Origin of the sequence: Paenibacillus sp. HGF5 (genome assembly GCF_000204455.1) — a bacterium.
GTDB classification, from domain to species: domain Bacteria; phylum Bacillota; class Bacilli; order Paenibacillales; family Paenibacillaceae; genus Paenibacillus_AQ; species Paenibacillus_AQ lautus_A.
Window position 1 is genome coordinate 1 of sequence record NZ_AEXS01000174.1, and the last position, 57,671, is coordinate 57,671.

The 57,671-nt window shown below is 52.4% G+C and carries 47 protein-coding genes, 1 other RNA gene and 1 riboswitch (1 of these 49 running past the window's edge); of the genes, 12 read left to right on the plus strand and 36 right to left on the minus strand.

Annotated elements, in window-relative coordinates:
* Positions 1–284: 284 nt before the first annotated feature.
* From HMPREF9412_RS29160 to rpoE, 14 genes are all read right to left on the minus strand, one after another.
* Positions 285–554: a pro-sigmaK processing inhibitor BofA family protein gene (locus tag HMPREF9412_RS29160; RefSeq protein WP_009595500.1), complete on the minus strand. Its 270-nt coding sequence runs from the start codon at positions 552–554 to the stop codon at positions 285–287.
* Between the two features lie 46 nt (positions 555–600).
* Positions 601–888: a hypothetical protein gene (locus HMPREF9412_RS29165; RefSeq protein WP_009595542.1), complete on the minus strand. Its 288-nt coding sequence runs from the start codon at positions 886–888 to the stop codon at positions 601–603.
* 225 nt (positions 889–1,113) lie between these two features.
* Entirely contained in the window at positions 1,114–1,713 is a 600-nt protein-coding gene (gene recR / locus HMPREF9412_RS29170) for a recombination mediator RecR (protein ID WP_009595539.1), read from the minus strand.
* Positions 1,714–1,738: 25 nt separating this feature from the next.
* Positions 1,739–2,050 (minus strand): YbaB/EbfC family nucleoid-associated protein, encoded by a 312-nt coding sequence (locus HMPREF9412_RS29175; RefSeq protein ID WP_009595540.1) that lies wholly within the window; start codon positions 2,048–2,050, stop codon positions 1,739–1,741.
* 40 nt (positions 2,051–2,090) lie between these two features.
* Positions 2,091–3,806, minus strand: a complete 1,716-nt coding sequence (gene dnaX, locus HMPREF9412_RS29180; protein WP_009595512.1) for a DNA polymerase III subunit gamma/tau — start codon at positions 3,804–3,806, stop codon at positions 2,091–2,093.
* Positions 3,807–4,102: 296 nt separating this feature from the next.
* Positions 4,103–4,369: signal recognition particle sRNA large type (gene ffs, locus HMPREF9412_RS32340), an RNA gene on the minus strand.
* 117 nt (positions 4,370–4,486) lie between these two features.
* On the minus strand, positions 4,487–4,684 hold the full coding sequence (gene rpmE, locus HMPREF9412_RS29185) for a 50S ribosomal protein L31 (RefSeq protein WP_006207505.1): 198 nt from the start codon (positions 4,682–4,684) through the stop codon (positions 4,487–4,489).
* 172 nt (positions 4,685–4,856) lie between these two features.
* Positions 4,857–6,134, minus strand: coding sequence for a radical SAM protein (locus tag HMPREF9412_RS29190; RefSeq protein ID WP_009595518.1), 1,278 nt, complete (start codon positions 6,132–6,134; stop codon positions 4,857–4,859).
* Positions 6,135–6,166: 32 nt separating this feature from the next.
* The gene (rho, locus tag HMPREF9412_RS29195; protein WP_009595519.1) at positions 6,167–7,495 is read right to left on the minus strand and encodes a transcription termination factor Rho; all 1,329 of its coding nucleotides are present in this window, start codon (positions 7,493–7,495) and stop codon (positions 6,167–6,169) included.
* A gap of 154 nt (positions 7,496–7,649) precedes the next feature.
* Complete coding sequence (locus HMPREF9412_RS29200; RefSeq protein ID WP_009595499.1) at positions 7,650–8,909, minus strand: UDP-N-acetylglucosamine 1-carboxyvinyltransferase; 1,260 nt, start codon at positions 8,907–8,909, stop codon at positions 7,650–7,652.
* A 321-nt stretch (positions 8,910–9,230) separates the two neighbouring features.
* On the minus strand, positions 9,231–10,085 hold the full coding sequence (gene fba / locus HMPREF9412_RS29210; RefSeq protein ID WP_009595530.1) for a class II fructose-1,6-bisphosphate aldolase: 855 nt from the start codon (positions 10,083–10,085) through the stop codon (positions 9,231–9,233).
* Between the two features lie 174 nt (positions 10,086–10,259).
* Positions 10,260–10,652 carry a response regulator gene (locus HMPREF9412_RS29215; protein ID WP_009595517.1) on the minus strand — a complete coding sequence of 131 codons (393 nt, stop codon included), beginning with the start codon at positions 10,650–10,652 and terminating at the stop codon, positions 10,260–10,262.
* Positions 10,653–10,924: 272 nt separating this feature from the next.
* Positions 10,925–12,526, minus strand: coding sequence for a CTP synthase (locus HMPREF9412_RS29220; RefSeq protein ID WP_009595544.1), 1,602 nt, complete (start codon positions 12,524–12,526; stop codon positions 10,925–10,927).
* Between the two features lie 525 nt (positions 12,527–13,051).
* The gene (rpoE, locus tag HMPREF9412_RS29230; RefSeq protein ID WP_009595507.1) at positions 13,052–13,615 is read right to left on the minus strand and encodes a DNA-directed RNA polymerase subunit delta; all 564 of its coding nucleotides are present in this window, start codon (positions 13,613–13,615) and stop codon (positions 13,052–13,054) included.
* 365 nt (positions 13,616–13,980) lie between these two features.
* Here rpoE and HMPREF9412_RS29235 point away from each other — a divergent pair, with 365 nt between their 5' ends.
* Entirely contained in the window at positions 13,981–15,129 is a 1,149-nt protein-coding gene (locus tag HMPREF9412_RS29235; RefSeq protein WP_012818380.1) for a S8 family peptidase, read from the plus strand.
* Positions 15,130–15,241: 112 nt separating this feature from the next.
* Here HMPREF9412_RS29235 and argS read toward each other — a convergent pair whose 3' ends face one another.
* The 6 genes from argS to HMPREF9412_RS29265 all read right to left on the minus strand — a co-directional run bounded on the left by argS (position 15,242) and on the right by HMPREF9412_RS29265 (position 20,461).
* Entirely contained in the window at positions 15,242–16,921 is a 1,680-nt protein-coding gene (gene argS, locus HMPREF9412_RS29240; RefSeq protein WP_009595534.1) for an arginine--tRNA ligase, read from the minus strand.
* Complete coding sequence (locus HMPREF9412_RS29245) at positions 16,918–17,343, minus strand: DUF1934 domain-containing protein (RefSeq protein ID WP_009595541.1); 426 nt, start codon at positions 17,341–17,343, stop codon at positions 16,918–16,920. Before HMPREF9412_RS29245 ends, argS begins: the two co-directional genes overlap by 4 nt.
* Positions 17,344–17,471: 128 nt before the next feature.
* Positions 17,472–17,990 carry a hypothetical protein gene (locus HMPREF9412_RS29250; protein WP_009595525.1) on the minus strand — a complete coding sequence of 173 codons (519 nt, stop codon included), beginning with the start codon at positions 17,988–17,990 and terminating at the stop codon, positions 17,472–17,474.
* Between the two features lie 129 nt (positions 17,991–18,119).
* Complete coding sequence (locus tag HMPREF9412_RS29255; protein WP_009595536.1) at positions 18,120–18,791, minus strand: hypothetical protein; 672 nt, start codon at positions 18,789–18,791, stop codon at positions 18,120–18,122.
* Between the two features lie 91 nt (positions 18,792–18,882).
* Positions 18,883–19,554 (minus strand): GNAT family N-acetyltransferase, encoded by a 672-nt coding sequence (locus tag HMPREF9412_RS29260; RefSeq protein WP_009595538.1) that lies wholly within the window; start codon positions 19,552–19,554, stop codon positions 18,883–18,885.
* 49 nt (positions 19,555–19,603) lie between these two features.
* The gene (locus HMPREF9412_RS29265) at positions 19,604–20,461 is read right to left on the minus strand and encodes a carbon-nitrogen hydrolase family protein (RefSeq protein WP_009595511.1); all 858 of its coding nucleotides are present in this window, start codon (positions 20,459–20,461) and stop codon (positions 19,604–19,606) included.
* Between the two features lie 336 nt (positions 20,462–20,797).
* On the opposite strand from HMPREF9412_RS29265, the gene HMPREF9412_RS29270 reads away from it, so the two are divergent.
* Both HMPREF9412_RS29270 and HMPREF9412_RS29275 read left to right on the plus strand, forming a co-directional pair.
* Positions 20,798–21,322 (plus strand): phosphatase PAP2 family protein, encoded by a 525-nt coding sequence (locus HMPREF9412_RS29270; RefSeq protein WP_036674047.1) that lies wholly within the window; start codon positions 20,798–20,800, stop codon positions 21,320–21,322.
* A gap of 216 nt (positions 21,323–21,538) precedes the next feature.
* Complete coding sequence (locus HMPREF9412_RS29275; protein WP_009595526.1) at positions 21,539–23,614, plus strand: serine hydrolase domain-containing protein; 2,076 nt, start codon at positions 21,539–21,541, stop codon at positions 23,612–23,614.
* 162 nt (positions 23,615–23,776) lie between these two features.
* Here HMPREF9412_RS29275 and HMPREF9412_RS29280 read toward each other — a convergent pair whose 3' ends face one another.
* From HMPREF9412_RS29280 to speE, 12 genes are all read right to left on the minus strand, one after another.
* On the minus strand, positions 23,777–27,391 hold the full coding sequence (locus tag HMPREF9412_RS29280; protein WP_009595506.1) for a glycoside hydrolase family 88 protein: 3,615 nt from the start codon (positions 27,389–27,391) through the stop codon (positions 23,777–23,779).
* A gap of 26 nt (positions 27,392–27,417) precedes the next feature.
* Positions 27,418–28,563, minus strand: coding sequence for an oligogalacturonate lyase family protein (locus HMPREF9412_RS29285; RefSeq protein WP_009595543.1), 1,146 nt, complete (start codon positions 28,561–28,563; stop codon positions 27,418–27,420).
* A 43-nt stretch (positions 28,564–28,606) separates the two neighbouring features.
* Positions 28,607–30,685, minus strand: a complete 2,079-nt coding sequence (locus HMPREF9412_RS29290) for a hypothetical protein (RefSeq protein ID WP_009595562.1) — start codon at positions 30,683–30,685, stop codon at positions 28,607–28,609.
* A gap of 22 nt (positions 30,686–30,707) precedes the next feature.
* On the minus strand, positions 30,708–32,981 hold the full coding sequence (locus HMPREF9412_RS29295) for a helix-turn-helix domain-containing protein (protein WP_009595513.1): 2,274 nt from the start codon (positions 32,979–32,981) through the stop codon (positions 30,708–30,710).
* 69 nt (positions 32,982–33,050) lie between these two features.
* Positions 33,051–35,246, minus strand: a complete 2,196-nt coding sequence (locus HMPREF9412_RS29300) for a glycoside hydrolase family 88/105 protein (RefSeq protein WP_441295388.1) — start codon at positions 35,244–35,246, stop codon at positions 33,051–33,053.
* Entirely contained in the window at positions 35,230–36,528 is a 1,299-nt protein-coding gene (locus HMPREF9412_RS29305; RefSeq protein ID WP_009595509.1) for a Gfo/Idh/MocA family protein, read from the minus strand. The genes HMPREF9412_RS29300 and HMPREF9412_RS29305 overlap by 17 nt, the downstream gene beginning before the upstream one ends.
* A gap of 7 nt (positions 36,529–36,535) precedes the next feature.
* Positions 36,536–38,077 (minus strand): extracellular solute-binding protein, encoded by a 1,542-nt coding sequence (locus tag HMPREF9412_RS29310; protein WP_009595502.1) that lies wholly within the window; start codon positions 38,075–38,077, stop codon positions 36,536–36,538.
* Between the two features lie 82 nt (positions 38,078–38,159).
* Positions 38,160–39,029 (minus strand): carbohydrate ABC transporter permease, encoded by an 870-nt coding sequence (locus HMPREF9412_RS29315; protein WP_009595532.1) that lies wholly within the window; start codon positions 39,027–39,029, stop codon positions 38,160–38,162.
* Complete coding sequence (locus HMPREF9412_RS29320; RefSeq protein ID WP_009595501.1) at positions 39,029–39,994, minus strand: ABC transporter permease; 966 nt, start codon at positions 39,992–39,994, stop codon at positions 39,029–39,031. Before HMPREF9412_RS29320 ends, HMPREF9412_RS29315 begins: the two co-directional genes overlap by 1 nt.
* A gap of 416 nt (positions 39,995–40,410) precedes the next feature.
* Positions 40,411–40,896: an SRPBCC family protein gene (locus tag HMPREF9412_RS29325; protein WP_009595527.1), complete on the minus strand. Its 486-nt coding sequence runs from the start codon at positions 40,894–40,896 to the stop codon at positions 40,411–40,413.
* A 494-nt stretch (positions 40,897–41,390) separates the two neighbouring features.
* Complete coding sequence (speB, locus tag HMPREF9412_RS29330; RefSeq protein ID WP_009595516.1) at positions 41,391–42,260, minus strand: agmatinase; 870 nt, start codon at positions 42,258–42,260, stop codon at positions 41,391–41,393.
* A gap of 18 nt (positions 42,261–42,278) precedes the next feature.
* The gene (gene speE / locus HMPREF9412_RS29335) at positions 42,279–43,106 is read right to left on the minus strand and encodes a polyamine aminopropyltransferase (protein WP_009595520.1); all 828 of its coding nucleotides are present in this window, start codon (positions 43,104–43,106) and stop codon (positions 42,279–42,281) included.
* 332 nt (positions 43,107–43,438) lie between these two features.
* On the opposite strand from speE, the gene HMPREF9412_RS29340 reads away from it, so the two are divergent.
* Entirely contained in the window at positions 43,439–45,499 is a 2,061-nt protein-coding gene (locus HMPREF9412_RS29340; RefSeq protein ID WP_009595504.1) for a transglycosylase domain-containing protein, read from the plus strand.
* 107 nt (positions 45,500–45,606) lie between these two features.
* On the opposite strand, the gene HMPREF9412_RS29345 is transcribed toward HMPREF9412_RS29340, so the two are convergent.
* Positions 45,607–46,485, minus strand: coding sequence for a hypothetical protein (locus HMPREF9412_RS29345; RefSeq protein ID WP_009595515.1), 879 nt, complete (start codon positions 46,483–46,485; stop codon positions 45,607–45,609).
* Positions 46,486–46,893: 408 nt separating this feature from the next.
* Here HMPREF9412_RS29345 and HMPREF9412_RS29350 point away from each other — a divergent pair, with 408 nt between their 5' ends.
* From HMPREF9412_RS29350 to HMPREF9412_RS29360, 3 genes are all read left to right on the plus strand, one after another.
* Positions 46,894–47,277, plus strand: coding sequence for an ArsR/SmtB family transcription factor (locus HMPREF9412_RS29350; protein ID WP_009595554.1), 384 nt, complete (start codon positions 46,894–46,896; stop codon positions 47,275–47,277).
* Positions 47,278–49,539 (plus strand): heavy metal translocating P-type ATPase, encoded by a 2,262-nt coding sequence (locus HMPREF9412_RS29355; protein ID WP_009595522.1) that lies wholly within the window; start codon positions 47,278–47,280, stop codon positions 49,537–49,539. It abuts the gene before it with no gap.
* Positions 49,540–49,720: 181 nt separating this feature from the next.
* Complete coding sequence (locus HMPREF9412_RS29360; RefSeq protein ID WP_009595508.1) at positions 49,721–50,890, plus strand: copper amine oxidase N-terminal domain-containing protein; 1,170 nt, start codon at positions 49,721–49,723, stop codon at positions 50,888–50,890.
* A gap of 94 nt (positions 50,891–50,984) precedes the next feature.
* Here the strand turns inward: HMPREF9412_RS29360 and HMPREF9412_RS29365 are convergent, their stop codons facing one another.
* Positions 50,985–51,503, minus strand: coding sequence for a YwhD family protein (locus tag HMPREF9412_RS29365; protein WP_009595531.1), 519 nt, complete (start codon positions 51,501–51,503; stop codon positions 50,985–50,987).
* A 147-nt stretch (positions 51,504–51,650) separates the two neighbouring features.
* Between HMPREF9412_RS29365 and HMPREF9412_RS29370 the strand changes: the two genes are divergently transcribed.
* The 5 genes from HMPREF9412_RS29370 (at position 51,651) to HMPREF9412_RS29390 (ending at position 56,966) form a co-directional block, all read left to right on the plus strand.
* Entirely contained in the window at positions 51,651–53,642 is a 1,992-nt protein-coding gene (locus tag HMPREF9412_RS29370; RefSeq protein WP_009595561.1) for a M1 family metallopeptidase, read from the plus strand.
* 11 nt (positions 53,643–53,653) lie between these two features.
* A complete protein-coding gene (locus HMPREF9412_RS29375) occupies positions 53,654–54,481 on the plus strand; it encodes a hypothetical protein (RefSeq protein WP_009595559.1) in 828 nt (275 codons plus the stop codon).
* A 345-nt stretch (positions 54,482–54,826) separates the two neighbouring features.
* Positions 54,827–54,962: riboswitch (cyclic di-AMP (ydaO/yuaA leader) on the plus strand.
* Between the two features lie 4 nt (positions 54,963–54,966).
* Positions 54,967–55,440 (plus strand): C40 family peptidase, encoded by a 474-nt coding sequence (locus HMPREF9412_RS29380; RefSeq protein ID WP_009595535.1) that lies wholly within the window; start codon positions 54,967–54,969, stop codon positions 55,438–55,440.
* 507 nt (positions 55,441–55,947) lie between these two features.
* The gene (locus HMPREF9412_RS29385; RefSeq protein ID WP_009595510.1) at positions 55,948–56,448 is read left to right on the plus strand and encodes a GNAT family N-acetyltransferase; all 501 of its coding nucleotides are present in this window, start codon (positions 55,948–55,950) and stop codon (positions 56,446–56,448) included.
* Between the two features lie 161 nt (positions 56,449–56,609).
* Positions 56,610–56,966: a c-type cytochrome gene (locus HMPREF9412_RS29390; protein WP_036662889.1), complete on the plus strand. Its 357-nt coding sequence runs from the start codon at positions 56,610–56,612 to the stop codon at positions 56,964–56,966.
* 100 nt (positions 56,967–57,066) lie between these two features.
* On the opposite strand, the gene HMPREF9412_RS29395 is transcribed toward HMPREF9412_RS29390, so the two are convergent.
* Positions 57,067–57,381, minus strand: coding sequence for a 4a-hydroxytetrahydrobiopterin dehydratase (locus HMPREF9412_RS29395; protein WP_009595556.1), 315 nt, complete (start codon positions 57,379–57,381; stop codon positions 57,067–57,069).
* Between the two features lie 107 nt (positions 57,382–57,488).
* Positions 57,489–57,671 carry the 3' portion of a hypothetical protein gene (locus tag HMPREF9412_RS29400; protein WP_009595521.1) on the minus strand. It continues 111 nt past the right edge of the window, so 183 of the gene's 294 nt are visible here — the last part of the coding sequence; the start codon falls outside the window, past its right edge; it ends in the stop codon at positions 57,489–57,491.

The following is a 57,671-nucleotide window of genomic DNA, read 5'->3' on the forward strand; positions in this document are numbered from 1 at the left end:
TTTATGCTCCATCATCCGACAAACCAAAGCTTGTACATGATGATTTCGCAATGGATCTCACTAGTGAAATCCTTACTCACTCGTTGTTCAGTTTTCAAAGATCAATCACATTTTGTTTGTCGTCCGCATCTCAGCGGCGACTTTTATAATATATCATACTAGCTTGCTGTTGGTCAAGAGTTTTTTTAATTATTTTTCTAATCCATATTCTGCCTGACCGGTGAATCTCTATCACCCGCAATCAAACGGGCGAACATTAATGTATCATAGAATATAAGCATACGTCAACTACCTAATATCGTAAATTTTAAACCGACAAGAAGGGCCACACCCGGCAAGCCAAGGACCATGACCGTTCCTATGGTCATCGGATTCAGAGGAATATACGCTTCAGCTGCTAATCCGGTGAAATTCACAACATAGATCGCTACAGCCGAAAGGGCCAGATGCGCCCCGAATACAGTTAGCCATCCCAGCCCGAGCTTCTTTCTAAACACAACATAGATAAGCAGCAAGAGCGAAATGCATAGTACGCCAAGCACAATCAATTTCATAGATACTCCTCCTTTAAAGGTCATTAAGAATCCTATCAACTCTCGTTTAACCATTCTCCCTTTTTTGCTCGATATACTGCATCCTTGCTCCATCCAGATTGAGCTGCTTGGCCTGTTTGAGATTCATCTGGTATTTACGCTCTGCCGCCTCCAACATGTAGATCGCATAATCGATCTGATCCTGTCCCGTAGCCTCCTGGAACAGCAAGTGCGCCCGCTCCCACTCCATCTGGGATCTCTGGACGTCCAAGAAGACATGCCACATCCGTTCTTGCTCCTCTGCCGTGATATACGTTTCCTCTTCTTTCTTCCTCGACTTCCACCATATCTTCATTCCGTTCACTCCCTATGAATATGAAAGATTAACCTGCCCTTATAAAGACCGTCTGTAACATTCATATCGAGAGAGGGACAAACTTAGAACCATAAGAACACTTTGAATTTCTACTTTCTTTGCCTAGAAATGTGCAAACAAAAAAACGAGCCATCAGAATCGCTTCCAATGCTCGTTCTTATGTTGCTTTCATATTTCCATCAAATGCTGCGGGAATCAATAATATCAGTTCAGTTCTCTTCGACCTTCAAGCGCTTTGGATAAAGTCACTTCATCTGCATACTCCAGGTCGCCGCCAACCGGCAGTCCATGGGCTATACGAGTCACCTTAATATCAAAAGGACGGACCAGGCGCGATATGTACATCGCCGTTGCCTCTCCCTCGATATTAGCGTTCGTCGCCAAAATGAGTTCTTTCACTCGTTCGTCACTCAAGCGCGTGAGGAGCTCCTTCAAACGGATTTCATCCGGCCCGATTCCCTCCATCGGAGATATGGCCCCATGGAGGACATGATAGTAGCCCTCGAATTCCTTCGTGCGCTCCATCGCCACCAGATCCTTCGCATCCTGTACAACGCAGATGATCGAGGCATCCCGAGTCTTGTCCTGACATACCCGGCATGGATCCGTATCCGTGATGTTGCAGCAGACGGAGCAGTAGTGCAGATTCCTTTTGACACTGACTAGCGCTTTGGCAAAATCAATAACGTCATCTTCCTTCATGTTCAGAACATGAAAAGCCAGGCGGGCGGCCGTTTTCGGCCCCACACCCGGCAGTCGCGTAAAGGCATCGATGAGCTTCGCGATCGGTTCAGGATAGTACAAATGTAACTACTCCTTCTAGGTTAGTTTAGAACAAGCCCGGGATTTTCATGCCGCCGGTGAATTTGCCCATATCGGCGTTCGCAATTTCTTCAGCCTTGGCAAGTGCATCGTTAACCGCAGTCAGCACCAGATCCTGCAGCATTTCCACATCATCCGGGTCAACCGCCTCAGGCTTGATGTTGATGGACAAAATTTGTTTATGGCCATTCGCTTCTACGGTAACCACGCCGCCGCCGGAAGTTCCTTCAACGGTTTTTGTAGCAAGCTCTTCCTGCGCCTTCAGCATTTGCTCCTGCATCTTTTTCACTTGCTTCATCATTTGGTTCATATTATTCATGATTCATCTCTCCTTATAATAGGGTGCACGTAGGGACGCGCTAGTCTTTTATGACAACGAGGTCTTCTCCAAACAGCTGGATCGCCTCATCAATCCATGGTTTTTCTCCACCGGCATCAGCTTCTTCATGTTCCAGCTTAAGCTCTTCCGCCTGAGGCTTGCCGACTCCTTCTACCGCATCATTCCAGTCACGAAGCATCATGGTCACCAGATGATACGGCTTGCCGAGCATAGACTCAAGAACCCCTTCAATCACCTGTTTGTTGGCAGGTTTCTCCGTGGTTTCGCGGTGGATGTTGTTTTTGAAAGCGACAAGAACCTTGTCTTCCCATACGGATACGGGCTCACCATCCATCAGCCATGCGTGAACCGTTACCTTCTCCTCTTTCACGTTCTGCAGAATTTGGGCCCACTGCCGATGTACAGCGGTATAATCCTCTCCGGTCCGGGAGGATACGTACTGATCCATATGCTGCGGAATCTTGGCCGTTGAAGCTGCTTTCGGTGCAGGTGTACGGGCAGACTTGGCGGGTTCGCGTTGATTCGATGCAGGAACACCGTTTTGAATCAGACGCTCCAGCTTTTTCTCAAGTGCGGCTACATGCTGCTTCAGCTGAGCCAGTTCTCCCGCATCGGCGGTAGAATGGACAGCTGCGGACCCGCCCCCGGATTGGGTAATGCCGGAAAGCTTGAGCAGTGCCACCTCAAACAGGGTTTGCGGCTGCGAGGCATATTTCATCTCACTCTGATAACGGTTGAGCGTATCGATCATTTGAAACAGCTCATCCCGGCTGAAGGCATTAGCCATCTCCTGAAACTCGGCCGGGTTCAAAACCCGATCGGTCAGCTTGTCGGCATCGGGAACCATCTTGATCATAAGCAAATCGCGGAAATAGTACAGGAGATTCTCCATGCATTTATCTGCGCTTTTTCCCTCCTGCATAAATTGCTCCACGATCTGCAGGACCAATCCGGCATCCCCCTGCTTCACGGCGCCGGCCAGACGGCCAAACTGCTCTGAGGCAATGCCTCCCGTCATGTCCATGACCTGCCGGTAAGATACGGTACCTCCAGTGAAGGAAGCGATCTGATCCAGAATGCTCAATGCATCCCGCATACCGCCATCCGATAGACGCGCAATATACTGCAGCGCTTCATGCTCAGCCGTAATGCCTTCTTCCCCGCAGATCTGCTCCAGACGTCCGGTTTGTTCCTCCAGGGAAACCCTACGGAAGTCAAACCGCTGACAGCGTGAGATAATCGTTGCCGGAAGCCTGTGCGGCTCTGTTGTCGCTAGTATAAACATCACATGTGCCGGCGGTTCCTCCAGCGTTTTCAGCAAGGCATTGAACGCTTCCGTCGTCAGCATGTGTACTTCATCAATAATATAAACCTTGCGCCGCACTTCGGTCGGTGCGTATTTGACTTTCTCCCGCAAATCACGGATTTCCTCGACGCCGCGGTTGGATGCCGCATCGATCTCCTGGACATCCATGACGGCTCCGGACGTTATGCGCCGGCAGGCCTCGCATGCATTGCAGGGTTCCTCAGCCGGACCATGCTCGCAGTTCACGGCTTTGGCCAAAATTTTAGCGGCACTGGTCTTGCCCGTACCCCGTGGACCGCTGAACAGGTAGGCATGGGAAACCCGCTGCTCGCGAATGGCATTCTGCAGGGTCTGGATAATATGCTGCTGGCCCACCATGTCGCCGAACGACTGTGGTCGCCAAGCTCGATATAACGCGATATGTTCCACTATGCTTTACCCTCTTTCAACTTCCACTTCGCGAAGATTAGGACATCCAAGGCTCACACTCAAAGCCCAATCATCACGTGCTTTACAAGTTATATTCATGGTCAATCCCAGCCTAAACGGCATGAGTCGACGGTTATATTATACTACATTCTATACTACTTTCCCCTGCCTTAGCAAAACGTTTACTTGGAAAACTTTATCCAAAGTTCACGTGAAGCATTCGCTCCAATATAGAATCCCGCCTCGACAAAAAACACCCTTGCCAAAGGCAAAGGTGTTATGTGCAGATATGTATACCGTGCACCTGTTATTGATCATTGCGATCCGAGCGGCAATCCTGAGCAGCAACTCGGGCTAGGCACTCCTCCGGCACAAAAGCGGTCTTGCTTATGGCTGCTTCCTTCCGGACCTGACCAGGTTCACAAGTGCTCATTGCGGAGGACCCAACCGTCAACGTTGAGCGCAGGGACCAGCCTCACATCGACAACACCTCTAACAGGAATTCAACCTCGCTACAGCGGATTGCGAGTTACAGGGCACCGCTACCTCCCCGTCTAGCACGGCGAACTTTAGTATATCGCATGGCTACCAAAAAAGCAACCGACGGAAGAAGTTGCATACTCCATCAGCCCTGTAGACAGACAAAAACCCTTCGGCCACAAGGGCGAAGGGTTTGTTTATTAGATACCGTATTTCTTCTTGAATCTATCAACACGACCGCCAGCATCCAGGAATTTCTGTTTACCTGTGAAGAACGGATGACAGTTCGAGCAAATCTCTACACGAAGATCGGGTTTCACAGAACCTGTTTCAAACGTATTACCGCAAGCACAAGTAACTGTAGTAACGTGATATTTCGGTTGAATATCTTGTTTCATTGTAGCTTTCACCTCTTTCCGCCCTGAGCCTCATGCGGACCCAGAGTTATATGGACACATAAAAGGAGTATAGCACGAGCATATTGAATGCGCAATAGTCCATACACAAATCATCAGACAAGTCCGCAATTGGAACTACACCCTATTTTTAGCACATTCGAGTCCGTGCCGGTTAAATAATCGAAGGCCGCTTTTTCGGTCTCGCCTGCCCAGCAGGGGGCACATGCGTATAGGAGCCGATCACCACATCCGGCAGCTCCTCCTGCATGATCTCGATCGCCTGCTTCATTCCGAGAATCTCGCCTTGCGCAGGCGGGATGAGGCCAAGATAGCTCTCAGGGTCAATATTCAGATTGCGAAGCTGAATCAATTTGAGTCCCGTGCGCCGGGCAAACTCGATCATGGCTTCCAGCTCTTCCTCGCGGTCGGTCACGCCCGGAAAGATCAGATAGTTAATGGATGTATATACGCCCTGATCCGTTGCGTAACGAAGAGATTTCTCCACATTAGCGAGCGTGTAGCCTCTTGGCTTGTAGTATGCGTTATAATGGGCATCCAATGCACTGATCGTGCTGACTCTCATCAGATCAAGACCCGCATCCACGATACCGCGGATAAAATCGGTCAGTCCCGCATTGGTGTTAATATTAATGTAACCCATGTCGGTCTGTGCCCGGACTTCTCTCATGGCCTCTATAATGATCTTCGCCTGGGTGGAGGGTTCGCCCTCACAGCCTTGGCCAAAGCTGATGATCGACTCCGGGGTCTTCAGATGCTCCAGCATGACCTGCACCAGTTCATCCACTCTCGGACGGAAGTTCATGCGCGTCTGCGGGGAGACAAAACCGCTGTCATCCGGCTGTTCCGAAATGCAACCGAAGCAGCCCGCATTGCAGGAGTAAGACACGGGAACCGCGCCTTCCCAGCGATTCAGGAAGGTGTTGGACGCCGTCAGGCACTCGTATCCCAACGCACAGTTAGACAGATGTTCGTAGAGCCGGTTCTCGGGATACTTCTCCTTCAGCGTCTTAACCCCAAGCTCAAGGTCGTCCAGGTCACAATTCACAGGATTCCATTTCTCGGGATCGTCGGACAAACGCGCCGTCGTATAGAAAGCGCCATCCTTCCATACGACTGCCGAATAACCAAACAGCGGCAGCTTATACTCCTTGTCCGACTTCACGTACCCCGGCAGGCAGAGCCGGGTGTAGCCTTGCGGCAGAAGCGCTCCGACAGCCGTATACCCGTCCTCAAGCGGCATCATGTCACCGGTCTCCGGATCCATTCCGATCGCTCGGGTACTCGGCAGTCCGACCAGCGTAGCTCCCTCCGGCAAAGGTATCAATTCATCCTCCAATATCTCGACGATCATATCTCCGCTGCGGGCCAGCCCGAACAGCTCGGAATGATCGTATACATTCCCTTGTTCATCTGCATAAACCAAATACATGTTGATCTCCTATTCTCCGGTTGATTCAGGGCTTAGCTCTGAGGGGCCGTCGCCGCAGATGCACGCGATGGACGTCTGGCTGTCTGGCCCTGAGTCCCGGTTCCGCCGCCGTTGTTGGCATTCACGTCAAATGATGCCAAGAACTCCGCGTTATTCTTGCTCTCACGCATTTTTTTAAGGAAGCCTTCCACAAAATCGGCAGAGTCGTTCATATTTTTGCGGATCGCCCAAATGGTATCCAGTTCATCCTTGTTCAGCAGCACCTCTTCGCGCCGGGTACCGGAGCGACGAATATCGATCGCCGGGAAAATACGGCGTTCCGCGAAGCGGCGGTCCAAGTGCAGCTCCATGTTGCCTGTGCCTTTAAATTCCTCATAAATGATATCATCCATCCGAGATCCGGTTTCAACCAAGGCTGTCGCCAGGATCGTCAGACTTCCGCCTTCCTCCACGTTACGAGCCGATCCGAAGAAACGTTTCGGCCGATGGAATGCCGCAGGATCAATACCGCCGCTCAGCGTTCGGCCGGACGGAGGAATAACCAGGTTGTACGCACGGGCCAGACGGGTGATGCTGTCCAGCAAGATAACCACGTCCTTCTTATGCTCCACCAGCCGCAAGGCGCGCGACAATACCAGTTCCGCCACTTTAATATGGTTCTCCGGAAGCTCGTCAAAAGTAGAAGCAACCACCTCACCCTTAACGGAACGCTGCATATCCGTCACTTCTTCAGGCCGTTCATCGATGAGTAAAACAAACAGTTCAATCTCTGGATTGTTGGTTGAGATGCTGTTGGCGATTTCTTTTAAGAGGAGCGTTTTCCCTGCTTTTGGCGGTGCCACGATCAAACCGCGTTGTCCTAAACCTACGGGTGCAAGCAGATCCATAATTCGGGTTGACAACTGATTAGGGGATGTTTCAAGAACAAGCTTTTCTTGCGGATATAGAGGAGTCAAGGCTGGGAAGTGTAATCGTTCCGCTGCGACGGCAGGATTCTCGCCATTGACGGCGTTGACCTGCAGCAGCCCGAAGTAACGTTCGTTCTCTTTCGGCGTCCGGCATTTGCCCGAAACCAAATCTCCGGTCCGCAAATCGAATTTGCGGATCTGGGAGGCTGAAATGTAGATATCCTCCGTGCTCGGCAAATAGTTGATCGGTCTCAGAAAGCCGTATCCTTCCGGCAAAATCTCGAGTACGCCCTCCATGAACATCAAGCCGCTCTGTTCAGCCTGCGCCCGGAGAATGGCAAATATCAATTCTTTTTTCTTCAACTGGCCATAATAAGGAATCTGATACTTCTTGGCCAGCTTATACAGATCCGTCAGCTTCATGCCTTCCAAATCGGCTATTTGTAAATCCATTCAATAACCACCTATTCAATTATTTGTTTCTGTCGCAGCAGTTCCCTGCTGTCATGTAGTCTATTAGTCTATGAGAGCTTTACTAGGAGCATTACCCAAATCAGAGGGAGATATGCAGTTTCCACCACACATTTCCCTCATTTTGGTAAAAAAATCACTCTTCTTCGGTCTCACGCCACACGTCGGCACCCAGTTCGCGTAAATTGGAAACAAGATGGTCATAGCCGCGGTCGATGAATTCCACGCCGCTTACCTCCGTTATCCCTTCAGGCACCGTCAGTCCCGCAATGACAAGAGCCGCACCCGCGCGCAGATCGGTCGCTTTGACCTTGGCTGCATTCAGCGGGCCGCCTTCGATGATGGCAGAGCGTCCCTCCACGCGAATTTTGGCTCCCATGCGAACGAGCTCCGGTACATGTTTAAATCGGTTGCTATATACAAAATCACTAAGGACGCTGACGCCTTCCGCTTGCGTAAGGAGGCTGGTCATCGGTGACTGCAAATCCGTTGCAAATCCAGGATATATAAGCGCCTTCACATCCACATGCTGATACCGGTTTTTACCGATCACGCGGATGCTTTCGTCCAGCTCTTCAATGCCCACACCCATCTCGATCAGCTTGGCCGTGAGGGCCTCAAGATGTTTCGGGATGACGTTGTCAATCAGAACATCGCCGCGCGTAGCTGCGGCAGCAATCATATATGTACCGGCCTGAATCCGGTCTGGAATAATGGAATGTCGGCAGCCATGCATCTCGGTCACGCCCTCGATCCGGATGGTTTCCGTTCCGGCGCCCTTAATGACAGCTCCCATGGAATTTAAAAGTGTTGCAACATCTATAATTTCAGGCTCTTTCGCCGCGTTTTCGATAATTGTGGAGCCTTTGGCCTTGGCAGCCGCCAGCATAATGTTAATCGTTGCACCCACGCTGCTCACATCGAGGTAGATCTTCGCGCCCCGCAGCTCTTTGGCATGCAGGTGAATCGAGCCGTGTTCATTGGTCACGGTCGCGCCAAGCGCTTCAAAGCCCTTGATGTGCTGGTCGATGGGACGAGGTTCAAAATTACAGCCGCCCGGCAGGCCGATCACGGCTTCTTTAAATCTTCCAAGCATGGCGCCCATCATATAGTAGGACGCGCGCAGTTTCTTGACGGGTCCGTTAGGCATCGGAATGGATTTGATATCAGAAGGGTCAATTCTCATCTGATTGCCTTCCCATGAAACCTGCCCGCCTAATTCCTCAAGGATCTCAGCATAAACAGCCACATCGCTGAGAAGCGGCAAATTATCAAGTACGACTTCCGATTCCGCCAGGATTGCGGCGGGAATTAACGCAATAGCACTGTTCTTGGCACCGCTGATTGTTACAGCACCTCGCAGTGGGCGTCCACCGCTGATCATCAATTTTTCCATAAGCTTTCGGTTCCCCCTACATCACTTCGCAGCCGGAAATGGTTCTGATGCCCGTCATACAAGAAAAACGTCGTATCGACGTTCCTAAAGGATGACAGACGCAATAAGCGTTCGTTTTCGTAGCGATTATCCGGTTGTGAAGCCTCACAATCCGCTTGCGCTTTTTGATAACTTAATAAATGAAATGGAAAAACACCGGCTATGCGGTGTGCTTTCCATTTCATTGTATGCAGCATAAGACAGCCTAAAATATCTTAGGTGATTCCTATCGTCATGTTGCGGCCACGAAGGCTACAAGCGACTTTTGTGTGTTACGGGTGATTAAGCTTGATTGTTGGAACCAAACTCACGGATTTTGCCGACAACGGTTTCCTTGATTGCCTCGCGGCCTGGTTTCAGGAATGTGCGCGGATCGTAAGCTTCCGGTTTAGCGGCAAGCACTTCACGAACAACTTTGGTGAACGAGATTTGGTTCTCGGTGTTCACGTTGATTTTGGAAGTACCTAAGGAGATAGCTTTCTTGATGTCATGCGTCGGGATGCCCGTACCGCCATGAAGCACCAACGGAAGTTTCACAGCATTGCGAATCTCTTCCATCTCTTTGAAACCAAGGTTCGGTTCGCCTTTGTAAGGACCATGAACAGAACCAAGCGCAGGCGCCAATGTGTCGATGCCTGTCTCGTTCACGATGCGTACGCAGTCGTCAAGCTTCGCGTACATTACGTCGCCTATAACGTCATCCTCTTGTCCGCCGACCATGCCAACTTCGGCTTCAACGGAAACGCCTTTTGCGTGAGCATACTCAACCACTTGTTTCGTTGTTGCAATATTCGTCTCAATCGGGCTATGGGAATCATCGATCATAACCGAAGTGAACCCTGCGTCGATTGCTTCTTTACATTTCTCAACACTTGAACCGTGGTCAAGGTGAATGGCAACAGGAACTGTAACTTTCAGGTCCTCCATCAAACCTTTTACCATGTGTACAACGGTGCTGAATCCACCCATGTAACGAGCTGCGCCTTCGGAAACACCAAGAATGACCGGTGATTTCTCTTGCTCTGCCGCTTCAAGAATTGCATATGTCCACTCCAGGTTGTTGATGTTGTATTGACCAACAGCATATTTACCTTCGAGTGCTTTGTTCAGCATGTCTGTCATTGATACTAATGGCATGGTTTCATCCTCCTATAGATGCTTAGTTTGTCTATGGTTTTTAGCCGATATAACATACGGACTTATTATACCACATCGCGTCATAAATACTAAACAAGCATTTCCTAAATTGCTGCGAAGGAACTCACATTCTGGCAAAAAAAAGAATTCCGCCCCTTGAGCAGAATTCATCATTCAACCGATGTTGTTCGCGGTCCCTTTCAGCTGCATGTTGACGGCTTGCCGCATCTCGTCGATGTCGAAGGGTTTGGTAAAATGCATCAGTGCTCCAAGATCGGTCGCTTCCTTGATCATGTCAAGCTCTCCGTAGGCTGTCATCATGATCACCTTAATGTCCGGATTCATCTGTTTAATATGCTTCAAAATCTCAAGCCCGTCCATTCCAGGAATTTTCATATCCAGCAGCACCAAATCCGGGGCATGCATCTTCACGATTTCAAGGGCAGCCTTGCCGTTCGCCGCTTGGAACGTCTCATATCCTTCACTGCTGAACACTTCCACAAGCAGGATGCGGATCCCATTCTGGTCATCCACAATCAGCACTTTGTGTTTGCTTTGTTTGCTCATCCTTCCAACCTCCCGATACTTAAATCGTACAATGAGTATATGCAAACTCGAAAGTTCCTAACTTTCCCATAAACCGGCCATTATTTGTATTCGCCTGTAGATGTCGAATTCCTTCCTGTCCTAAAAAAAGTAAGAAAAAAAGATCGCGAATTTGCTGCATCCGAAATCGACAGCGCTGGACAGGAATTACGGACCTCAGCTCCACCCTTCGCGTAGCGACAAACCAATTTGCACGCAAAAAAAGAGCCTCTTCAAAAAGAGGCTCTTCCCAATTATGCCTGATGCTGGATCGAGGCTTTTACAAATTCACGGAACAATGGCTGCGGACGGTTCGGACGGGAAGTGAATTCCGGATGGAATTGCACGGCGAGGAACCAAGGATGTCCTGGCAGCTCCACGATCTCGACCAGACGTCCGTCCGGTGAAGTACCGGAAATACGCAGGCCCGCTTTCTCGATATCTTCGCGGTATTGGTTGTTGAACTCGTACCGGTGGCGATGTCTTTCGTAAACCAGCTCGTCCTGGTAGCAGGACTCCGCAAGCGATCCCGGAACCAGCTTGCAAGGATACAGGCCAAGGCGCATCGTTCCGCCAAGATCCTCGATATCCTTCTGCTCCGGAAGCAGGTCGATAACCGGATATTCGGTAGCCGGATCAATTTCGGAGCTGTTCGCGCCGTTCAGACCTACGATCGAACGGGCATATTCGATGACGGACACTTGCATGCCAAGGCAAATGCCGAAGAATGGAATGTTGCGCTCGCGGGCATAACGGATCGCGCTGATCTTGCCTTCGATACCCCGGTCTCCAAATCCACCAGGTACCAGAATACCGCCGATGCCGTTCAACGTCTCTTCCACATTGTCCGCCGTAATTTCCTCGGCGTTCACCCAGCGGATCTTCACGTCGGCATTGGCATCAAAGCCGGCATGGGACAGGGATTCTACTACGCTGAGGTAGGCGTCATGAAGCGCGACATACTTGCCGACAATCGCAATCTCAACGGTCTTCTCCAGCTTGGAGACGCGCTCCACCAGATCTTCCCACTCGCTCATATCCGGCGCAGGAGTCGTCAGCTTCAGATGATTGACAACAATTTCGTCCAGGCCTTCATCGCGCAGATTCAGCGGCACCTCATATAGGGAAGATGCGTCGCGGCATTCTACGACCGCGTTAGGGTCGATATCGCAGAAAAGCGCGATTTTGGCTTTCATCTCGGTTGAAAGCTCATGCTCCGTACGGCACACGATGACATTCGGCTGAATGCCGATGCTGCGGAGTTCTTTTACACTGTGCTGCGTCGGCTTCGTTTTCACTTCACCGGCTGCCTTAATATATGGAATGAGGGTTACATGAATATACATCACGTTCTCACGGCCAACATCGCTCTTGATTTGGCGGATGGCCTCCAGGAAAGGAAGGCTTTCGATATCGCCGACCGTTCCGCCGATTTCGGTAATGACCACATCCGAACCCGCTTCACGACCCGCACGGAATACGCGCTCCTTGATCTCGTTCGTAATATGAGGAATAACCTGCACGGTGCCGCCCAAATATTCCCCCCGGCGTTCCTTGCTAATAACAGAAGAGTATACTTTTCCTGTTGTCACGTTGCTGTTCTTCGACAGGTTAATATCGATGAAGCGCTCATAGTGTCCCAGGTCCAGGTCGGTTTCCGCACCGTCGTCAGTAACGAACACTTCGCCATGCTGGTAAGGACTCATGGTGCCCGGATCTATATTAATGTACGGATCGAATTTCTGAATCGTTACCTTGAGCCCTCTGTTCTTAAGCAATCTACCGAGCGAAGCGGCGGTAATTCCCTTACCTAGAGATGACACGACTCCGCCTGTTACAAAAATATACTTTGTCACTGTTAAAAACCCTCCTATATAATCTCCATAACTTCAGGCGACATATGATGTTTATCCTAACCCGTTTTCCCCTGATTCATCAGAGGGACCAACAAAAACATCGCTCGCTTCCAATAATGGTGAGCGAGCTGACCTCCGACCTATTACAAACCGCATATATTGACGCTAAAATGATCCCCATCGGGCTGCCGGTACGGCATAACGTTATGAGGCTTCAGGGCGAGCGATTCCAATACATCTTAATACTCTGCATATCTGAAACTTGGTCTTTCTATATTGGCCCGGAAGCTAGCGTCGTTTACACTTTCCGAGCCTTAAAAACAAAAAAGTGACCCCGAATAAATAACGGGGCACTTTTATATTAAACATATTTAATCCACAATCATAAGCCCAAGCAATAGTTTACTCTGTGCCTTGTCTGCTTGTCAAGAGAAGAACCAACCTCAAAATTCCCCAATCGGCCGACATCGTAAAACACGGTCATAAACCATGCGTACTGGCTTAAATTCCGAGCGGAATGACAGATTAATCTCTGTCGTCTTCCTCAAACTCTTCCTCTTCCAGTTCTTCTTCATCGGAATCCGCATCTTCGTCATCCAATTCCTCATCATCCAGAACAACGTCTTCATCTACATCATCGTCAGCATCGTCATCATCCGGGAAGAGATCGTCGTGATCATCATCTTCCTCATCGATGCTGTCGAAATCCTCTTCGGCATCGTCGCCGCTATAGGTATCCTCTTCATCCGTGAAGTCATCGTCATCATCGTCTTCATCATTGATGATCCGCGGACGTTTGGCGTTCGCAATCGGATCTTCGGACTTCTCCAGCGGATACCAGCGCTTTAGTCCCCACAGATTCGTTCCTACACATGCGAAACGTCCGTCTATATTGATCTCGGTATATAACTGGGCAATCGTTTCGTTAATTTCCTGTTCCGTAAAGCCGCGAAGCTTGGCCACCTCATTCATCAGGTCACGGTAATAATACGGCGTATTCGCCGCCTTCAGAACCATAAAAGCCAGGTCAACCATCGGGATTTCCTGAATCTTCTCCGGATCGATCTTTAAATTGAGCGGATTACTCACTAACGCACACTTCCTCTCACACAATCTTCACGTTATACCCTCAACATATCCATTATCAAAACTAAGTAAAACCTATTTGGAAATAAAAATCAAGTTTTTATGCTCCATTACCCATCAGATACCAAAGGGAAAAAGACGGAGACTATTCTCTCCGCCTTCTGACTGTACCCGCCCCTAGGATCGACTCCTTACGGGATAGATGAGAGAACCTTGATATTCTCTCCATGTATCTTATGTTAGCCCTGCTGCTTTGACACGGGAAACAGGGCCTATTTCCCGGAAAAAGGGCAACATCCCATTCGGGCACTCTCCCCGGCTCATACAATACTGAAGCAACGGTTCATCGAGAAGGGAGATTGCCACACATGGATTACACCCGGATCATGCAATCACTACTTGCAGAGACGAACCCTATGCGGAACGTCCGGGAAATGAACCGGCGGCTCCTCACGTTTCATGACCCTCAGCTGTACCAGAAATGCATCCGCGAATGGAACCGGCTCGCAGGGAAAAGGCGTTTCCCGAGTTCGGTCAGCCGCTCGCCGCTTACTCGCACCATCATCGCTCCAGCTCCCCAAACCGCGAAGTTTGAAGCGGAGTTTCGGAACGAACTGATGGTTGAAGAGGATGAACAGGTTCATATCCACGCCATACAGGGGACAATAGGAACGCTAACCGGGATCCCATGGGGTATCAAGCAAATCAAAGCCCCTCAAGCCTGGTCTACCTCGACAGGACACCGCGTGAAGATTGCCGTTATCGACACAGGGGTGGATTTCGGTCACCCGGATCTGAAGTATTCGCTGACCCGAGGGGTCAACCTCGTCCATCGCAACATCCCGCCTTATGACGACAATGGGCATGGAACGCATATCTCGGGCACCATCGCTGCAGCAAACAGCACCCAAGGTATGATCGGCGTTGCTCCCAGATCTGTCGTGTATCCGGTCAAAGCCTTTGATCACAACGGCTCCGCCTTCGTGTCGGATATCATTCTGGCCATCGACTGGTGCGTGCGGGCCGAGATCGATATCATCAATATGAGTTTTGGCATGCAGACCCGAAGCCGCACGCTGCTGGATATCGTAAGCAAGGCCAACCAAGCAGGCGTCCTCATTGTGGCCTCTTCCGGCAATGACGGCAAACGCCGTACCGCGGACTATCCTGCCCGTTATCCCCAAACGATATCCGTCGGAGCTACCGACCGCAGCCGGAGGATCCCCGGCTTCAGCAATCGTGGGCAATTTGTCGATATTTATGCGCCCGGAGATAAAATCGTGTCAGCCTGGCTGCAGGGAAAATACCACGAAATGAGCGGCACTTCCATGGCCACTTCACACGTCAGCGGAGCAATCGCCCTGCTTCTTGCCCAGAAGCCTGACTTGAAAAAAACAGCTACGATCAAGGCCCTGCTGCGGCGCACCTCCTCCCCCCTTAAGCTCAAAAAAGGATACAGCGCCTCCGATGGAGAGGTAAATGCCTTGAAATTTTTGCGCGAGGGCATGAAATTATAAATTCGGTTCATCGGCAACTGCAAACGCCATTTCGTTCACGCATTAAAAACAGCCGTCTTTCCTAAGAAAGACGGCTGTTGGCTGTTATGGCATATGAAAGGGAGGGCCCTTCTTACATGCGTTCCGGCGCCGATACGCCCATCAGGCGAAGCACGTTGGCAATGACCGTGCGGACCGCTCCCAGCAAAGCAAGGCGGGCCTGCGTTTGATTCGCGTCTTCCGTAATCACGCGTTCAGCTCTGTAGTAGCTGTGGAACAAGGAAGCCAGTTCATATACATACCGGATAAGCCGGTGCGGTGCATAGTTCTCCGCAGCAAGCGACACTTCCTGCGGGAGCTCTCCCATTTTGCGCAAAATGTCGTATTCATGCTCGGCGGTCAGAACGCTCAGGTTGACGTCGGCAAGCGGCAGGAGGCTAACGCCTTGCTCCTCCGCTTGGCGGAATACGCTGCAAATGCGTGCGTGTGCATACTGTACGTAGAAGACCGGATTCTCGTTGGACGTGGACACCGCCAGATCCATATCGAAATCCAAATGCGAATCCATGCTGCGCATGGTGAAGAAATAGCGGATCGCGTCCACGCCGACCTCATCCATCAGATCTTCCATCGTGACCGCTTTACCGGTACGCTTGGACATCTTCACCTTCTCGCCGTCCTGGAACAGGCTGACCATCTGGGCGATCAATACGATGAGTTTGTCCGGGTCATTGCCGAGCGCCTCCATGGCAGCCTTCATGCGCGGAACGTAACCATGGTGGTCGGCTCCCCAAATATTCAGGATCTTGTCATAGCCGCGCTCGTATTTATTGCGGTGGTACGCAATATCCGGCGTCAGGTAGGTATACGTTCCGTCATTCTTAACGAGGACGCGGTCTTTGTCATCCCCATAATCGGTGGTGCGGAGCCAGGTTGCCCCATCCTTCTCGTAAGCTTCGCCCTTGGCTTTCAGTTCTTCCAGGGATTTCTCCACCAGTCCATCCTCATACAGGGACGTTTCGCTAAACCACTCGTCAAAATGGACGCGGAATCGATTCAAATCGCGTTTGATTTTACCAAGTTCCTTCTCAAGCCCGAATTGACGCAAGAATGCCGTTCTCTCGCCTGGGTCCATCGATAGCAAGGAATCGCCTTTCTCGGCTACAAGCTCTTTGGCAAATCCTTTGATATCCTCGCCATGGTATCCGTCTTCAGGCATTTCGGCATCCTGACCGAGCTCCTGCAAATAGCGGGCTTCGAGGGATTTAACCAGGTTCACTACTTGGTTGCCTGCATCATTGATGTAGTATTCGCGCGTAACTTCGTATCCTGCAAAATCAAGCACATTGCAAAGGGCATCGCCTACCGCCGCCCCGCGGGCATGTCCAAGATGCAGACTTCCGGTGGGATTGGCGCTGACAAACTCCATCTGGACCTTTTGCCCTTCGCCCGTAGCGATCCGCCCGTAGTTATCGCCCTGTTCCTGAACCAATGCCACGATCGGATAGAGATACCCCTTGTCCAAGGTAAAGTTAATAAACCCGGGCCCGGCGATCTCCGCTTTCTCAATGGAAGCCTTTGCCGTATCCAAATGTTCCAGGATAGCTTCCGCGATTTGCCGCGGGTTCTTCTTGGCAATCCGCGTCAGCTGCATCGCTACGTTCGTAGCCAAGTCGCCGTGCGACTTATCCTTCGGAACTTCCAGCGTAATGGCGGGCAGCTCCTCGCGGGACACCAGTCCGGCAGCTACGGCAGCGTCTCCTACCGCCTCTGCAACCAGCCCGTTAATGTGATCTAATGGATTCATTGTCATGATTCATGTGCCTCCTGAATAGTCAAACTGATCGAAAAGTGTCCCGAAAACTCGTCAAACACATATAAATCATACGCCCAAGCCGCTCGTCCGGTCATGCCCTCTAGCGCTAGCTCCAGACGCTGGGTGTGCGTAGACAGATTAAATGAAGTGAACGGGGAGCGATAATACCCTGGCAATCGCTGACCCAGCTTAAACGCCTGCTCGGACTCCACCTCGCCGTGACGGATCAGCTTCAGCTCGTCCTCCGTCAGCTTGAGCATGGCCCGGGTTTCCCCCTGATGCGGTCCAAGCGCAGGCTCCGTATAGCGCACATACAGCACTTTCCCCTTGATAAACGCCTCTGCGGGAAGCTCCTGTATCGTATTCTCTCCTTCGTGAAGGCTCTGAAGACGGATGCTCACTTGTTTTCGGTCGTTCATGTACGTTCCTCTTTTCCTTACCTATTGTATTACTATATCCAGTATAGCCTTGCAATTCAAATGAGGATTTTAGCAAAAGTAAAGAAAAATGTCTTTCGTCTTATTTTGGGAGAGGTTGGAGCGCATCGTCAATTCCCGTATTTCTTGGCCCATTGCTCGCGCCATTCCCCGAAACTGTTGCCCGTGATTTCCTCCAAGGTCTTTCCATCAATAGAATAAGGGGCTCCAGCTAAATCGTTCCGATCAGGGAACGAGGTTCCCCCGATGACCTTCCCCTCCGACATCATCACGAATAAGGCCGTATTCGTATTATACATGCGGTCAAGCGGATGCCCGGAAACCTTGAAACGATAAGTGACAATTTCTTTTCCGTAGTAGTTTGCCGGATCTTGGCTCTGTACACTCCATGTCTGAATATAGGGGATTGCGCCGGTACCGGGTGCGAGAAGAGATTTCTCAAGCGTATAAGTAATCGGTTTACTGGAGTGGCTTACAATCTTATAGCCCAGCGATTTCACGTAAGAGGCCGCTATCTTCTGTTCCTCGGACATGGGTTTGCCGAGATGAACGCTTAGTTGCATGAATGAATATAGGATTACGATGCTTAAACCAATACCTGCCCATAACCAAATACGATTTCGCTTCATAAGCAGCCTCCCCATTGCGTCGACCTGGCCGTTCATAAGATTAGAATACCAAAAAATTGAAATCAATGGGCGGTCAAGAAAAAGAATAGGCCTGATTCAAGAAGAATCAGGCCTGATCCATACTATAGGTTACAGCGGAAGCAAGGATACCTTCTCCCGCACGTCCAGCTTGGCCACCATGTCGTTCCAGGCTTGCGGTTTCTCAGGCAGCACCGAATAGTATCGTCTCAAGAAGTTGGCAATCAGCTCCGCAGGCAATTCATCAACAGCATCGTCGCCCGGCATGAAGCAGAAATCAAGCCCGCTCACCGCCTCGCCATCATTGTTCCAGGAGGGATGCACATAGTCGATATCTGTGCGTTTGTAACCCAGATGCGACAGGACTTCGCGGCGAACGAACGGATCCATGGGTTTCACGCCGCCGAATGCATGGTCCTGCACCCGATATGGATCGTAAATCTCGGCAAACATGCCGAACAGCTCTTTGCCGTTTGCCGCCGCCAATTGATTCAGATCCTTCAAGCGATGTTGTGCCAGGAATCGGCCGATGCCGAGCCCTTCACGCCCGATAATGGTAAAATCGGTCATCGCCACGTTCCAGTCCTCGTAATAGCGGTATTCCGTCGTACCCACCACTTCGTCCTCATGCAGGGCAACAAATACCCGAATGCCCGGATCTTCGAGCGGCTCCTTCCATAAGCTGAATTCCAGCACCTCTTCCGGAGGGAACACTCCCTTCATGAGATCGTGCATTTTGCGGAACAAGGGATCGTCGATGCTCGTAATGCGAATATATTCCATCAATTAAAAGCCTCCTTATATATGTAATGAAAATATCTTTATATTCAGCGAAGATATCTGAAGCCGTAAATCACCATCCAATATAAACTCTTCACTCTCGGAACGGATTCTTCCATTCCATCAAGGCCCCGTAATTGCAGGACTCCTCATCCTCCAAATACTCTGCCGCTACCCCAACGGGCGTCCGGCCGCACCGGAGCAGGAAGGTAATTACGGGATCTTTGAGATCTCCCCGTACAACGGCATCCAAATATTCCGCGGCCGACATTTCGTGCGCATGCCGATGATAGCCGGGCATCCGTCCGCCGCCAAGCAGCCGGTCCAGTCCCCGTTCGACGGTCACGTGATACAGCGACTGAATCAGCCATTTGCCGAGTCCAAGCTTGCGAAAGCGCGGCCGGACGCAAATGTCGGCGATGTACAGCGTGTTTCCGTCCGGCTGATGCGTGCGGATGTATCCGTTATCCGTGGCCTCCGCCCAGGAGTGGGCAGGCTCCATCGGATCGTAATCCACAATGAGCGAGGTGATGGAGCCTGCGAGCATGCCATCCACTTCAACGCATAGCGCGCCCTCGGGAAACAAGGTGACATGCTGCATCAGCTGTTCCTTGTTCCACCATTGCTCCGGCGGATACGGAGGCGGGAACGTCTCGGATTGAATGGCGATCAGCTCGTCGAACTCCGCTTCGGTGTAGCCTCGAATGACAACCGGCACCGGCCGGGCGTCGTCGAATACATAAAACTGTTGATGAAACCGGGCCATTTCCTCCACACCGCCTTTATCCTATTTTTTCAAATCATGATAAAAAGACTTACTCCCAATCTGGATACAAATCCGTACGCCGGTCACGCCATGTCGTGACGGAGCCCTTCTCGCGCACTTGATACAATAAATCCAGATCGAGATCGGCGGTAATGATCATGTCGTTGTTCAGCTCTCCCTCGGCCAGCAGGCCCTTCGGCGGGAACGGAATATCGTTCGGCGTAATGATGGCAGCCTGCCCGAAGTTGGCACGCATCAGATCCACGGTAGGCAGCGATCCAACCGTGCCGGTCAGCACCACATAGATTTGATTCTCGATGGCGCGGGCATGGCTGGTATAACGCACGCGGTGGAATCCGTGGCGATCATCGGTGCAGGACGGACAGAAAATGACGTCGGCCCCTTTGGCCTTGGCCATGCGCACGATCTCGGGAAATTCGATGTCATAGCAGGTGAGCATCGCGATGGTGCCTTTTTCGGTCTCGAATACTTCGAGCCCTTCGCCGGCCCCCATGTTCCAGCCGGTTATCTCCGAAGGCGTAATATGAATCTTCGCCTGCTCCGCAATGCGGCCGTCCGGATAGAACAGATGCGCCACATTGTAAAGCTTCCCTTCCCGGCGAATGACGTGGGTCCCGCCAATGATATGCATGTTATATTGCTTCGCAAAGCCCTGGAACAGCTCGCGGTAACGGTCTGTGAAATCCGGAAGGTCATTGATCGTTAAAGCCTGGCCCTGATCGTCCCCGATGGACATCAGCTGCGTCGTGAAAAATTCCGGAAACAGCACAAAATCGGCTTCGAACTCCTCCGCCGTTCGGATATAATGCTCCGATTGACGGGCAAAATCGTCAAAGGATTGAATCGTGTGCAGATGATATTGCACGGCAGAAACGCGAAATTTCATGCTTCTCCTCCTTATGCATGGTTAGATGCTTTCATTATATCGGATTCCGGGCTTAGAGAACATGGGAACATCAAGTCGCCGTCAATTGGAAACCATAACTTTAATCACGTCCCTTACAGTATACGGTTATCATCGAAAGTACTTATGCCGAAGAAAGCTTGAATTATGAAAAAATACTCGCCATTCATACCCACGCTTAACAATTCTCCTGTATACTGTCGTATGTAAGCCTCTTGTCTACGCGATCAATCCCGGCCCTTACAAGCATACACCCGAGCCCGTTTTGACTCAGGGCTATCAGCTTGCCAAACTATAATGTGAGGTGTTCTGTTCACAATGATAACTCGTTCGATGGATTGGCTTCAGCAACATGACCACCTTATCTTCCGCTGGTTAAACCGCAAGATCAGCAACAAAATGGTGGATTCGATGCTCGCGCTGGTCACCCATATGGGGGGTGCTATCTTTACCATTGTGCTGACACTTTCGATAGCGTTTTTTGCACCGGAGCCGTGGGATACGATGGGATGGCAGAGCTTTATCGCACTGTCCCTCAGCTTCCTGATTACGGCTCTCATCAAAAAGAAACTGCGGCGCATCCGGCCATACCAGGCATTGGAAAAAGTGAGGTTTGAAAAGAAACCGATGAAGGACCATTCGTTTCCTTCCGGGCACTCGACGGCTATATTTTCCATCATCACGCCGTTTCTGTTCGTAACGCCCTGGCTGTCATTGATCTTGATCCTGCTGGCGCTTACGGTCAGCCTGTCACGGGTTTATCTCGGCTTTCATTATCCTTCGGATTGCCTGGCCGGCAGTTTCGTCGGCACCGCTTCGGCACTCCTGATCGTGCTTAGTTAAATAACCAGGCATTACCATACGGTCCTCGCGACTAATGATGGGATGCCTGGTTTTTTTTACTCCTTCTCATCTCTTCATGTCTCACCTAACAACGTTTCAACACCCGGACTATATCTGATTCATCACAGATTTACGAAAAACATGAAAAAAATTCGAACCATTCCCGCTGGTAAATCGTACTAACTTATACATTCATAATAAGGAGGTATTTGTTCATTGAAGAAAAGATTATCACGAATGCTGGTTGCCCTGCTCGCGGTTACGATATTCCTTCCAGCCGGAGCCATGGCAGCAGATAACAGCCAGACTGCCGCTGCAGGAGGGGGTCTTGAGAAGATCGCCGCAGAGAAAGCCAAGCTGCTCACCGAGACGTATGGAACGACAAGCGTCCAATATGCCCTGATCGACAACGGCAAGATTACCGTGTCCGGGCAAGCGGGCGTCAATGATATCGAAGGAAAGATCCCGTTGACCGAAGATACGATGTATGGGATCGGCTCCGCGAGTAAAGTGTTCACTGCCGCCGCGGTCATGAAATTGGTGGATGACGGGAAGATCAACCTGGATGCGCCTCTCGTTCAGTACATACCCGAATTCACGATGAAAGACGAACGCTACAAAAAAATCACGCCGCGCATGCTGCTTAACCATTCCTCCGGTCTGCAGGGCTCAAGCCTGAACAACGCGTTTTTGTTCGAAGATAATGACCCGCATGCACATGACACGCTGCTGAAGCAGTTGTCCACCCAAAACCTGAAGGCAGACCCGGGTGCATTCTCCGTGTATTGCAATGACGGATTCACGCTCGCCGAGATTCTCGTGGAAAAAGTGAGCGGCAAGGATTTTACCGCATTCATTCATGAACATTTTACCGAGCCGTTAAACATGGACCACACCAAGACATCCCAAGACACATTGGATTTAAGCCAAATGGCGGGCCTCTATTATCCGGCTCATCAAGGACAGCTGCCTAACGAGACCATCAATGTCATCGGAACCGGCGGCATCTACTCCACGGCCGAAGACCTGGTGCAGTTTGCGCAGATTTTCACCGGGGAAGCCGAAGGAATCCTCTCAGATCAGTCTGTAAAAGCCATGGAGCAGGAAGAGTATAAAAAAGGCCTGTGGCCAGAAGATGCCGATAATTCGTTCGATTATGGACTTGGCTGGGACAGCGTGAGACTGTTCCCGTTTAACCAATATGACATGAAAGCCGTGACTAAAGGCGGCGACACCATTCTATACCACGCTTCGCTCGTTGTGCTTCCGGAGCAGAACATGGCAGCTGCCGTATTATCTTCCGGCGGTTCGAGTTCAACCAACCAATTGCTGGCAAACGAAATTTTGCTGCATACGCTCAAGGAAAAAGGCACCATCAAGGAATTCAAGCCGGAAAAATCGTTCGGCAAACCGGTCCAAGCGGATATGCCTGACAATATGGCGGAATTCGCCGGTTACTATGGCGTGACGAATCAGCAGATGAAAGTCGACATCAAGGACGGCGAACTGTCCATTACCGTACCGATGGTACCGGACTATCCTGCCGAGAAATATGTATACACCGCGGACGGAACGTTTGTCAGCGCGGATGGCAGCATCAAGGTCAGCTTCGTTAAGGAAAAGAATGATCGCATCTACCTATGGGTAAGACAATATGTTTCGATTCCTGGACTGGGACAGATGGCCTTGTCGCAATATTCAGCCGAAAAAATGGAAGCGAACCCGCTGTCCAAGGAAACCGCTGCCGCATGGGCGAAGCGGGAAGGCGAAACGTTCTATCCATTGAACGAGAAATTCACATCGCTGATGTACTTCATTACGAAACCGACGGTAGAGATTAACAGCAAGAGCGGCCTGGAAGGATATCTGATCGACAAGCAGATCATCGATCCGGATACCGCAGTAAGCCAGCACCAGGTTCCGGCGATTGGCAGCCGGGATACGTCCGAATTCCGCTTCTATAAGGAAAAAGGCGTAGAGTATCTCGAGGGTGCTGGATCCCTGTTTATCAGCGGCAAGCACGTGAAGCCGCTGTATAAAGGGAAAAAATCCACCGTTACCCTGCAAGCCGACGGCTATGCCAAGTGGTATACCGTTCCTGAAGCAGCCGCAGGCAAAACCATGACGGTAACCCTGCCGGCGGAAGGCGCATTCGCCGTATACGATGAGAAAGGCACGGTCGTAAACTACACCGTGGTCAGCGGCTCCAACGAAGTTAAGCTCCCGGCTAACGGAGCTGTCGTATTCGCCGGTGCCCCAGGTTCGGCATTCGGCATCACCCTGCAGCCGTAATGAAGGTGGGCAGCGGGTTTACATGATTCCATGTCAATCCAAGATGACCTAAAAATAGAAGCACCTCAACCAAGGGCTCATTCCTTTGGTTGAGGTGCTTTTTTTCAATGAAATGGTCTTCGGCCAATTTCAGTCTCGAGGTCGGCTTACGTCTATTTCGACTTACGGGCTGCAATCGATCAACAGCTGTGACCCCGGGTGCAGACGGACCGCATGAAAAAGGGGCCCTAGCATTGATGGCTGGACGGAGGCTGCCGGGCCGGACATGGAACATTCCCCTGCCCAAGGCGGCAGGGAAACGAGGATGTCCGTCTCCCGTTCAGCCTCAAGCTTGGCGTGGAACATACCGGCATCCCGGTCCCATTCCACGGTGATCCGACCGGTATGGTATCTCCAGCCTGAGAGTCGGCCACTACGCCAGCGCTCCGGCAACGCTGGCAGGAGCTTCACCATATCCGGCGACACCTGCAGCAGCATCTCCTGTACGGCATTCACCCATCCCATGTTTGCATCGAGCTGTATCGGCGCTGCCGGCATATCCATGCATATCCCCATCCCCCTCCAATCATTATGGAGGGTAAACAGATTCGGCAGCAGACATGATTGCGCCAATGTATCAAGACACTCCAGCGCACGATCGCCTGCCCCCAGCCGCGCGTAAATGGAAGCCATATGGGCAAGCGACCAACCGCTTTGGGCTCCGAGTCGGCGCAGACGCACCGCCTTCTCAAAAGCGACGTACAGCTCTGGTGCTGATTCCCGAGTCACTTCATCACCCGGGAACAAGGGATAGATATGGGAGAGATGACGGTGATCGTATCGGTCCTCAAACGCGGGATCCAGCCATTCCGCAACGGCTCCGTCCCCGTTCGTCCGGTAAGGCGGAATGCGTTCCACCATTCGCATCCACCGTTCTTCCTCCGAACCGGGGCCGCCGACTAGCCGATTCGCTTGGATCAGATGGGTAAGCAGTTCCTTCATAATTGCAATATCCATCGTAGCATTGACGGTTGTCGGCATCGGGTGAGCCAGCTGCCTTCCGTCCTCCGGCATGAAATTGAGCGGCGTGTTCTCCGGCGAAACCGAAGGATACAGACGGTAGGCGCCGTCTTCACCGACAACTGCGAAGTCCTCGTAGAATTGAATGGCTTCACGCATGAACGGCAGCGCCTCCTCTCGCAAAAACCGGACATCTCCCGTATACAAAAAATGCTCATAATAATGCCGGGCCAGCCACCCGGCCGCTCCCGTCCAGTTTAGAATGACGGGTACGATTTGATTCGGCGTTCCGATCCCTGGCGTAGTCCCAGCCGGGATGTAGATTCCGCGACAACCGTACAAGTTGCGGGCATTGCCGCGGAAATCGTCCATTAGGCTCCCGTAGTAGCGGAACAAAGGGGGTACTAGTTCTCCCAAGCCCCCAACATGCGCGTGCCAATACATCATTTGAATATTCTCATTCGCCATATGGTGGCACCAGACAAGCCGGTAGTCTCCGCCCCACAGGCCATATAGTCCGAACGGCCCCGATTCGGCCGCCGTCCCGCTAATAAACAAATACCTTCCATAAGCCCACATTTTACGAACAAGCGAATCGGGCGCCTCGCCCTCGTAAGCCTCCAGCAGCAGTTCCTCGTTCGAACGCACGTCCCCGCTGGTCACGTTCAGCTTCAAGGATGCGGAATGGAACAATGGACCATGAAGCTCGGCGTGGCGCGTGAGAAGCAGGTCATATTCGCAATTTTCAGGGAAGTCGCTGAGCTCACGCTCAAGCTGCTCCCATTCCTGTTCACGCTTGCCACGGATAAATACTTTCACCAGTGCCAGGGCCCGTCGGGCCTTAACAAAACTTAACATCGTTCCTTCCTTGGTTGACTGTAAACTTCCGCCTTCACAAATAAGCCGCAGCACGGCCCCGAAATCTGTACCGTCATCATTGCGGCCGGCGTACCGGATAAACGTCCCTTTCGCCGAAGTGACCACGGATTCGGCCAGTTCCTTGAATTCCGGCGTATCCCCCAATCGGTCGCTCGGGTAGAGCGCCAGCCCAATCTCTCCCGAAATACAGTGACTCGTCCCGGCTTGAACCTCGATATGCTTACCGATCCCTTTCCTGCCTTCTGGGTTTATTTCTTGGTTAGCACATCCCTCGGAGCCAATCTCGTAAACGATGGCCCTATCTGCACGGGAGACGAACAACCGCCTTACGTATCGGATCGAACCGTCCGTCCAGCCAACCGAAACCTCACCGGTCTCCATATTGAGGGTTCTTCGGTAATGGCGGAACGCCCGTGTACTGGGCATGAACAGTTTAATCGCCGCGAGCGGGAAGCGGGAGGCCAGCCTCGTCCCGTATCCCCGCTCCCGTAAAGCGTTCGCCAAGCTCCAGCTGCCCTCCGCATAGTGTCCTTCATCCATCAGCCTGCGCGTTTCGGCAAGCGTCATGCTCACGTCCGGCAGCGGATCCTTCCGGCCCCAATGCCACAACCCCTCATGATTCAGCAGCACCGTCTCTTCATGCACGCCCCCGAATACCGAGGCCCCGACCATTCCATTGCCTGAGGGTAACCCCTCACGCCACATATTACGCCACCAAGATGCGGGATACCTCATGGTCAACATGTTCTCTTGACTCATCCCCGATGCCCGACCTCGTCCCCCGCTTGCAGCCTCTCCATTTCGATGCTGGCCAGCAGGAGCGGAGCGACGCCCATTAGCGAGTCTGACTACCTTTTCACTCAAATAATACTCGTACGATCCGTCACGGTATTTCCGCCCGCCCAATCCGGCGCCGTGGCATATGCCGTGAAGGTGCAGTCCTTCGGCATCGACGGTGAGAAAACGTTTCTTGATGCCGTCATAGGCACGTTCGACCACCCCGATGTCGATCTCGGCCAAATAATGAAGCCGAATGCCTTTGGCCAAGGCATAGGTCAACATGCAGGAGCCCGAAGCCTCCAAATAATTGCCCTGCCGTCCGTTGCAGTCCATCACCTGATACCACAGCCCGCTGTCTTGATCCTGGGCGCGTACGAGCGCATTGGCCATTCGTTCGAAAATGCCCATCAGCTGGCCGCGCTGCGGATGCCTTACGGGGAAATGCTCCAGTGAGTCCACTAGGGCCATCGCATACCAGCCCATGGCCCGCCCCCATACATGGCGCGAGCGGCCCGTTTCCTTGTCGCACCAGCGCTGCTCCCTGCTCTCATCATAAGCATGATGCAGCAGGCCCGTCTGCGGATTCCGCGTGCGCCGCTCGATGAGCAGCAGCTGACGTGCCGCTTCGTCGAACCATTCCGGCGCATCAAACGTTTCTGCGTACTCCGCCATAAACGGTGACGACATATAGAGGCCGTCCAGCCACATCTGAAACGGATAGATTTTCTTATGCCAAAATCCGCCTTCGTCTGTCCGCGGCTGTCCAACCAGCTGAGATGCCAGCAGCTCGGCAGCCCTGCGGTATTTCTCTTCTTCCGTCGTGCGCCACAAGGGCAGCAGATTCTTGCCTTTATTGATGTGATCGAGGTTATAGTCCTCCAGTGTATAGCCTGCTATCGTCCCGTCTTCTTGTATGAAGACGTCCATATGGCGCTTGACTGCTTCATTGAAGCGCTTCTCGCCCGTCCATTCGGCCAGGCGGCCCAGTGCACTCAAAGCCATGCCGGCCACGTAACCCCATTTGTTGGCTATATTCGGATGGTATCCGTCCACGCAAGCGGACAAGATCGTTTCTGCCACCCGGACCGGTATTCGTTCCAGGACCGTTGCTTCAGCCACGGTTGACCCCTCCCCTCTCCTTCGCTTTAGACCGATTGCGGCGGCAGCGAATCGAAATCTTCCGGCATGTCGACCAGATACAGATTGCCATAACCATTTTTATCGCTTGTAAACAAGAGTCGTTTACCGTCCGGATCAAAACGCGGATGCGCATGCACCTTCTGGGAATGAAAACTGCATCGGAGCTCGCACAGCATCCTCGGCCCTTGATAGACTCCTTTGGCGTCTTTACGCCATACGGAGAGGGTTTTGACCGACCCTTTGCCGTCGACAACGGCCTGACCGAGGCCGTCCGCATACGCATGCCACGTATCAAACCCGAAATCCGTCTCTTCCATGGCCGTATTGTCATACCGGATATTTCCGAAGAAATTGGTTCCATCCATACGGAAGCCATGGTAACCGATGGTAACGCCGTCAGGATAAAAAAATTCATGGCCGACCTTTTCTCCGGGTTCAAGGCGCTGGCGAATTCTCCAGGCCTCTCCGTTCCGAAGATCCAGTCCCCATATCCGGTGATCGACCAAATGCCACGGCCCTTCGTGGCAAAAGGTGATCAACCATGGTTCGACGGGTGATGCATTAATATGAGTTATAAAGCGATGGGCTTCATACAGGGTTTCAGGCTGCGTCTGCCCTTCCGAATCGATCCGCACGATCCGGCTGTGAGGAGCAGCCTCCATCAACTCCCTATGGCCGACATAGCCATTGCCGAGGTCTAGCTGCATGCGATGGGACAGATCCTCCTGTATGCAGGTGACGACCGAACGACCATCGGCAGGACAGCTCAGGTTGCCGATGTTGTACCCCTCTGGAGCTTCGTAGACAAGCTCTTCCTCCAATGTTGTCAGATCAAGGCGGCGTACGCTCCGACCCGTTTTGACGAAAGCGGCCCGGCCATCCGGTAACAGACACGCATCCACATCATCATTGTCCGGGTAATCCGTCAGCTGGAGCATTTCGCCGCTGATGACATCCATGCTGTACAAGTTCGAACTGTTTTCCCTATCCGATACGAACAACAGCCGCTTGCCGCCGTCATACCATCCGTTCTCCGTAAAATATAGATGATGACTATGAGCCTTATAGTCGGTCAGCTGCACCACTTCGACTCCGGTCAATCGGTCGCGATACTGCTTACGTTCCGGCTTCCACACCGTTCCCTTGGCCATATTCAGCCCTCCTGTCCGCAAGTTGTACAAGCCGAAGACGAAGCTAAAGCCACGGCTTCAGCCCCTCCCACTGCACCGTCCAGCCGCTTGCCGGAAATCCCGGACAGTGCAGATCTTCTTCTCCTTCCCAGCCGCAGGCCATCATGGCCACCGCCGTAAGCAGTCCGCCGTTACCCGGCAAATAAGCGGTCAGACCCGGTCGCTGATAGTTATGCCCGTTCGGCAAAAACGTGTTTTTCATTTCGTCCATTAACAGAAAATCGACAGCCAGATCTTGCTCGCCGAGCCGAGCAGCGGTCATGGCGCATACGGGAAAATCCCATCCCCAGGCCGATTCCCATTTCCAATCGTCCTTGACCTTCCACAATGTACGCCGCATGGTTTCCCGGTCGACAAGCTTGCCGGGAAGCACGCCTAATGCGCACAGCATGGACGGGTGGTCATGATTATTCTCCGTAAACGTGTCCGGCGCCAACTCATGCGCCAGGTAAACGCCGTCGAGTCGGGGCGGCGCCGCCAGATTATTCGCCACCTCAACCCAGCGCGGATTCGGCTGGATACCCAATCGATCAGCCCACTTTATAGCGATATCCAGGCCATATTTCCAATACTCCAGCTCATAAGGCGGGTTCACGCTAGTGTTCATGGGATGGCATTCTTGAGCCGGAATGAGCGGCGGTCCGAGATCGAAGGCATCTTTTGACTCATTCCAGTGGGCAAAGGAAACCATAAAGTCAGCCGATTCAAAGACGATGTCACGGAACCCGCGCAGCGTTTCTTGTGCCGGGTCGGCCTTATAGCACAGCTCCGACATGGCGATTGGGTGCGGCTGCTGCCAGATCAAACCCGGAGCGACCGGCGAAGGGCACGGGATACCGTCAAAACCGACCATTTTCGGCCAGCGTGCTCCCTCGTATCCCTGCGATAGCGCCAGTTCGCGGGCGACCGGCAGTATGCCGTTGTACCAGTCCAAACTTCTCCGCAGGATGGAAGCCCGGCCCCACAGCGCGAAATGGGCGGCATGCCACCAATGCATCTCCAAATGCGATTTGCCAAACCAGCTGTTGTACATAAGACCGGTCTCCTGGGGCGGCATCGAGCCCCCACTGTGAATAGCGCATAACCATTGCGACAAGACGACGCGGCGCTCCAGCTCAAAGGCTCGCGGATCCGAGCTGCCTGCGAAGCTGACTGCGCCACCGCTCTGCCAAAACGATTCCCAATGCCGGATGCTCGCCGAAACAATAGCTTCAAAGTCAGCCACACCGGGCGACCCAGCCGCAAAGCCTACGGAAAACGTCAGCTCCTCCGGTGATTCATTGGGGGATTCATCCTGAGACTCGCCAGGATTCAGCGTGAATTCATGTGTTTCCGTCTGCTCCAGCCGGCCAATATTCCAACGCCAGCGGACCGCATAACGCTCCTCGTCCAGCGTCCGCTCCAACAGGGCCGTTCCTTTCTCCTGCCGAACGAGAACGGTATCATGCCGATGATCGCTTTCCCAATCGGCAAACACCGATTTTGCCCAAGCCGAATGAGTCATATCCGGTGCGGGGAAACGGATGAATACCTGAAGCCGCCCTTCCCGGATAAGGGGCGAGATCACCCGCACGCCCAAAATATCAGCTTCGGGGTGGCACGCCGTCGTAACTTCGACCGGCACGCCGCGAATTTCGAACTTGCTCGATAGAATGCCCGTCCACAGATCGAGCTTTTGACGGAATTGGCCTGCATCGCTGTAACCGAGCTCTTCTCCCGCTTCGTCCAGAAATCGGAACGACAGCCGGCCTAGGTGAAGACGGTGGGGATTTTGCCGCAGCCATTGGTAAGCTTCCGGCTTATCCCCCGGCTTCATCGGATAGCCGACCTGCCGGCCGTGGGTCTCGAACATCTGCAACGCTGCATCCTTCGCGGAGAACCTGCCGCGCCCCCCCGTAAAATGCCAGCCCCAGTTCGACTGGGTGCCAAGCGGCACCTCATATTGTTCAGGAAATGTCTGCAGCCCGGTAATATCGGAGGTAAACGCGAATTCCCCGTTGCCTACCGACAGTGGCGATAGCGGATCCAGCCTGTCGAATTCAGGATGATGCCGCCAAACAATTTGCTCTCTCTCCATCTCCATAGCTCCTCCCTTCCCGGCTCCTTCATTCAAACAAGGCGTCTATCCGGGTTCTCATCATATCCCGGTATTTGCCCGGGGTGATATCCTTGAATTTGCGGAAGCTGCGAATGAAGCTGTTTTCATGCTGGTAGCCCACCATTTGAGCGATATCGGATATTTTGCGGTCGGTTTTGACCAGCAGCTCGCTAGCCCGCTCCATCCGCAGCCGGGTTAAGTAGTTATAGATCGTTTCGTTTGTCTCCTGCTTGAACAGCTGGCTGGCCAAGCTGCTGCTGATGCCGGTCGATTCTGCAATTTCCGGAATGCCGATCGGATCGCCGAGGTGCTGCTCCATGAATTCGATCATCCGCTGGCACATCAAGAAATCCTTGCTGCCGATTAAACGGCGGTAACGGTCGGCCAAGACCGAAATCAGGCCGGAAAGCTCCGCCTCGATATCTTCAATGTACAGCGTGCCCAGCCGACCTGCCGGGTCCCCCTCGGGGCCTTCTCCCTCTGGGCATATCCCTTTAAGACGTTCCAGCAGCGCCTGCAGCAAGGCAAGCGCCTCCGAAGGATACCAGTAACGGCTGCGGATATCGCCAATAATACGCCCAAGCAGCTCTATAGCCCGCTCCCCTTCACCGGTCTCCACAGCAGTCATCAACTCTCGTATGCCATCTTCCTGCGGCTGCATATCCGTCACTTCGTGACTGGATACATCCTGAAACGGCACGAGCTGACCGTACCCTTTATATAAACGGTAGGTTAACGCGTTCTCCGCTTCCAGCATGGCCTGCTTTAACCGGCAAACCTCGCTCTGCGGCATGCTCACGCCAGCGGACACGCTGAATTTCAGCAAACGGGACACCGTTTCGATCGCCTCGGCCAGCGGAGGCCGAGTTTCCCCGCTCCGCGGTTGAAACAGGATAGCCATCCGGTCCGCTCCGAAATCGGCACAGGCCACCCTCCATTCGGGCTCATGCAGCTCTGCCATGATATTGGCCAAGGCAAACTTCAGCAGCGAGTGGTCACTGGCCGGAAACCTGCGCGACCACGAATCATAGCGGTCGATCGACAGCACCGCTACCGTGACGGGCGCATCCGTCCATTCCGCAAAATACCGTCTCCACTTCTCGCGGATTTCGCGTCTGCCGCTCATATGACCCGAGTGAATATCATACAAAAACTTGGAAGCCGCATCGGATATCGTCTCGCGGATCAGCTGAGACAGATGCGCATGATTGCTGAGCAGTTCGCCAGCCAGCTTTTCCAGATCGATGCGATCCGGGCTGGTCGCCTTCCCGTTGTAGGCGCTGAACAGCTGCTTAAGCCTGCGCACCGGGCGGAAGGCCGCGGAGTTTACATACAGAATGGTCAGCACGCCGAGCGCAAGTGCCGCCACCGATACATACAGCACCGTGTCTCGCACCTTTTTGGACTGTGCAAGCAAACTATCCTGGGAGACGATGGATACGTATTTCCATCCGGTCAGCGGCGATTCGATTTGATTGACCAGCAGCTTCCGACCCTCATGGGAAAAATCCCCGAAGTGGTCTTCCTTCAGCTCGTGCAGCGCCTGCCTCACCGCTTCCGGTTTGAATTCCGAATTCGAAACCGAATAAAGAATGTTATTATGCTGGTCCACGATGTACCGCATGCTGTCGAGCTGCGACAGCGCCGGCGGATTCAATTTCGCGAACAGTTCAGCATCCAGCAAATTGACCGCTACGACGCCTCTTAATCGGCCCTGGATCATGATTTTGCGGAACAGCGTCAGCTCCGACCCTTTATTGCCCGCCCCCTCGGGGACATGCCTTTTGCGGATCATCATCATGTCGTCTCCGAATTCATCAGCGATACCGGTCCACTCGGAATCCACGAATGTGAGCTTGCTCGAGCTGTATCCCTGCGGAAGCGAAATAAAGCTTCCCCGCTCGACATCGTAAACGTATATGCTGTTAATGTATTTTGAGTTGCTGATCCAGGTTGAGAGCAGTCGGTACAATGTCGATATATTGGACACCGAGTTCTGATTCTCGCTCGTCAGAAAATCGTAGATATCGTCATTCACCGCGACCTGGACCGCAATCTTGTCGCTCTCCCGGATCAAATCGTCGATATATTTCATACTGATCTGCAGCATTTGGTGCTGCGGCTCGCTGAGCTCTTCCTGAAGCACCGATTTGGAGGTGTAATATGATGTCAGGCTGACGGCCAAAATGATCATAAAAACGGAAACGGTCAAAATGAGCACCAGCCTCGCTTGCGTATGGGCCAGCGTGTATTTCAGCCACTTGCCGATCGATAGGAACATATCAACCCCCGCTTTACTACCAGAATGGTTCCATTATAGCTCACGTTCCGCTCCTGCCGTCACGCAAATTTAAGCGTTTACAATTGGGCTGGCCCGCATCAGTCCGAGCAGCTCGACTCCGGCCAACAGCACGATGCCGATTCCGTGCGTATCATTCAAGTTCCACGATAAATCGTGCTTGTAGTACGCATGCGAGGTCGACCAGCTGCTGCCCTTGCACACGCCATACACATTTCCCAGGCGGTCGATGGCCCTGCTGGTTAAACCTTCCCACCCCGCAGCGGCGGATTGCAAGTACGGATCCGGGTCCTCCAGCCAGCCGTGGCGAATCCCCCGCGCCATGCCGAAAATAAACATTGCGGTACACGAGGCTTCCTCATAGGATTCAGGGTCTGTCAGCACTTGGTGCCATAACCCGTTTACTCCCTGCACACGAAGGTACCCTTCCGCCAGCGCGCGATAAAAAAGCAGCAGTCCCTCATAGTCGGGATGGCCAAACGGAAGCACGGCAAGCAGCTCTGACAGCGAGAAAAACACCCATCCGTTGCCTCGTCCCCATACCGTCCGGGAAGGCTGCCCATGACGTACATCGTATACATGCGACATCAGCTGCAGGTCGGGCAGGTATAGGTAGGACTTATACAGCAGAAGCTGGCGTGCTGCCTCGTCCAGATAGCGGGAATCGCCGGACAGCTCGGCGTATCGGCACAGGAACGGTACGCTCATGTACATATCGTCGCACCACATCGTAAGGTGCATGCTCGGGGAAACGCCGACTTCGCGATAAAGCGCCCCATCCTCAAGACGTGATTGCTTATCCATGATGTACCGGGCGATGTCGTCCGCTGCCTTGTGCACCCCTTTCATGGATCGAATTCGGTCTGCAAGGATGGCTAGCGCGCCGAACGATCCGCAATCGTCCAGACTGTCGATGTCGGACAGCTGATTGTTCAGCCCTGCCGCACCGAATTCCTCCCGATCCCATAAGGAATATTCGTAATGCCTCGTGGCAAACTCGACATGGCGGAGCACATATTCCTGGATGTCCAGGCGATTAAGCAGCCTGCCCGTCTCCAACAAGCCGTACATCGTGACACCAAGCGGATAATTCCAGCGGCCGAAAAGCTCATTCTCCAAAAACGGCCTCACACAGGCTCCCGGTTCGCTTCCTGTCCAGAACAGCGTCTGTCCGCCGTCAACAGCAACCGTATCCAGTCCGAAATAGTCGGACAGCTCAAGTTCTGCTTCCGCACGGATCGGACCCAGATAAAGCCACTCGCCGGTCAGGCCGTGCACCCTGCGCGGCGCGGTCAGCATCCCTTCAGGCGAGGCTTCGCTGACCTCGAACCCCCAGCCCTCTTGAACGTATTCGCTGCGTGCGGTAAGCTCCCCGCGGCCCGGAGGCACATCGATGGCAATACGGAATGTGCCTGCCTCCCGACTTGTGTAAACCTCCCTGCCGTTCCATTCAAACCGGACCGGTCCATAAGAGGTTCCTGACAAGGTCATCTTCTTGGCCGTTAAGGTCCGGTTGACCACGGCAGTCCAGGCGTAAGCGGCATATCCCGGCTTCCGCCCGTACATTCTCAACATTGGGCCGCCATCTGCTTCCCCAACGTGCTTTGCTGGCACGGGCAGCCACTGTGCACCCGTCCATGATTCGCTTTCCATTGAATCGGGGATGCGGGCAAGCGCCCCGTCCATCGGCATCGTCACAATCCATCCTTCCTCGCCCTCCCGCTCCATGGATGGAGCCAGAAAGTGAAACGGCTTGTTCTTGCGGTTGCTTGTGCCAAATACCGCTCCGCAGCCGTTTGGGCTCCGGCGGAATTCCAGGACGAAGTGATTCCATCCCTTGGTAAGCTGAATCCCAAGCTTCAGAGGCAATTCGCCTGCTGTCGCTTCTTCCCCTGGCGCCGAACCGAACCGCTTCCGGCCGTTATGGTACAGCCGAACTTGCCCCGTCCATTCCATCAGAAAGGGGAAGCTCTGCGGTTCGGCAGCCCACAGCTTCGTCCAGGCGTAGACCACCTGGCTCCCCGTCATCTCGGGGAACGTATCCGCGATGGGGAGTTGATAGCAGTGGTCGGCCCGCTTGCGGATCGGACTCTTGCGCGTCACCCGGTAAACCGGGGCATGAGGCGGATTGTCACCGACATAACGCTGGGCAATGACCGTTAGCGCATGCTCGATGTTACTGCCCTCTGTTTGGGAAGCCAGGCTTTCCGCCGGATCAACGTATCCTTTATCATTCAATAGGCTCACTCTCCTTCCACCCGCCCAGAACATCCGCTATCGCCACCGGACGGTGTTCCTTCACGGAACGCCACACGGCTTCCCCCGTTGCCACGGAATAGGCGCCATCCACAGCCCCGGACAAAATCGGGAACGGCCTTTCCCGGTTCTCACCGAGAAACAGGTCGTTCAGCAGAAGCGGGTCGCCTCCTCCATGGCCGCCTTCCCGATGGACGACATGGATGGTTTCCTTGGAGCCGAACAACGGGAAGTAGTCGATCGTCTGGATCGGTGTTGGAAAAGGGGTTCGGGACGGTGCATGATATTCGATCGTCTCCAACCGGCCTTTCGTACCGTTGATCGCCAAGCGATACCCTTCATACGGCAGCGAAAAGTTGACGGAATAGCTGAGCAGTGCGCCTCCGCTGTATTTGACGGTGGCCGCATACGTATCCTCAATATCGATCTCATCATCAAAAATACACCGGTCCGGGCGGTAGCCTGTATAAGGAAATTGCGGTCCCCCGCTATCCAGCTGACCGAGATGATCGTCCTGCACATGACGTGCGTTCCAGCGCGAATGATAAGCACAGCGGCTGGCTGAGAGGCAGGTTCCGCAATGGCGACCGTCTTCTTTGCCCGGATTCAGCTCCCCTTGGGCACCGTAATAATGGAGCGCCCCGTAGGCGAAGGCCTCGACCGGCTTTTGACCGATCCACCAGTTCACAAGGTCGAAATGATGCGTGCTTTTATGGATGGAGAGACCTCCTGACATTTCGCGCCGGCGGTTCCACCGTTTGAAGTAGCTGGAGCCGTGATACGTGTCCAAATACCAGTTGAGATCGACGGATGTAATCCGGCCGAGTTTGCCCTCCCACACCATCTCTTTGATTTTGGCGTGAATCGGGGCATAACGGTAATTAAACGTGACCGTCACCGAGCCTTTGCTCACCCGCTCCGCATCCAACACGCGCCGCGCGTCCTTACCCGTCGTGACCATCGGCTTTTCCGTGATGACATCCAGATCCCGTTCAAGCGCGGCAACAATATAACGCGCATGCGTATCGTCGCGCCCCGCCACGATGACCACATCCGGCCGAGTCTCGTCAATCATCTTCCCGAATTCCTCTTCACCGTAAGTTCCGACGGCGGTATGCTCCGGGAAGCGGGAGCGGTACAGCTCGAAGCGGGCCGGATCGCAATCCAGTATGGCAACCAGGTCGCAGCGCCGTACATGCGTCGTCAGAATCGGTTTGGCGAACATGCCGAGCGCACGACCGCTCACACCGCATATGGCATATTTCTTTTTCACTGTATGATCACATCCTTGAGTACCATTCCTCTACCCTCTTCGTTACTTCGTCTCCCCCTGCCTCATGCCAGCGGTCGACGAATTCATCGAACTTCTCCAGCGGCCATTCGCCGATGACGATCTTGGTTACATACTCCTGAAACAGCTTATGCGATTGAATGTCCGGGAAGCCTTCATACACGGTACTCGGAAGTCCATCCCCGGCGATCCGCTTCGCGTCCGCGGTACTCACCTCGAATATATCCTTCACCATCTGCTGCATGTCTTCCGGGATCGTCTCCTGAATCCGGATGTCCATATCCTCCTTTGTCGTCAGGTTGCGCATGCCGAGCGCCAACGGACGGCTGTCCTCGGCCGGAAGCAGCACTTTTTTGCCATCAACAACTTCATGCTGCAATCCTTCGATGCCAAAGCGGGTAAATTCATCATTCGACCGATCATAGAAGAAATCGAGCAGCTTCAAGGCGGCAGGGGCTTTATCCTGTGCCTTTGCCGGAATGATCCACTCTGGTTCGCCCATGCTCTTCTGCGTGACGAAGCCCTCAAAACCGTCGGCCTTTGGAAGCGGCATGCCAACGATATAAGCATCCGGTGCCTTTTGCTGCATGGCCGTGAACCGATCGCGCAGGTTGGCGGGAAGGTGGTACCAGCTGCCGACCAGATTATTATTGATTTTCGCTGTCCACACATCGCCTTTGTTCAGAAATGTCTCGTTGTCCAGCAGCTTCTCGTCGTATAACTCACGGGCAAACGCAATGGCAGCCTTCATATTGTCCGTTACGCCGGCATACTGGATTTTTCCGTCATAGACGTCCCATTCCGGATTCCCCTCCCACATCGCGACGCCGAACATGGCGAACAAATGGTCCATCCATTTGCCGAATTCGCGGCCCGTTGTAGGCAGTTCGTCCTTCAAGCCGTTCCCGTTCGGGTCTTCGTTAAGGAAGGCGCGCAGCACCTCCTTGTATTCCCCCGTTGTCTTCGGCATGGACATCCCCACCTTGTCAAGCCAATCCTGACGGATCAGCGGCGCTCTTTCCGGCACCAGGAACACTTTAGGCACATAATAGATTTTGCCGTCAGGCGAAGCGGATCGAACGACATCCCATGCTTCCTGCGGGATATTGTTCCAGACGTTCGGGGCATACTGGGGCAGCAAATCATCCAGTGCCAGCGCTCCTCCTTGCCGAATAAGGGTCTGCTCGATCCCGCCGATCGGGCGAAGAATATCCGGCAAGTCGTCGGATGCAATCATCAGATTGAGATATTCAGTCGGCTCCGATCCCGGCGGGGTCGTTACCAGCTGATATTCCACGCCGGTCCGTTCCGCCACATATTGGACATGCGGATTATCCGCGCCCGGAATCGTGCCGACACCCATGTGGCTTTTGAACACCTTTACCTGTGTAAGTTCTTGAGTTCCCTCCCCGCTCTGACCCGCTTGCGATACGCCGTCGCCCTTGCCGCCGCAGCCAAACAGCATGACTGCCGCAAGTGTCGCCGTGAACGCCGGTTTCCATGCCCCTTTCTGGAAAAACCATTTCGACATAAGTAAATCCTCCCCTTTTTCGGATTGGTTGTTATATCAAACCGGCTTCAAGACCGATTTCATATCGCCTGCCTCTCTTGCCTTATTCCTTTAACGAACCCAGCATGGACCCTTTGACAAAATATTTTTGCAAATACGGGTACACCAGAATGATCGGAATGGTGGCAAACAGGATGGTTGCCGCTTTCAAGGTTGTCGTATTGAAATCGTAATCCCCAAGAAACAGATTGACCGCAGCCAGCTCTTCGGGAGACTGCAGGTAAGCTCTCAGCTTCATTTGAAGCGGCCATTTCTCCGGATCCCTTATAAACAGCACCGCACGGGAGAAGGTGTTCCAGTATCCGACCGCGTAAAACAGACTGACCGTCGCCATCACCGGTTTGGATAAAGGCAAGTACATGCGGAACAATATGCCGAATTCGCTGCATCCGTCGATTCGCGCCGAATCGTCCAGTTCACTGGGAATGCCCATGAAAAAGGTCCGGATAATGATCATGTTGAATGTGCCGACCAGACCGGGAATGATGAGAGCCCACAAGGAATTCATCATGCCAAGCTCGCGAACGGTCAAAAAAAACGGGATCATCGGCGCGTTGAAAATCATCGTTAGCACAATGCCGAACATGACTTGTTTGCGGATCAGAAATTCCCGTCGTGAAAGCGGGTATGCCGTCATGACCGAAAACAGCATGCTGAGCAGCGTCCCGGCGATCGTAATATATACGGTAATCCCGAATGATGTCCACAGGCCTTTATTTTTTAATACGTGCTCCCAAGAAGCGGTCGTAAACTCCACGGGGAGCAGGAATACTTCCTTCGAATCGGCAGCTACCGGGGAGCTGAGCGATACGGCAAGCAGCTGAAGAAGCGGGAACAGCATTGTCACCGCAGCAGCGAACAGAAACACATAATTCAGCGTCTGAAACATTTTTTCTCCGAATGTCGCTTTCATCACCACAACCCCTGATCCGTTTTTCTGGCCAACCGGTTAAAAATCCACAGCAGTATAAACCCAATGACGGACTGGAACAGCCCAATGGCCGTTGTCATGCTGTATTGTCCCTGAAGCACACCCGCACGATAGACGTACGTTTCGATGATATCGCCTACCGAATACGTCATCGGTGTCAGTAAATTGTAAATCTGATCGAAGCCGAGCTCCAGGAAATTACCGATCTGCAGCAGGAACAGCACCAGAATCGTCGGAAACATCGTGGGCAGCGTTATATAGATCGTTTGTTTCCACCGACTCGCTCCATCCATGACGGCTGCTTCATATAAATTCGGATTGATGCCGGCGATGGCAGCCAAATAAATAATCGTTCCCCAGCCGACTTCCTTCCAGATCGAGGACAGGACGACAATCCCTCGGAAATACCGCTCCTCCTGCATGAACAGAATGGGTTCGTAGCCGAACCAGTCCCGCACCGCATTCACGACCCCTTGGTTGGATAACAGCTCGAAGACGATCCCGCCGACAACAACCCATGATAAAAAGTGCGGAAGATAGAACATGCTTTGCACGACCCGTTTTGCCAGCATGATGCGGATTTCATTGAACAGCAGAGCCAGCACGATCGGAGCCGGAAAACCAAAAACAAGCTGATAGAAAGCGATGACCGCCGTATTGCGCAGCACGTTGTAAAAATCCTGGTAGGAAAAAATAAATCCAAAATTATCCAGTCCCACCCACGGACTGCCAAGGATGCCTTTGAAAATCTGATAGTCCTGAAATGCGATGACACTGCCCGCCAGCGGTACATATTTAAACACAACATAATAGAGAATTCCGGGTATGATCATGAGATACAGCATCCAATGCTTGCGGATGTTGGCTATGTACCGGTTACGGGATGTCCCTGGATGCCGGGCGGTTATCAAATCCTCGCGCTTTAACTCGGGTGACTGGGCTGCCATCGTATTCGTACCTCCTTTTCGTCGATATGGTCGATGTAACGCCAATATTAACGGCTTCCGATAAATCGGCACAATCGTTCAATCCAACACGCAATGAGCAGATCGCCGATTCTTCCCACAGCTACGCGTATCGTGTACCCATAAATGGAGTTGAAGTCGAGCTTGAAATTAGGGAGGAGCAAGCAAACGGAAGGAGGGTAAAAAGGATTTGTTGATGGGATGGAGGATGGGTTTGGTTTCATTTCGAATAGAAAAAACCAGCTACCTGCAGCGATAGAGAAGGTGGCTGGTTCTTCATTCAGATGTTGTTAGGAAAAACATATACACACAAACGTGGTCCTGATAAAATCTGCAAAACGATTTGTTCATGAAAATGCCTCATCACAAATCGTTTGTTTCGTTATACAGCCGACCGTCTATTGTCCCTCCGTAGATTCGGCGAGATTCTCGAGTGTGGACCTCAAGCCTTCATCGTGATCTTCCTTCCGTACGCCTTCGGGCACATTCTCACACACGATCGTGACTTGGGTGCCTTCCGCAAGCGGCTCCAATGCCCATGTCATCTTCATAAACCCTGCATAACTGGGATCATCAGACTCAAATTCGACCAGCTGCACAACCTTCTCTTCGTGAACAAACTCCAGAAACTTTCCTTCAATGACGTCCGTATTGTCCGAAGACTTACCGGGTGCCGAGTGATCGGTATCGTTATAGGTAAGTATCATTCGATAAGTCCCACCCTCGCGGGCATCAAACGTGTCGACATGGCCTGTCATCCCTTTTGGCGGAAGCCACGAAGCCAGCGCCTCCGGATTCAAGAATGCCTGATAAATCGTAGATGGCGACGCCATAATAACCCTTGATGCCGTGTCGGTTCTCTTCTTGCTTGAAGCATTCGTCATGATGTAACCCTCCTTAATAAATCTGAATCTATCTAAAGTTTACACCATAGAATCGTCGAGGATTTCTTCTCAATTGCTCGGGCAAGCAACCCCGATACCGCGGGCTTCGATGAGGGGACGGTTGCTTTTTCTACCACAGCCGAGCGGCAGTGACAACTCGGCTGATACTCCCGGCCCCGAGCATGCCCGTCAGGGCAGCTCACGCGAGGAGGCCTCCAACAAATGCGAAAAAGCAAGCCGTCCCCGATAGCCGCTAGGCTTAGGTCGGGAGGGCTTGCTTTTTCTTCATCGGCCGAGGAGCAAAGCCTCGGCCACATATGGGCGCTCCAGAGGCCACGAGGGCGTCCCCGCAGGGGAGACCGAGGAGTGGCCGGGCACAAGCACCAGCCCCGCTTCGATCTCCACAGCCCGCTGAACGCCAACGTTGCGGGTGTCCAGAGGGCAGCGCCCTTGGGGCCCTCCCTGGCAGGGAGGGTTTGGGTGGATGGAATCCCCTACTTCACGAATCCCAGCAGCATCTCGCGAATCAGCTTCGCAGCCACGATCTGGGTCTGCTCGGTCGGATCGTAGATCGGCGCCACTTCCACGAGATCGCAGCCAACAACGTTCACATCGGAGTTTGCAATCAGATGTACGGCTTCCAGCAGCTCTTTCGACGTGATGCCGCCGGCTTCTGCCGTACCGGTGCCCGGTGCGGCAGACGGATCCAGCACGTCGATGTCGATAGTCACGTAGACCGGACGGTTGCCCATGGAAGGCAATGCTTCCTTCAGCGGAGCGGCTACCTCAAACGGGTAGAAATTGATGTTCTCGCGTCCATACTGGAACTCCTCGCGGGAGCCGGAACGGATGCCGAACTGATAAATGTTCTTGCCGCCCATCATGCCCGCCGCCTTGCGGACCGGCGTGGAGTGGGACAACGGCTCTCCCTCGTAATGCTCGCGCAGATCGGCATGGGCATCGATATGGATCAGAATGAGATCAGGATACTTCTCATACACCTTCTGAATAATCGGCCACGATACGAGGTGTTCTCCGCCGAGTCCGATCGGGAACTTCCCGTCGTCCAGCAGCTTGCCTACATAATCGCCGATCACTTCAAGACTGCGACCGGCATTGCCGAAAGGCAGCATCAGATCGCCTGCATCGAAATAAGTGATATCTTCAATGCTCTTATCCAAGTACGGGCTGTACTCCTCCAAGCCAACGGATGCTTGGCGGATACGGGCCGGGCCGAAACGGGAGCCGGGACGGTAGCTAACCGTGAAGTCCATCGGCATACCGTAGATGACAGCCTTGGATCCTTCATAATCCTCGGAGCTCAGAATAAACACGTTGCCGGAATAACCTTGATCCAGTTTCATCAGTTTATGCGCGCCTCCTTATTTCACCAAGTCTTCTACGAATTTCGGCAGCACGAAGGCGGCTTTATGCAGACGAGGCGAATAATACTTCGTATCCATCTCATCAATCGCAGACTCGTCCACTTCAAGCGGATCGTATGTTTTGCTGCCCATCGTAAAGGTCCACAGACCGCTTGGGTAGGTTGGAATGTTCGCTCCATAGACACGCACGATCGGGAAGATTTCCTTCACGTCTTTGTTGACCTGCTGAATCAGGTCCGCTTTGAACCACGGATTGTCCGTTTGCGCCACGAAAATACCGTCTTCCTTCAGCGCCTCATAGATCCCTTGATAGAAACCGCGCTCAAACAACGGAGCAGCCGGACCTACAGGCTCGGTCGAGTCCACCATGATAACATCGTATTCGTTCTTATGCTCGATAATGTGCATATATCCATCGTTAACCAGCACTTCAACCTTCGGATCGTCCAGCTTGCCGGCGATCTCAGGCAAGTACTGCTTCGAATATTCAATAACTTTTCCATCAATTTCAACGAGTACGGCCTTCTCTACGCCCGGATGCTTGATCACTTCGCGAATGACGCCACCGTCTCCTCCGCCGACAACAAGAACCTTCTTCGGATTTGGATGCGTGTTCAGCGCGGGGTGAGCGACCATCTCATGATAGACGAATTCATCCTTAATCGTAGTCATAACCATACCGTCCAGCACGAGCATGCGCCCGAATTCCTCGGTATCGATCATATCCAATTGTTGAAACTCCGTCTTCTCATGTACAAAGGTCTCCCGGATTTTAGCCGTAATGCCAAAAGTCGGGGTTTGCTTCTCTGTGTACCATAATTCCATCGTCACTACCTTCTTTCCGCTAGAATAATGTTCAGCCGTCCAGATCCAAGCCGTAAAACTTTATTCGGGGCAGATGCCTTTAGCTTACAGTTTCACACTTTTCCTATTGTACCAAACAAATTAGATTATATTAAATCAAGCCCAAATTGCAACCAAAAGTTCCGGTACATGCGAACGGAAGCAAAAACATCGCCCTTTCCGATGAATATCCTGACCGCTGCAGCCCCATACTGTATAGAAAAAGAAGGCAGCCAAGGAGAATTTGAGTACATTTCCATTTTTGGCGGCACAAAGGCCTTGACTCTACAAAAGGACTGGAAGGAGAACATCTGATGCCGGGGCAAAAAAAATCACCCAAGCGCAAACGTCGTTTCGTCCGGCTTGCTACATTTCTGTTCGTACTCCTTGGCATTTCCATCATCGCCGGCGGCATTCTGCTCGCCTATTTATTTATAACGCCGCTGCCGGTCGCGGAAACATCCCGCTACTCCCGTCTGCTCGACAGCCAGGGAGATTTGATCGCCACATTCTCAAGCACGGGACATACATCCGAGCAGGTGAACCTGGCCGACATATCCCCCCTCCTGATTCAGGCCACCTTGGCGGTGGAGGACCGAAAATTCTATGATCATCCCGGGTTCGATATGAAGGGCATGGCCAGGGCCGTATTGGTCAACCTGCAGCATATGGATCGCAAACAGGGAGCGAGCACGTTAACCCAGCAGCTTGCACGAAACTTATACCTATCTCATGAAAAAACATGGACACGAAAACTCAAGGAGGCCAAATTCACCGCCCAGCTTGAGATGAAATATACGAAAGATCAAATTCTCGAAATGTACCTGAACGAAATTTATTACGGTCACGGCGCTTACGGCATCGAGTCGGCGTCGCTGCTGTATTTCGGCAAATCGGCGAAAAACCTGACCTTGGCCGAAAGCGCAATGCTGGCCGGCATTCCGAAGGGGCCCACGTATTACTCGCCCTACAATCATAAGGACAACGCGGTCAAAAGACAGCAAATCGTCCTGAATGCCATGGCAGAGACCGGATTCATCACGGAGGCCGAGGCGGATAAAGCCGCTTCGGCCAAGCTTGCCCTGCTCCCGCAGGACCGGCAGGAGAATAAAGTAATTGCCTCCTACTTCCGGGACTATGTCCGGGGTCTCGTCACCAAACAGTTGAACATCACGGACCAGCAGCTCGAACAGGGCGGCTTGAACATTTATACAACCCTGGATCCGCGGGCCCAGAAAGCAGCCGAAGAGGCCGTATCCGAGGGCATGGACAGCAAGAGCGAGCTGGAGACGGCGCTCGTATCCATCGACCCGCGAAACGGCCACATCAAAGCTATGGTCGGCGGTAAGAATTACCGCGAGAATCAATACAACCACGCGTTGGCCAAAACCAGGCAGCCCGGCTCCTCGTTTAAGCCGATTATGTATTTAACGGCCATTGCATCCAAAGAAATGACGAGCACCAGCGTGTTCAACAGCCAGCCTACCCTGTTTCATTACGATAACAATCGCAAAACGTACCAGCCCAGCAACTTCGGCGATAAATATTTAGGCGAAATCCCCATGCGGGAAGCCATTGCCGCCTCGGATAACATCTATGCCGTAAATACCATCATGAAGATCGGCCCGGATAAAGTCGCCGACATGGCGAAAAAGATGGGCATCACGAGTCCGCTGGAGCCCGTTCCTTCGCTGGCCCTGGGCACCTCGCCCGTCAGCCCGCTGGAGATGGCCTCCGCTTACGCCGTCATGGCTAACAGCGGCAAGCGGGTCTCCCCTGTCGCCGTGCTAAGCATCACCGACGCGGCCGGCCGCAGCTTGTTTACGGCTCCGGAAGAGGAAGGTGAACAAGTAGTTGAGCCTTCCGCAGCTTACGTGATGACGCGCATGATGGAGGGGGTATTCGAGACCGGCGGAACGGGTAACCGCGTCTCCACCCTGATGAAACGGCCGGTAGCCGGAAAGACGGGCACGACCGACACCGACGCCTGGCTCGTCGGATATACCCCGGAGCTGTCGACGGCGGTTTGGGTCGGGTATGACAAAGGACGGGAGATCAGCAAGGTCGACGGACGGCGCGCAGCGCCGATCTTTGCGCAGTATACGGAGAAGGCACTGGAGAACGTGCCGCCCAAGATTTTTCCGATCCCGGATGAAGTCGTCAGCGCGTATGTAGATCCGAAGACGGGCAAGCTTGCAGGCGCCGGCTGTCCGGACAAAATGCTGGAGGTTTTCGTCAAAGGGACGGAGCCCATGGAGTATTGCGACGAACATGAGGGCGGGGAGCCCGCCAAGAAGGCTAACCCTGCAGATGCTGCCGAGAAACAGGAGGAACGTTCCTGGTGGAAGGATTTCAAACGATGGTGGGTCGAATAAACGGATAACCCGTCACGTCAAAAAACAGCAGGCTCTTTTTCCGGGACGTTCCCGATAAAGAGCCTGCTGTTTTTCTCTTTTTCACGATTCTTTATGTAGATGGCTTCTTATAAAATGCTCATATATTCGATCATGGAGCTGCCCAGAAGCACGATGACAAGCATGACTGCAACGTAGACCAGCAGGATCGCATATAGCGGATCCAGGCCGCCGGCCACTCTTCTCTTGTAGCCGGTCATGACGCATAACGGCACGGTCATCACGGTGCTGATAAACGCTAGAAGGATGATCACCTTGGATATATCGCCATTCAGAAACAGGAACAGCAGACTGATCGCATACAACACAAGGTATAGCGGCAGCAATGTGCCGAACCTGGCCATGACTTCTTTCAGCTTCGCAGCCGGGTTAAATGACAGCTTGACTGCAGCGAAGGTAAAGACGTTCAGCAAAAACAAGAAAATCGCAATCCATACAATAGGCTTCAGGACAAGATCTACAAACGCCCCCTCCGGGAGTCCCTGCAGTTCATGATGAAGCGCTGCGTACAGCGCGAGCGGAAAGAGCACGATATAGAGCAGCATGGATACGATCGCGTTTAAGAACTGGCTGTTGTCCGTTACGGCAGCTGCGCTGAAGGGATGCCTTAGCCCCTTCAGGAAATGGTCCCTATAGAGCTGCCCATACAATTTTAAGCTGGTCCAATAAGGATTCGGCCCCTCTTCTTCTTCGGCATGCTGGCGGCCTGCTGTAGGAAATGAAATATCCGGTGGAGTATACACCGGCAGAGCAGCTTCTCCTTGGCGCACATGAGAAATCTCCCTATTTATGCTTCCGCCTCGCCTGGCGACGCCGTAAATTTCCGACGAGGCAGCTTGCTCCTTCATGGCCGCAAAGACGGGGGAATCCTCGATAATCAGCCTGGCCCCGCATTTCTTGCAATATTTCCCATCTCCCGTTTCATATCGACATATCGGACAAGTCATACTCCGGCCTCCCCTGTTTATACACATCCGCAAATCGAAGGATAGGTATTAGATAATGTACACATTCGAGTCGAAACGATGGCCCGTACAGGATATGATGCAGCGCTTGAGGCGCCTGGGCCGAAGATACTCTTCCTGTGCGAATTTTACATCTTTTTGCTAATAGTATAAGTTGGCGTGAAATGAAATGGAAGGATTTTCTGTGCGACCGCTGCGCCTAACGCTGGAATGGGTTTATATGATATGACTTGCCGGATCATAACCTGCGCTGTGAAAAGCTTGTGAACAATCAAATATTCGTTTGAATATCATGTGTAAATCGGGTATATTATGACTAACAATCAAATCAACGTTTGAATATATAAAATAAAGAGCACTTATTGCTCCTATTTCAAGGAGGTTGATCTTATGAATGCCCGAACAATGAACGAGGATGTGGCTCTGGAGCTGTGTGAAACGGAATGTCCTTCAACCGAGAGGGTTGCTTTGTTAAAAGAAACGGTTTCGGATGATGATATGCTCGGCATGGCCGAGATCTTCAAGGCGCTGGCCGACCCGACGCGGGTCAAGGTAGCCTATATGCTGGACCGCGGCGGCGAGCTATGCGTTTGCGACGTGGCTGAAGTTCTCGGAAGCTCCACCGCAACAGCCTCCCATCATTTGCGCACGCTGAAGAACAAGAATATCGCCAAATCACGCAAGGCGGGCAAGAATGTATACTATTCGCTAAAAGACGACCATATCCGGACTTTGCTTCATATGACGCTGGAGCACCAGAAGGAGAGGGTGTAGATGAGCACGGACAACCATCAGCTATCCAAAACATCTCCTGACGCAGGTGGCAGCAAACTTGTCGAATACAAGGTCCAGGGCCTCTCGTGCCCGAACTGCACCCGTGAAATGCAGGAGGAGATCCAGAAGCTCGACCATGGAGGCGACGCCCGGCTGAGTTATAACAGCGGAAAGCTGACCCTTTCCCCCCAGGTGAACCTAAACCGGGTAGAAACCATTTTGAAAAGTGATGGAGCCCGAATCGTTTTCGCTCCCCAAACAGCCCTTTCGGCTGCCGGCGCTGATGTTCAGCCTGCCTCTTCGCCGCACGCGCATGGTGCGTCAGATGAACACGACCACGGACAAAGCCATGGACATGGACATGAACACAGCCATGGCAGCGAACGAAAAATGAAGTGGCTGCTGTCCATCTCGGCTGCGTTTTATCTGCTAACTTTTCTATTAGAAGGGAAAGCCGCCGAGCCGGTTGTGATCGCATTATACGCAGGTGCCATGATATTGAGCGGGTATACGACGTTTTTGCGCGGACTGCGTAACCTGACCCGCTTCAAATTCAATATGGATACCCTGATGACCGTTGCGCTCGTAGGTGCCGTCATTATCGGGGAGTGGCGGGAAGCCACGCTCGTTGCCATTCTGTTCGGCCTCAATGAGCTGCTGGAAGGCTACGGCATGAACCGTGCCCGCCAATCCATGGAAGCGCTGCTGGCCGCAGCGCCGAAGGAAGCCGAGCTTTGGGTAGACGGTCAAACCAAACGCGTGCCGATCGAGAGCCTCTCTCCCGGAGACGTTGTCCGGGTAAGACCTGGCGAGAAAATTCCTTCAGACGGAGCGATAACCCAGGGAACCGGCGCGGTGAACGAAGCTGCTATAACCGGAGAATCGGTGCCTGTTACGAAACGGGAGGGCGACGCCGTCTTTGGCGGCAGCGTAAGCACCGATGGCGTGCTCTACATCGCCATATCGAAGGCCTATCAGGATTCCTCCCTGGCCAAGATCATGCATCTTGTGCAGGAGGCGCAGGACAGCAAGACGCCGACGGAGCTATTCATCGATAAATTTGCTAAATACTATACGCCCGCCATTATGATTATCGCGTTGGCTGTTGCGCTGATTCCTCCGTTGCTGCTGAATCAGCCCTGGATGACCTGGGTCTACCAGGGGCTGTCCATTCTCATTGTCGGGTGTCCTTGCTCGCTCGTGCTCTCTTCGCCGATAGCGCTGGTTAGCGGGATGACCCGTGCGGCACGCAACGGCATTCTAATTAAAGGCGGAGTCCATCTGGAGCAGCTTGGACGCCTGGAAGCCGTCGCTTTCGACAAGACGGGAACCCTGACCAAGGGCGAGCCGGCCGTCTACGCGGAAACCGTATATGATGAAGAGAAATTTTATGCCGTGGTAGGCGCGCTGGAGCAATCCTCTCTCCATCCGTTGGCCAAAGCCGTCATGAAACATCTGGAGATCAAGCAGCCGCAATGCATGTTTAATGAACCTCGACAGATAACGGTGCTGCCGGGTGAAGGCATTCGGGCTGAAATCGGAGGGAAGCTGTTCTGGGTGGGCAGCGAGGAAGTGCTGAAGCATGTGAGCGGCCCTCAAGATCAAATCCGTGCCATTGAGGATGACATTCGGAGAATGAAGGCCCAGGGGTACACGATCGTTGCCGCCGTAAGCGAGGAGCGCGTATTAGGTCAATTCGGTCTTGCCGATGAGATTAGGCCGGAGACCGCAGCCGTTGTCCGCAAGCTTCACGAGGCTGGAATCGCGGATACGGTGATGCTGACGGGCGACCATGAGCAATCGGCGCAGGCGATCGCGAAACAATCCGGCGTATCGCGAGTGTTCGCAAGCCTGCTGCCGGAACAGAAGGTTGCCAAAATCAAGGAGCTTAGATCCCGCAAAAAGACCGGCATGGTCGGCGATGGCATTAACGACGCCCCTGCATTGGCCGCTGCCGATCTGGGCATCGCAATGGGAAAAGGAACGGACAGCGCCATCGAAACCGCCGACATCGTATTGATGCAGGATCACCTTGGTAAGCTGCCCGGAGCCATCAAGACGGCAAGACGCGTCAACCGGATTATTAAATGGAACATCGGACTTTCTTTGTCGTTGAAGGCCATCGCACTGCTGCTAACGATTCCGGGCTGGCTGACCCTATGGATCGCGATCATATCGGACATGGGGGCCACCATTATCGTTACCCTGCTGGGTCTCACCATTCTGCTTGGCAAGGATCAGGAGCTGCAATCAGGACATTGATATAAACCGGAGCTGCGTCCCTTCTGGGCAGCTCCGGTTTTTTAGGTTCTCATGCTCCTTCTCCCCTCAGCTTTGCTTCATCGCATATATCATTTTTTACATGATTTTTCGATTTGATGAAACATTTCCCATTATTTAGTCGTTTATATAGGCGGGAGTGAAAACCAGAAGGAGGAAAGACATGAAATCCGTACAAATCATCAAACTAGCAGGTACCGCATCCATAGCATTGTCTTTAATGCTTACATCCTCATCGCTCGTAACCATTCCTGCCCATGCGGCAGCAGCCTCCACATCGCAGAGCAAGGCAGCCTGGAGCACGCTCGATGTGAAGCATAAACCTTATACGAAAAAAGGCGTCGTGTTCATTCCACTGAAGGAAGTTTCCGAACAGCTGCAGCTGCAGCTGACGATCCCTGGAAAGAACGAGCTGTACATTAACAGCCCGACCCAGTCTGTTCGCATGATTATTGGAAATTCGCGCGCCGTCAATGCCAAGGGTACCGCTCTGAAGCTTGAGGCAGCTCCGGTTGTGAAGAATGGCGTGACTTATGTTCCCGCCAGCCTGATTACCAAAGGCTTCGGCATTCAGCTTAAGTACGACAGCAAATCCGGACTTCGAACCACCTTTGATTCCTGGTCCCGATACGCTTATGCCTCCAAGGCCAATATGCTGTTCTGGGTGAATCGCGAGACCGGTATGCTGTCCATGGGGAAAGCCGGAACGACGCCAACGAAAGTCGGCATTCTCCCGGTTGAGGATATCGATCAAGTGGGCTTGAGCGCACATCGCATCAACAGCAATACCTATGTCATCGACTTGTCCAATTATTACGGAGAACCTCATATCCATGAAGGGAGATATCGGGTGCTCATTCAAGACAAGAAAATCCTGAAGCTTTCCAAAACCAATCACACCAATTTTGCCGGGATCAACTACCATCCGGACCAACTTAGCTACAAAGGCAATATCGCCATGATGAATGGCAGTACACTGGAGCTGGTTCATCCGATGGGCAAAACGGTAAAAACCTACGATCTCGCCGCCCTCACCGGTGTTGACGATCATTTTATTGTGGAAGCGATCGAACAGGACTTCCTGCTCGTCCGTCCCTATACGAAGGCAACCCTGTATATCGTTGATCCGACAGGCAAGTCCGCAGAACTTATCTATCCCGATCTTTTGGACGAGGAGAGTATCAAGGCTATTGAGGAGATGCCGCCAAACGAAGTGGGTTTCATCGGAGACGGCCTTACGTATGACGGATATGCCGGCGGCAAGCTGAAGCTTCAATACGAAAATCCGTTTCTTGATATAAAGAAAAAGCTGACCTACGCCCTTCCATTCTAACCGTAACAATCACAAAAAAAGACCGGCGGATTCATTCACGAATCCAACCGGTCTTTCCTTATGTCCGCATCTAGAAAATAGCTTATTTACGGTATCATTCCGCTGTTTGAAGAGCTTCTCTAAACTCCTCCGGGGAGGCATTCCACCATTCCTCGTTACGGGAGATCAGCAGTTCGCGCAGCGCTTTCTTCTCCACGTCGCCAAGCCCATCCAGAATAATCTTGCGTTTCATCGCCGCATCCATTTTATTCACATGGTCGGCGAGGATTTTCCAGCCGCGGCGGGCTTCATGGTCGATCCACATTTCGCACGCGGTCATGCCTGCATAATGCTGTCCTTCCGCGGTACGGTCTACAGCTACCCACACGATCCACACCTGGCGTCCGTTGGGCACTTCATCCCGGTTCATGCTGAAACGGATGCCCTTCTCCACCTTGCTCTTTGCATGCATGGCTCCAATATCCACTCGCGCCTCGCCATTGTCGATGATGACAGGCGACAAACTGTTCAAATCGATGGAGCCGGATCCAAACCCCTTATGCTTACTCTTGCTATTGATAATATTCAACGCAATGGGTTTCTTCGCACCCTGCTTCTGATCTTCGTTCTCCACTGCTGCCGACCTCCTATATCAGAGCCGATTCTCACGTATCAGCCGTTAAATTGATAACCATGTCCCAATAATTTTATTTTAACTAATAATCCCCCAAAAGCAAACATATACATGCACTAGATGCTTGTCAACGGGAGGTTGTTCGATATGGTCCCACCACGTGCCAAAGTCTTTCTATCATCCCTGCTTGCCCTTGGTTTGCTTGCAGGATCGATGCCGATATTTCTGAATCCAGGGTCCTCAGCGTCTGTCCTTGCCCCAAATGCGGGCAAGCCCTCTGCCTCTGCCGTGGAGAAGGCCCCGCTCTCACCGCCTAAGGTGCAGCCTGATACTCCCGCTCCGGCCCTAAGCGACCGGCTGGTGGAATATCACATGGATGTTCGGTACGAGCCTGAGGAGAACAAGCTTAAGGGCAAGCAGACACTCACTTGGACTCACCCAGGCAAAAAAAGCGTAAATGAGCTGTACTTTCATCTGTATCCCAATGCCTTTGCTTCCGATGAAACGACCTTTATGAAGGAATCGGGCGGCAGGCTTCGTTCCGACCCCATGCCGGACGACGGGTACGGCTCCATGACCATTACCAATGTGAAAACGACGGAAGGACTGGCCCTTACCCATCGCCTTCAATTCGTCCAACCCGATGACGGGAACATCAAGGATCACAGCCTTGCCAAACTAAGATTGCCCAAACCCATCAAGGGCGGGGAGAGCATCACCATTCACATGGAATTTGAAGTCGAGCTTCCCAAAATATTCGCGCGCATGGGTACCACCGAGAATTTTATTATGGCTGGCCAATGGTTTCCTAAAGTATCGGTCTATGAACCGGCCGGACTTCGCGGAAGAGCCGAGGAAGGATGGAATCTTCATCAATACCACGGCAACTCCGAGTTCTACTCCAATTTCGGCATTTACAGCGTTCGCATCCGGGTGCCCGAAAATTACATTGTCGCCGCGACCGGATTCCCGACCAAGCCTGCCCAAAAATCGAACGGGGAAAAAATTTATCAATTCTATGCCGATGATGTGCATGATTTTGCCTGGTCGGCCTCGCCCAACTTTGCCACGGCCGAGGAAGCCTTTTCGGCACCGGGCGTGCCGGGCGTCCGCATCAAGCTGTATCTCGATCCGGCCCATAAAGACCTGAAGGACCGTTACTTTGATGCCGCCAAGTCGGCACTGGCTTCGTTTGGTAAATGGTACGGAACCTATCCTTATTCCACGTTGTCCATCGTCGTGCCGCCGGAATCGGGCAACGGTGCAGGCGGTATGGAATACCCGACGCTGGTCACGGCCTTCGGTGCCAAGAACGATTCGCCGGGTTATGAGCTCGAACGGACCGTCATTCACGAGATCGCCCACCAATATTTTTACGGAATGATCGCAAGCAACGAATTTGAGGAAGCGTGGCTGGACGAGGCCTTTGCAACCTATGCAGAAGAAAGAGTGATGGAGAAGGAATACGGCATTACCTCCAACACCGCTGCTCAAGGAGCATCGATTACCTCCCCTGCCCCGCTGAAGATGGAGTCCTGGAAATACAGCTCACACGAGAACTACGCGCTGAATGTTTACACGAGAGGCAAGCTGGTGCTGCAAGGCATTGAACGGCAGGTCGGTCCACAGATGATGGGGAAAATCATGCATACCTATGCCCAGAAATACCGGTTCAAGCACCCAACCACGTCAGATTTTCAGAAAGTCGTCGAGCAAGTAAGCAAAACCTCCTGGCAATCGTATTTTGACCAATATGTATATGGAAGCCAAATGGCCGACGTCGCCATCGATGTGATCAAAACCAAAAATGAAGGCACGTCAGACCATCCGCGGTATGAATCCACGGTCAAGATCACGAGCAAGGACGGAGATATAACCGATGTGCCTATCGTGTTCGCCTTTGAGGACGGCAAAACGGTGGAGCGAACTTGGAGCGGCAAGGACGGTAAAGTTACGTACACCCTGGAGTACAGCACTCCGCTCGCCTGGGCTATGGTTGATCCGAAATACTCCATTGTTCTGGAGAATAGACACATCAATAACTATATGAAGGCAGGAATGGATCCGAAAGTGGTCACACGCTGGAATCTCAGTATTACCAAGCTTGTGGAGACGTTGTTCGGCAGCCTGTCATGGTGAGGGGGGAGCACATGAAAAGTTATGCAGGCCAAGGCTGGATCAGTGTTAAAGACCAATTATACGTCTCCATTCTGCTGTTCTTGTACCGCATGCTGTGGGGATATTGCCTGTACCGGCTTGTAAAATCGGCAGTCGTCCCCCTGCTGATGCGGTATCCGGATTCTGCCCCTAACGAGCTTAGTCGCCTGTTATTCTTCTACGAGGGCGAGATGAGTCTATCGTTAAGCGGCACGGTCCATACCTATGGTTGGCTTCTGGCCGCTCTGCTCCTGATCCGGATGGTATGTACCCCGCTCATTCGGGCAGGCATCTTCTATAACCTCCATCAGGAGGCCAAGGGCGAGCGCGGATTATTCTTCTTCACCGGCATGCAAAAGCTGTGGAAGCCCGTTACGGTATTCTATCTGATCGAACTTGTTCTTACCTTTGTGCCCGGATACTGGATTCTGCCCAAAATCCTTCCTATCCTGCTGAACGGGATCCATGAGCCGGTTCTGCTGCTTCGTGCGCTGCCTCATGCAGCCGGCTGGTTTCTGTACGCCTATCTGATTCGCCTGTTATTGCTCTATATGCAATTCGGCCGTACGGACAATTCCGGCATGATCAGCTCCGTTCTTGCGCTCTTCCGCCGACTGGGCACGGCCGTGCTGTTATCCCTTACCGTTAGCGGATCAGCCTGCGTCATTCTTTTGCTCCTGAGTTCGGCATCGCTCTTCTGGGCCGGATTGATCGGCTTGATTGTTCAGCAAGCCTCCTATTTTCTAAATGGACTTTTCCAAATTTGGGCAATTTCCGCCCAATACCATTTGTGGCGGGATTCTTCCTCGCAGCATGCCTAATCGTTACATTTCGTTACCATCTTATGATGAACAAGCTCGTAAATATGCTGTAATCGGAAGCGACACATTTCTCTCTCGGATTTGATTTTACAAAGAATAGGAGCCCGTTTTTCCTCAATATTACATTTTCCGATGGCCAAATTACAAAAAAACCTGATCCCGCATGACGGGGACAGGTTTTTTTGTATAAAAATGAGCTTTCCTCATTTGCCAAATTGTTAATACTCTGCTAAAATAACGAATATGTTAGTAACAACTTTGTCATCTTTACTGTAACTTTTTGCTGGAACTATGTAATTTCGTTAGCATGTTGGAACGTCAGACGTCTATGAATGGGTTCATCAACATTTTAAGGAGCCGAATTCCCATGATTGGGAAGCGGGGGATCCGTTTTGGGTGAATTGATCTCGCAAGAGAGGGATCATAGGGGACCTTCAACCGAACCCTTAAGCTAACCTCGCAGGCAATGGAAGGAGCTTTTTGTTTTGAAAAAGAAGTTAACGGCCATTTCTCTAGGCCTGGCCCTCGCACTCACATTAGGGACCGGAAGCGCTTTCGCCGATTCCAAATTAAATACTGCAATCAAACCAGCCATTGGTGTCTCTTATAAAACAGGTGGAACCACAACGAATGGTTTTGACTGCTCCGGATTCACCAGCTATATCTACAAGAAACTTGGTCTGAGCCTGCCACGCACGTCTGCAGCTCAATACAAAGTCGGTACGGCCGTAGCCAAGAGCAAGCTGAAAGCTGGCGATCTCGTGTTCTTCAACACATCCGGCAGAGGTGTATCTCATGTGGGTATTTATGTTGGGGGCGGCAAATTCGCTCATTCCTCATCCTCGCGCGGTGTCATCATCAGTCCGCTGAGCCAGAGCTATTACGCCAATCGATACGTAGGTGCTAAGAGAGTCATGAGTCAGTCTACGTACAAGTCTGTAGCTGTGAACTACAATTAATTATTGGAACTTCATTGGTTTATCCTTTACAAGAAGCCCTGGGCGTATGAGATTGTGCCGATCTCATCCAGCGGCTTTTTCTTTTGTCTGCTCTGTGTATACCTTTATAACGTTTGGGACAACGAAAAAGTTCCCACTTTTCGAGAAAAAAAGAAAATTATTATGCGAATTCACTTCGCTTCCTCATGTCGTTGCATCTTCTACCCTTTATATACCCTCCTCTTCCTTCATTAAACACCCTAATGGAAAAATATTGATTTTATTTTCTGAGGACCACTACGAGCAGCGATACGTAGGTGCCAAGCCCATCATGAGCAATGATCAGAATGAAAAGTCGACCGGAGAATCCTCCTAAGCTTCGATGGGTCTTATCCTCATCCTGCCTATACATACCCTTTTGCCCGTCAATGGAGGCCTACTTCTCTCGGACGGGCTTTTTGATGCGGCTAGAATGTTTGAGAAATGGGGTATAATTTAATTTGTAATTACGACAGGGGGACTTTGCCAATGGATGCAGCACCGATTTCATTTCACACGGTGGTCATGCTTGAAGAGCATGCGAAAGAAATATGCGCCTGGACCTATCCTCCTCCCTATAACATTTACGGTTTTCTTCCATGGGAGCAGATGAAAGGGCTTGGGATCGAGTTTGGCGATCCGGACATCCGCCGGGAGCAGTACATTTCGATTTTGGATGAACGGAAGACTCTATGGGGATTTGCACAGCTGTTTCCGATGCATGAGGTTACGCGAATCGGGCTGGGCATGCGGCCTGATTGGTGCGGGCGCGGAATGGGTAAACGGTTTATGCAGACGATTGTCCGGGAAGCGAGGCGGAGGCGGCCTGCCGATGAGATCGACCTGGAGGTAATGACCTGGAATGAACGCGCGATCCGCGCATACGAAAAGGCGGGGTTTCATATCACCGATACGTACGAGCGCCTTACGCCGACGGGAAACGCCCTTTTCCACTGCATGGTGTATGAGCCTCCGGCAAATGAGGAATAGTAATCTTTGTCTATATGAAAAGGCACAATTTTGTGTACTTTTTATGAAGGTGCGCGGTATAGTTGCTTTTTTTGTCACAACTGGCTATGCTGTCTATGGATGTTGGTTTATAATGGAGACAAGTGCAAAAGTGCAGTATACATAGAAGGGACGATATGACGATGCAAAAATGGATCATGAGCGGATTGTTCTTCGTCGCATGTGCGTTGGCTATTGCGCTGATGTTTACGCTCCCAGGCAAGGAACAGGTAGCTCAGGAAGAGAAGCCGACTATGCCGGAAGTGACTCTGGATGCTGCCACAGCGGAAGCCACACTGAAAGCAAGCTGCATCAGCTGTCATGGTGACCAACTTCAAGGCGGCGCTGGACCGGCTTTGAATCAAGTAGGCGGACACATGGATGCGGACGCGATCTTCAACGTTGTAACCAAAGGCCGTAAGGGTATGCCTTCCTTTAAGGATCAACTTAAGCCTGAAGAAATCGCAAACATCGCGCTGTACCTTGCTGAGAAAAAATAAATCAGCTTATACGCAAAACACGCTTGAACCTGGAGAACCTCCCGGCGCAAGCGTGTTTTTACATATTGGGGAGCTATGACCGGATGGATCCCTCTCCCGTCTATTGTCCCGACTTGCCGTCCTTGGAACGGCTTTTCTCATAGGCCTCGTTAAACTGCTGCGCTTCCTTAATATCCACAGCCGTAATGCCGCCGTCGTCCCAGGAAGTGAGACGCAGCGTAACGACTTTGTAATCTATGGTGATATAGGGGTGATGTCCGAAAGCTTCCGAAATAGCTGCCACTTCATCAACAAAAGCGATTCCCTTCATGAAGGAGGAGAAGGTATACTTCCTGACGATCCATCTCCCTTGTTCAAATTCCCAACCCTCAAGCTTTTCCAGATGAGCCTCTACTTCTTGCTGCGTATAAAGCATCTTTTATCTTCCTCCCCGAAAAAAACCTATCGTAAAGCCGACTGTCACGTGTATGGGCTTCTGTCATCTATTCTATTCTGCCCTGTTTCCGATGATAACTGGAGTGATTACACAAGAGCTACAAAGGCCAACTCTTCTTCACCGATCAAAATATGTATTCGATGGTTATTCTGGTCATGCATGACCACGCCGCTGCCGACGCTAATCACCGGCTCCGTGCCCAGCGCATAGAACAAATCCTCTGCAAGCGCCTCATGAACCTCATTCCGCTCGGCTTCGCCCAGATTGCC

Bases quoted from the DNA above. Each gene is read 5' to 3' on its own strand.
- HMPREF9412_RS29175 (WP_009595540.1), bottom strand. From the start codon at position 2,050: ATGAATAATATGAACCAAATGATGAAGCAAGTGAAAAAGATGCAGGAG.
- fba (WP_009595530.1), bottom strand. From the start codon at position 10,085: ATGCCATTAGTATCAATGACAGACATGCTGAACAAAGCACTCGAAGGT.
- HMPREF9412_RS29395 (WP_009595556.1), bottom strand. From the start codon at position 57,381: ATGCTTTATACGCAGCAAGAAGTAGAGGCTCATCTGGAAAAGCTTGAG.
- HMPREF9412_RS29165 (WP_009595542.1), bottom strand. From the start codon at position 888: ATGAAGATATGGTGGAAGTCGAGGAAGAAAGAAGAGGAAACGTATATC.
- HMPREF9412_RS29235 (WP_012818380.1), top strand. From the start codon at position 13,981: ATGGATTACACCCGGATCATGCAATCACTACTTGCAGAGACGAACCCT.
- rpmE (WP_006207505.1), bottom strand. From the start codon at position 4,684: ATGAAACAAGATATTCAACCGAAATATCACGTTACTACAGTTACTTGT.
- HMPREF9412_RS29325 (WP_009595527.1), bottom strand. From the start codon at position 40,896: ATGACGAATGCTTCAAGCAAGAAGAGAACCGACACGGCATCAAGGGTT.
- HMPREF9412_RS29340 (WP_009595504.1), top strand. From the start codon at position 43,439: ATGCCGGGGCAAAAAAAATCACCCAAGCGCAAACGTCGTTTCGTCCGG.
- HMPREF9412_RS29350 (WP_009595554.1), top strand. From the start codon at position 46,894: ATGAATGCCCGAACAATGAACGAGGATGTGGCTCTGGAGCTGTGTGAA.
- HMPREF9412_RS29390 (WP_036662889.1), top strand. From the start codon at position 56,610: ATGCAAAAATGGATCATGAGCGGATTGTTCTTCGTCGCATGTGCGTTG.
- HMPREF9412_RS29385 (WP_009595510.1), top strand. From the start codon at position 55,948: ATGGATGCAGCACCGATTTCATTTCACACGGTGGTCATGCTTGAAGAG.
- HMPREF9412_RS29245 (WP_009595541.1), bottom strand. From the start codon at position 17,343: ATGAACGACCGAAAACAAGTGAGCATCCGTCTTCAGAGCCTTCACGAA.
- HMPREF9412_RS29285 (WP_009595543.1), bottom strand. From the start codon at position 28,563: ATGGCCAAGGGAACGGTGTGGAAGCCGGAACGTAAGCAGTATCGCGAC.
- speE (WP_009595520.1), bottom strand. From the start codon at position 43,106: ATGGAATTATGGTACACAGAGAAGCAAACCCCGACTTTTGGCATTACG.
- HMPREF9412_RS29345 (WP_009595515.1), bottom strand. From the start codon at position 46,485: ATGACTTGTCCGATATGTCGATATGAAACGGGAGATGGGAAATATTGC.
- HMPREF9412_RS29255 (WP_009595536.1), bottom strand. From the start codon at position 18,791: ATGGAATATATTCGCATTACGAGCATCGACGATCCCTTGTTCCGCAAA.
- HMPREF9412_RS29190 (WP_009595518.1), bottom strand. From the start codon at position 6,134: ATGTATTTGGTTTATGCAGATGAACAAGGGAATGTATACGATCATTCC.
- HMPREF9412_RS29265 (WP_009595511.1), bottom strand. From the start codon at position 20,461: ATGAAATTTCGCGTTTCTGCCGTGCAATATCATCTGCACACGATTCAA.
- HMPREF9412_RS29295 (WP_009595513.1), bottom strand. From the start codon at position 32,981: ATGTTCCTATCGATCGGCAAGTGGCTGAAATACACGCTGGCCCATACG.
- rho (WP_009595519.1), bottom strand. From the start codon at position 7,495: ATGGATTTACAAATAGCCGATTTGGAAGGCATGAAGCTGACGGATCTG.
- HMPREF9412_RS29270 (WP_036674047.1), top strand. From the start codon at position 20,798: ATGATAACTCGTTCGATGGATTGGCTTCAGCAACATGACCACCTTATC.
- HMPREF9412_RS29250 (WP_009595525.1), bottom strand. From the start codon at position 17,990: ATGAAGCGAAATCGTATTTGGTTATGGGCAGGTATTGGTTTAAGCATC.
- HMPREF9412_RS29360 (WP_009595508.1), top strand. From the start codon at position 49,721: ATGAAATCCGTACAAATCATCAAACTAGCAGGTACCGCATCCATAGCA.
- HMPREF9412_RS29310 (WP_009595502.1), bottom strand. From the start codon at position 38,077: ATGTCGAAATGGTTTTTCCAGAAAGGGGCATGGAAACCGGCGTTCACG.
- HMPREF9412_RS29215 (WP_009595517.1), bottom strand. From the start codon at position 10,652: ATGAGCAAACAAAGCAAACACAAAGTGCTGATTGTGGATGACCAGAAT.
- HMPREF9412_RS29290 (WP_009595562.1), bottom strand. From the start codon at position 30,685: ATGGAGATGGAGAGAGAGCAAATTGTTTGGCGGCATCATCCTGAATTC.
- HMPREF9412_RS29355 (WP_009595522.1), top strand. From the start codon at position 47,278: ATGAGCACGGACAACCATCAGCTATCCAAAACATCTCCTGACGCAGGT.
- HMPREF9412_RS29260 (WP_009595538.1), bottom strand. From the start codon at position 19,554: ATGGCCCGGTTTCATCAACAGTTTTATGTATTCGACGACGCCCGGCCG.
- HMPREF9412_RS29160 (WP_009595500.1), bottom strand. From the start codon at position 554: ATGAAATTGATTGTGCTTGGCGTACTATGCATTTCGCTCTTGCTGCTT.
- HMPREF9412_RS29320 (WP_009595501.1), bottom strand. From the start codon at position 39,994: ATGGCAGCCCAGTCACCCGAGTTAAAGCGCGAGGATTTGATAACCGCC.
- HMPREF9412_RS29200 (WP_009595499.1), bottom strand. From the start codon at position 8,909: ATGGAAAAATTGATGATCAGCGGTGGACGCCCACTGCGAGGTGCTGTA.
- argS (WP_009595534.1), bottom strand. From the start codon at position 16,921: ATGACAATGAATCCATTAGATCACATTAACGGGCTGGTTGCAGAGGCG.
- HMPREF9412_RS29315 (WP_009595532.1), bottom strand. From the start codon at position 39,029: ATGAAAGCGACATTCGGAGAAAAAATGTTTCAGACGCTGAATTATGTG.
- HMPREF9412_RS29375 (WP_009595559.1), top strand. From the start codon at position 53,654: ATGAAAAGTTATGCAGGCCAAGGCTGGATCAGTGTTAAAGACCAATTA.
- speB (WP_009595516.1), bottom strand. From the start codon at position 42,260: ATGAAACTGGATCAAGGTTATTCCGGCAACGTGTTTATTCTGAGCTCC.
- HMPREF9412_RS29370 (WP_009595561.1), top strand. From the start codon at position 51,651: ATGGTCCCACCACGTGCCAAAGTCTTTCTATCATCCCTGCTTGCCCTT.